The 56636-nt window shown below is 65.9% G+C and carries 52 protein-coding genes (1 of these 52 running past the window's edge); 31 read left to right on the top strand and 21 right to left on the bottom strand.

The window, feature by feature from the left end:
• Positions 1 to 853, top strand: partial view of a bifunctional lysylphosphatidylglycerol flippase/synthetase MprF gene (mprF, locus tag V8683_RS21790; RefSeq protein WP_411192064.1) — the 3' portion only. It extends 1757 nt beyond the left edge of the window; 853 of the gene's 2610 nt are visible here — the last part of the coding sequence; the start codon falls outside the window, past its left edge; it ends in the stop codon at positions 851 to 853.
• On the top strand, positions 850 to 2229 hold the full coding sequence (locus V8683_RS21785) for a virulence factor family protein (protein ID WP_411192063.1): 1380 nt from the start codon (positions 850 to 852) through the stop codon (positions 2227 to 2229). The genes mprF and V8683_RS21785 overlap by 4 nt, the downstream gene beginning before the upstream one ends.
• Positions 2230 to 2340: 111 nt before the next feature.
• Here V8683_RS21785 and ahpF read toward each other — a convergent pair whose 3' ends face one another.
• The 3 genes from ahpF to V8683_RS21770 all read right to left on the bottom strand — a co-directional run bounded on the left by ahpF (position 2341) and on the right by V8683_RS21770 (position 5850).
• Positions 2341 to 3942, bottom strand: a complete 1602-nt coding sequence (gene ahpF / locus V8683_RS21780) for an alkyl hydroperoxide reductase subunit F (protein ID WP_411192062.1) — start codon at positions 3940 to 3942, stop codon at positions 2341 to 2343.
• A gap of 130 nt (positions 3943 to 4072) precedes the next feature.
• Positions 4073 to 4636, bottom strand: coding sequence for an alkyl hydroperoxide reductase subunit C (gene ahpC / locus V8683_RS21775; protein WP_027795001.1), 564 nt, complete (start codon positions 4634 to 4636; stop codon positions 4073 to 4075).
• A gap of 305 nt (positions 4637 to 4941) precedes the next feature.
• The gene (locus V8683_RS21770) at positions 4942 to 5850 is read right to left on the bottom strand and encodes a LysR family transcriptional regulator (protein ID WP_411192061.1); all 909 of its coding nucleotides are present in this window, start codon (positions 5848 to 5850) and stop codon (positions 4942 to 4944) included.
• Positions 5851 to 5961: 111 nt separating this feature from the next.
• Here V8683_RS21770 and V8683_RS21765 point away from each other — a divergent pair, with 111 nt between their 5' ends.
• The 5 genes from V8683_RS21765 to V8683_RS21745 all read left to right on the top strand — a co-directional run bounded on the left by V8683_RS21765 (position 5962) and on the right by V8683_RS21745 (position 11311).
• Complete coding sequence (locus tag V8683_RS21765; RefSeq protein ID WP_411192060.1) at positions 5962 to 6687, top strand: pirin family protein; 726 nt, start codon at positions 5962 to 5964, stop codon at positions 6685 to 6687.
• Positions 6688 to 6805: 118 nt separating this feature from the next.
• On the top strand, positions 6806 to 7219 hold the full coding sequence (locus tag V8683_RS21760) for a DoxX family protein (protein ID WP_411192059.1): 414 nt from the start codon (positions 6806 to 6808) through the stop codon (positions 7217 to 7219).
• A 208-nt stretch (positions 7220 to 7427) separates the two neighbouring features.
• Entirely contained in the window at positions 7428 to 9089 is a 1662-nt protein-coding gene (locus V8683_RS21755) for a SulP family inorganic anion transporter (RefSeq protein WP_411192058.1), read from the top strand.
• Positions 9090 to 9225: 136 nt separating this feature from the next.
• Complete coding sequence (locus V8683_RS21750; protein ID WP_411192057.1) at positions 9226 to 10584, top strand: aspartate aminotransferase family protein; 1359 nt, start codon at positions 9226 to 9228, stop codon at positions 10582 to 10584.
• 13 nt (positions 10585 to 10597) lie between these two features.
• Positions 10598 to 11311: a GntR family transcriptional regulator gene (locus V8683_RS21745; RefSeq protein WP_411192056.1), complete on the top strand. Its 714-nt coding sequence runs from the start codon at positions 10598 to 10600 to the stop codon at positions 11309 to 11311.
• Positions 11312 to 11327: 16 nt separating this feature from the next.
• Here V8683_RS21745 and V8683_RS21740 read toward each other — a convergent pair whose 3' ends face one another.
• The gene (locus V8683_RS21740; protein ID WP_411192055.1) at positions 11328 to 12281 is read right to left on the bottom strand and encodes a hypothetical protein; all 954 of its coding nucleotides are present in this window, start codon (positions 12279 to 12281) and stop codon (positions 11328 to 11330) included.
• A gap of 62 nt (positions 12282 to 12343) precedes the next feature.
• Here V8683_RS21740 and V8683_RS21735 point away from each other — a divergent pair, with 62 nt between their 5' ends.
• From V8683_RS21735 to V8683_RS21725, 3 genes are all read left to right on the top strand, one after another.
• Complete coding sequence (locus V8683_RS21735) at positions 12344 to 12901, top strand: FUSC family protein (protein WP_411192054.1); 558 nt, start codon at positions 12344 to 12346, stop codon at positions 12899 to 12901.
• A 266-nt stretch (positions 12902 to 13167) separates the two neighbouring features.
• On the top strand, positions 13168 to 13305 hold the full coding sequence (locus V8683_RS21730; protein ID WP_411192053.1) for a hypothetical protein: 138 nt from the start codon (positions 13168 to 13170) through the stop codon (positions 13303 to 13305).
• A 50-nt stretch (positions 13306 to 13355) separates the two neighbouring features.
• Positions 13356 to 13781, top strand: a complete 426-nt coding sequence (locus tag V8683_RS21725) for a rubredoxin (RefSeq protein ID WP_411192052.1) — start codon at positions 13356 to 13358, stop codon at positions 13779 to 13781.
• A 45-nt stretch (positions 13782 to 13826) separates the two neighbouring features.
• Here the strand turns inward: V8683_RS21725 and V8683_RS21720 are convergent, their stop codons facing one another.
• The gene (locus V8683_RS21720; RefSeq protein WP_411192051.1) at positions 13827 to 14666 is read right to left on the bottom strand and encodes a helix-turn-helix transcriptional regulator; all 840 of its coding nucleotides are present in this window, start codon (positions 14664 to 14666) and stop codon (positions 13827 to 13829) included.
• Between the two features lie 156 nt (positions 14667 to 14822).
• Here V8683_RS21720 and V8683_RS21715 point away from each other — a divergent pair, with 156 nt between their 5' ends.
• The 3 genes from V8683_RS21715 (at position 14823) to V8683_RS21705 (ending at position 18435) form a co-directional block, all read left to right on the top strand.
• The gene (locus V8683_RS21715) at positions 14823 to 15647 is read left to right on the top strand and encodes a carbon-nitrogen hydrolase family protein (protein WP_411192050.1); all 825 of its coding nucleotides are present in this window, start codon (positions 14823 to 14825) and stop codon (positions 15645 to 15647) included.
• Between the two features lie 153 nt (positions 15648 to 15800).
• On the top strand, positions 15801 to 17156 hold the full coding sequence (locus V8683_RS21710) for an APC family permease (RefSeq protein WP_411192049.1): 1356 nt from the start codon (positions 15801 to 15803) through the stop codon (positions 17154 to 17156).
• A gap of 205 nt (positions 17157 to 17361) precedes the next feature.
• Complete coding sequence (locus V8683_RS21705) at positions 17362 to 18435, top strand: DUF2242 domain-containing protein (protein ID WP_411192048.1); 1074 nt, start codon at positions 17362 to 17364, stop codon at positions 18433 to 18435.
• A 73-nt stretch (positions 18436 to 18508) separates the two neighbouring features.
• Here the strand turns inward: V8683_RS21705 and V8683_RS21700 are convergent, their stop codons facing one another.
• The gene (locus V8683_RS21700; RefSeq protein ID WP_411192047.1) at positions 18509 to 19135 is read right to left on the bottom strand and encodes a LysE family translocator; all 627 of its coding nucleotides are present in this window, start codon (positions 19133 to 19135) and stop codon (positions 18509 to 18511) included.
• Between the two features lie 357 nt (positions 19136 to 19492).
• On the opposite strand from V8683_RS21700, the gene V8683_RS21695 reads away from it, so the two are divergent.
• Positions 19493 to 19975, top strand: a complete 483-nt coding sequence (locus tag V8683_RS21695; protein WP_411192046.1) for an Lrp/AsnC family transcriptional regulator — start codon at positions 19493 to 19495, stop codon at positions 19973 to 19975.
• 36 nt (positions 19976 to 20011) lie between these two features.
• Here V8683_RS21695 and V8683_RS21690 read toward each other — a convergent pair whose 3' ends face one another.
• Entirely contained in the window at positions 20012 to 20734 is a 723-nt protein-coding gene (locus tag V8683_RS21690; protein WP_411192045.1) for a TetR/AcrR family transcriptional regulator, read from the bottom strand.
• A gap of 421 nt (positions 20735 to 21155) precedes the next feature.
• Here V8683_RS21690 and V8683_RS21685 point away from each other — a divergent pair, with 421 nt between their 5' ends.
• From V8683_RS21685 to hydA, 5 genes are all read left to right on the top strand, one after another.
• Positions 21156 to 22421 carry a Zn-dependent hydrolase gene (locus V8683_RS21685; RefSeq protein WP_411192044.1) on the top strand — a complete coding sequence of 422 codons (1266 nt, stop codon included), beginning with the start codon at positions 21156 to 21158 and terminating at the stop codon, positions 22419 to 22421.
• Between the two features lie 113 nt (positions 22422 to 22534).
• Positions 22535 to 23920, top strand: coding sequence for an NAD(P)-dependent oxidoreductase (locus tag V8683_RS21680; RefSeq protein WP_411192043.1), 1386 nt, complete (start codon positions 22535 to 22537; stop codon positions 23918 to 23920).
• 58 nt (positions 23921 to 23978) lie between these two features.
• Positions 23979 to 25256: an NAD-dependent dihydropyrimidine dehydrogenase subunit PreA gene (preA, locus tag V8683_RS21675; RefSeq protein WP_411192042.1), complete on the top strand. Its 1278-nt coding sequence runs from the start codon at positions 23979 to 23981 to the stop codon at positions 25254 to 25256.
• Between the two features lie 37 nt (positions 25257 to 25293).
• On the top strand, positions 25294 to 26799 hold the full coding sequence (locus V8683_RS21670; protein ID WP_411192041.1) for an NCS1 family nucleobase:cation symporter-1: 1506 nt from the start codon (positions 25294 to 25296) through the stop codon (positions 26797 to 26799).
• A 40-nt stretch (positions 26800 to 26839) separates the two neighbouring features.
• Positions 26840 to 28294, top strand: coding sequence for a dihydropyrimidinase (gene hydA / locus V8683_RS21665; protein WP_411192040.1), 1455 nt, complete (start codon positions 26840 to 26842; stop codon positions 28292 to 28294).
• Positions 28295 to 28309: 15 nt separating this feature from the next.
• Here the strand turns inward: hydA and V8683_RS21660 are convergent, their stop codons facing one another.
• The 6 genes from V8683_RS21660 to V8683_RS21635 form a co-directional block, all read right to left on the bottom strand.
• Positions 28310 to 28969 (bottom strand): OmpA/MotB family protein, encoded by a 660-nt coding sequence (locus V8683_RS21660; RefSeq protein WP_411192039.1) that lies wholly within the window; start codon positions 28967 to 28969, stop codon positions 28310 to 28312.
• 15 nt (positions 28970 to 28984) lie between these two features.
• The gene (locus V8683_RS21655) at positions 28985 to 29758 is read right to left on the bottom strand and encodes a flagellar motor protein (protein ID WP_411192038.1); all 774 of its coding nucleotides are present in this window, start codon (positions 29756 to 29758) and stop codon (positions 28985 to 28987) included.
• Between the two features lie 25 nt (positions 29759 to 29783).
• Positions 29784 to 31001 (bottom strand): Crp/Fnr family transcriptional regulator, encoded by a 1218-nt coding sequence (locus V8683_RS21650; protein ID WP_411192037.1) that lies wholly within the window; start codon positions 30999 to 31001, stop codon positions 29784 to 29786.
• Between the two features lie 245 nt (positions 31002 to 31246).
• A complete protein-coding gene (locus tag V8683_RS21645) occupies positions 31247 to 31477 on the bottom strand; it encodes a DUF2783 domain-containing protein (RefSeq protein ID WP_411192036.1) in 231 nt (76 codons plus the stop codon).
• Between the two features lie 56 nt (positions 31478 to 31533).
• Positions 31534 to 33246, bottom strand: coding sequence for an FAD-dependent oxidoreductase (locus V8683_RS21640; protein WP_411192035.1), 1713 nt, complete (start codon positions 33244 to 33246; stop codon positions 31534 to 31536).
• Between the two features lie 77 nt (positions 33247 to 33323).
• Positions 33324 to 34283, bottom strand: a complete 960-nt coding sequence (locus V8683_RS21635; RefSeq protein WP_411192034.1) for an MBL fold metallo-hydrolase — start codon at positions 34281 to 34283, stop codon at positions 33324 to 33326.
• Positions 34284 to 34583: 300 nt separating this feature from the next.
• Between V8683_RS21635 and V8683_RS21630 the strand changes: the two genes are divergently transcribed.
• From V8683_RS21630 to V8683_RS21620, 3 genes are read left to right on the top strand one after another with little or no spacing between them, the layout of a single operon-like run.
• A complete protein-coding gene (locus V8683_RS21630; protein ID WP_411192033.1) occupies positions 34584 to 35474 on the top strand; it encodes an IclR family transcriptional regulator in 891 nt (296 codons plus the stop codon).
• Positions 35462 to 36292 (top strand): IclR family transcriptional regulator, encoded by an 831-nt coding sequence (locus V8683_RS21625; protein WP_411192032.1) that lies wholly within the window; start codon positions 35462 to 35464, stop codon positions 36290 to 36292. Before V8683_RS21630 ends, V8683_RS21625 begins: the two co-directional genes overlap by 13 nt.
• Positions 36293 to 36343: 51 nt before the next feature.
• Entirely contained in the window at positions 36344 to 37804 is a 1461-nt protein-coding gene (locus tag V8683_RS21620; protein WP_411192031.1) for a cytochrome P450, read from the top strand.
• An 18-nt stretch (positions 37805 to 37822) separates the two neighbouring features.
• Here the strand turns inward: V8683_RS21620 and V8683_RS21615 are convergent, their stop codons facing one another.
• From V8683_RS21615 to V8683_RS21605, 3 genes are all read right to left on the bottom strand, one after another.
• Positions 37823 to 38698 (bottom strand): MurR/RpiR family transcriptional regulator, encoded by an 876-nt coding sequence (locus tag V8683_RS21615; RefSeq protein ID WP_411192030.1) that lies wholly within the window; start codon positions 38696 to 38698, stop codon positions 37823 to 37825.
• 60 nt (positions 38699 to 38758) lie between these two features.
• Entirely contained in the window at positions 38759 to 39820 is a 1062-nt protein-coding gene (locus tag V8683_RS21610) for an ABC transporter ATP-binding protein (RefSeq protein ID WP_411192029.1), read from the bottom strand.
• Positions 39821 to 39898: 78 nt separating this feature from the next.
• Complete coding sequence (locus V8683_RS21605) at positions 39899 to 40672, bottom strand: SDR family oxidoreductase (protein WP_411192028.1); 774 nt, start codon at positions 40670 to 40672, stop codon at positions 39899 to 39901.
• Positions 40673 to 41011: 339 nt separating this feature from the next.
• On the opposite strand from V8683_RS21605, the gene V8683_RS21600 reads away from it, so the two are divergent.
• From V8683_RS21600 to V8683_RS21590, 3 genes are all read left to right on the top strand, one after another.
• The gene (locus tag V8683_RS21600) at positions 41012 to 42244 is read left to right on the top strand and encodes an ABC transporter substrate-binding protein (protein WP_411192027.1); all 1233 of its coding nucleotides are present in this window, start codon (positions 41012 to 41014) and stop codon (positions 42242 to 42244) included.
• A gap of 186 nt (positions 42245 to 42430) precedes the next feature.
• Complete coding sequence (locus V8683_RS21595; protein ID WP_411192026.1) at positions 42431 to 43339, top strand: carbohydrate ABC transporter permease; 909 nt, start codon at positions 42431 to 42433, stop codon at positions 43337 to 43339.
• A complete protein-coding gene (locus tag V8683_RS21590; protein ID WP_411192025.1) occupies positions 43336 to 44181 on the top strand; it encodes a carbohydrate ABC transporter permease in 846 nt (281 codons plus the stop codon). The genes V8683_RS21595 and V8683_RS21590 overlap by 4 nt, the downstream gene beginning before the upstream one ends.
• Positions 44182 to 44195: 14 nt before the next feature.
• Here V8683_RS21590 and V8683_RS21585 read toward each other — a convergent pair whose 3' ends face one another.
• On the bottom strand, positions 44196 to 45167 hold the full coding sequence (locus V8683_RS21585) for an AEC family transporter (RefSeq protein WP_411192024.1): 972 nt from the start codon (positions 45165 to 45167) through the stop codon (positions 44196 to 44198).
• A 72-nt stretch (positions 45168 to 45239) separates the two neighbouring features.
• On the bottom strand, positions 45240 to 46775 hold the full coding sequence (locus V8683_RS21580; protein ID WP_411192023.1) for a DHA2 family efflux MFS transporter permease subunit: 1536 nt from the start codon (positions 46773 to 46775) through the stop codon (positions 45240 to 45242).
• Between the two features lie 145 nt (positions 46776 to 46920).
• On the opposite strand from V8683_RS21580, the gene V8683_RS21575 reads away from it, so the two are divergent.
• On the top strand, positions 46921 to 47364 hold the full coding sequence (locus V8683_RS21575; RefSeq protein WP_411192022.1) for a MarR family winged helix-turn-helix transcriptional regulator: 444 nt from the start codon (positions 46921 to 46923) through the stop codon (positions 47362 to 47364).
• 9 nt (positions 47365 to 47373) lie between these two features.
• Here the strand turns inward: V8683_RS21575 and speB are convergent, their stop codons facing one another.
• The 3 genes from speB to V8683_RS21560 form a co-directional block, all read right to left on the bottom strand.
• Entirely contained in the window at positions 47374 to 48336 is a 963-nt protein-coding gene (gene speB / locus V8683_RS21570) for an agmatinase (RefSeq protein WP_411192021.1), read from the bottom strand.
• 2 nt (positions 48337 to 48338) lie between these two features.
• On the bottom strand, positions 48339 to 49829 hold the full coding sequence (locus V8683_RS21565; RefSeq protein ID WP_411192020.1) for an aldehyde dehydrogenase: 1491 nt from the start codon (positions 49827 to 49829) through the stop codon (positions 48339 to 48341).
• A 101-nt stretch (positions 49830 to 49930) separates the two neighbouring features.
• On the bottom strand, positions 49931 to 50482 hold the full coding sequence (locus tag V8683_RS21560) for a cupin domain-containing protein (RefSeq protein ID WP_411192019.1): 552 nt from the start codon (positions 50480 to 50482) through the stop codon (positions 49931 to 49933).
• A gap of 433 nt (positions 50483 to 50915) precedes the next feature.
• Between V8683_RS21560 and V8683_RS21555 the strand changes: the two genes are divergently transcribed.
• From V8683_RS21555 to V8683_RS21535, 5 genes are all read left to right on the top strand, one after another.
• Positions 50916 to 51140 (top strand): hypothetical protein, encoded by a 225-nt coding sequence (locus V8683_RS21555; protein ID WP_084168570.1) that lies wholly within the window; start codon positions 50916 to 50918, stop codon positions 51138 to 51140.
• Positions 51141 to 51451: 311 nt separating this feature from the next.
• Positions 51452 to 52261 (top strand): gamma-glutamyl-gamma-aminobutyrate hydrolase family protein, encoded by an 810-nt coding sequence (locus tag V8683_RS21550; RefSeq protein ID WP_411192018.1) that lies wholly within the window; start codon positions 51452 to 51454, stop codon positions 52259 to 52261.
• 30 nt (positions 52262 to 52291) lie between these two features.
• Complete coding sequence (locus tag V8683_RS21545; protein WP_411192017.1) at positions 52292 to 53626, top strand: glutamine synthetase family protein; 1335 nt, start codon at positions 52292 to 52294, stop codon at positions 53624 to 53626.
• A gap of 19 nt (positions 53627 to 53645) precedes the next feature.
• Positions 53646 to 55079, top strand: coding sequence for an aspartate aminotransferase family protein (locus V8683_RS21540; protein WP_411192016.1), 1434 nt, complete (start codon positions 53646 to 53648; stop codon positions 55077 to 55079).
• A 77-nt stretch (positions 55080 to 55156) separates the two neighbouring features.
• Positions 55157 to 56278 carry a polyamine ABC transporter substrate-binding protein gene (locus V8683_RS21535; protein ID WP_411192015.1) on the top strand — a complete coding sequence of 374 codons (1122 nt, stop codon included), beginning with the start codon at positions 55157 to 55159 and terminating at the stop codon, positions 56276 to 56278.
• Positions 56279 to 56636 lie beyond the last annotated feature (358 nt).

The following is a 56636-nucleotide window of genomic DNA, read 5'->3' as shown; positions in this document are numbered from 1 at the left end:
GTACGCGAAACACGGCCGCACGTGGGCCGCGCTGCACGACCCGGTCGGCCCGCGCGAGGAATGGCCCGCGCTGATCCGCACGTTCGTTTCGCTCGCGCACGCTCACGGCGGACGCGCCGCGTTCTACCAGGTGCGCGCCGACGCGCTGCCGCTCTATCTCGACGCGGGCCTCACCTTGATGAAGCTCGGCGAGGAAGCGCGCGTGATGTTGCAGGAGTTCGACCTCAAGGGCCCGCAGCGCGCGCATCTGCGCTATGCGCTCAAGCGCGGCGAGCGTGACGGCTTCTCGGTCGAGCCGATTGGCCGGGCACGGATGGCGGAGCACCTGCCGGCGCTGCGCGCCATCTCCGACGCCTGGCTCGACAGCCGCGACGCGCGCGAGAAGAGCTTCTCGGTAGCCGCGTTCGACGACGACTACCTGGCCGCGCAATCGGTGCTGCTCGTGCGCCAGCATGGCGAGCCCGTGGCGTTCGTCACGTTCATGACGACCGACCTCGCCACCGAAGCGACGGTCGGCGTGATGCGCCACCTGCCGGGCGCGTCGCCGTACGCGATGGAGTATCTGTTCACACAGCTCGCGCTTCAGCTCAAGGCCGCCGGCTATCACGCCCTGTCGCTCGGCATGGCGCCGCTTGCAGGCATGGGCCCGACACCGCTCGCTTCGCCATGGCACCGCCTCGCCGGACTGATCTGGCGTTTCGGCGGCAAGTTCTACAACTTCCGGGGGCTGCGCGGCTTCAAGAACAAATTCGCGCCGCACTGGGAACCGCGCTATCTGGCCGCTTCGGGCTCGATCAGCGTGTTCATCACCCTCGCCGATCTTTCCCTGCTGGCTGGAGGCTGGCGCTCATGACGAAACGCTTTTTCGAACGGCCGCGCCTTGCCGCGGCGGCCACGGCTTTGTTCGCGACGCTCGCGTGCGGCGCGGCGCATGCCACGCTCAATCCGGCTCCCGCGGCCGTGACCCACGTGCAGGGCGGCCGCTATGGCGAAGTCGCGGTGACGAGGCCTGCCGGTCCGATGCTCGGCTTCGCCGTGCTGTTCTCGGCGGGCGATCACTGGACCTCGGGCGACCAGACGCGCGCCGACGCGCTCGCCCAGCACGGCGCGATGGTGGTAGGCGTGGACACGGCGGACTATGCGCAGAATCTCGCGGCCCTCAAGACGGAGACCTGCCACAAGCTGTACAGCGACGCCGAAGCGCTGAGCCACCAGCTCGAACGCCGGCAGGCATCGACCCAGTATTTCGCGCCCATCGCGATCGGCAGCGGCGAAGGCGCGCTGATTGCGCAACACATGCTCTCGCAGGCGCCGGCCAACACGATGGCGGGCGCGGTATCGCTCGATCCCGCCGCGCGGCTCGACGCGCGCTTCGTCCCCTGCCCGGCCGATCCGACGCTTTCGCGCGGCAAGGGCTTGCCCGGCTTCTTCGAACAGGGCGTGACGTCAGCGGCAACGCGCACGACTCAGGTTGCGCATGCAACGAACGACGCAACAGCACCGCGCACGTTCGCCGCGAACGTCCCCGACGCGGACAAGCTCGTTGCGCTCGCCGCGCCGCATCTGCACGTGCAGGCCGAAAGCGAGGAGGATGTCTCCGACCTGCCGCTCGTGGAACTGCCTGCCGCGCATCCCACCGACATGCTCGCCATCGTGATCTCCGGCGACGGCGGCTGGCGCGATCTCGACAAGACGATCGCCGAAACACTGCAGAAAGACGGCATCGACGTGGTCGGCTGGGACGCGCTGCGCTACTTCTGGAGCGAGAAGTCGCCCGAGGAAACGAGCCGCGACCTGGCGCGCGTGATCCGGACGTACGAAGCGCGCTGGCATGCGAAGCACGTAGCGCTCGTGGGCTACTCGTTCGGCGCCGACGTCATGCCGTTCGCGTACAACCGGTTGCCGGACGCACTGCGTGCGAAGGTCTCGTACATGTCGCTGCTCGGCTTCGCGCCGGACGCCGATTTTCAGGTCCGCGTGACGGGCTGGCTCGGCATGCCCGCCAGCGACAAGGCGCTCGCCGTGCGGCCGGAACTCGCGAAGGTGCCGCCGGCCATCGTGCAGTGCGTCTACGGCGCCGACGAGAAGGACACGCTGTGCCCGGCGCTCGCGAATACCGGCATGGACATCGTGAAGACGAACGGCAGCCACCACTTCGACGGCAATTACGGCGCGCTCGCGGCAAAGATTATTGAGGGGTGGGAGAAGGAGATTGCGGTGCGGGGGTGAGGGGATGGCCAGATACCGCACGCCCCGCGATCCATCCACGAAGTCCAGACCCCCCAAAAAAGACGCCGGCAAAGCCGGCGCGTCAAAGAGAGACTATTTTCCCGCCAAGGCTCAAGCCTCCACGGCGGCAACCTTCGCATCCTCTTCCTGGTCCGCCGACGAGCGGATCAGGTATTCGAACGCACCGAGCGAAGCCTTCGCACCTTCGCCCACGGCGATCACGATCTGCTTGAACGGTACTGTGGTCACGTCGCCGGCGGCAAACACACCCGGCACCGACGTTTGTCCCTTCGCGTCCACTTCGATCTCGCCGTGCTTCGAGAGCGCCACCGTCCCCTTGAGGAATTCGGTGTTCGGCACGAGGCCAATCTGCACGAACACGCCTTCGAGTTCGAGATGACGCTTCTCGCCGCTCGTGCGTTCGAGATACGCGAGGCCCGTAACCTTCTGGCCGTCGCCCGAAATTTCCGTGGTCTGCGCGTTCACGTGCACCGCGACATTCGGCAGGCTGCGCAGCTTGCGCTGCAGGACTTCGTCCGCACGCAGTTGCGTGCCGAACTCGAGCAGCGTCACATGGCTCACGATGCCCGCGAGGTCGATGGCCGCTTCCACACCCGAATTGCCGCCGCCAATCACGGCCACGCGCTTGCCCTTGAAGAGCGGACCGTCGCAGTGCGGGCAGTACGCCACGCCCTTGTTGCGGTATTCCTGCTCGCCCGGCACGTCCACGTTGCGCCAGCGCGCACCCGTGGCGAGCACCACGCTCTTCGCGCGCAGCGTCGCGCCGCTCGCGGTGCGGATCTCGATCGACTTGTCGCCCGGCACGAGCGCCTCGGCGCGCTGCAGGTTCATGATGTCGACGTCGTAGGCACGCACGTGCTGCTCCAGCGCCGCCGCGAACTTCGGCCCTTCCGTTTCCTTCACCGAGACGAAGTTCTCGATCGCCATCGTGTCGAGCACCTGGCCACCGAAGCGTTCGGCGAGCACGCCGGTGCGAATGCCCTTGCGCGCCGCGTAGATCGCGGCCGCCGCGCCGGCGGGGCCGCCGCCGACGATGAGCATGTCGAACATATCCTTCTGGCTCAGCTTTTCGGCAGCACGCGCCGAGGCGCCGGTATCGAGCTTCGCGAGAATTTCCTCGACGCCCATGCGACCCTGGCCGAACACTTCGCCGTTCAGGTAAATGGTCGGCACGGCCATGATCTGGCGCTTCTCGACCTCGTCCTGGAACAGCGCGCCGTCGATCGTGACGATCTTCACGTTCGGGTTCAGCGCGGCCATCGCATTGATCGACTGCACGACTTCCGGGCAGTTCTGGCACGTGAGCGACATATAGACTTCGAACGAGAACGCGCCGTCGAGCGCCTTCACCTGTTCGATCGTTTCGTTTTCGAGCTTGACCGGATGGCCGCCCACCTGCAGCAGCGCGAGAACGAGCGACGTGAATTCATGGCCCATCGGAATGCCCGCGAACGTGACCGACACGTCCGAGTTCGCGCGCTTCAGTTCGAACGAAGGGGTACGCGCGTCGCCGGCTGCGGCGCCACGGCGTTCTTCGTAGCGGATGCGATCCGAGAGCGAGGCGATATCCTGCAGGAGCCCCTGCAGTTCCTGCGACTTCTCGCCGTCGTCCAGGTACGCAACGATCTCGATCGACTGCGTGATCTTTTCCAGGTAGCTTTTCAGTTGAGTCTTGAGATTGGCGTCGAGCATGGCTTTTCTTTCCGGCTAGAAGTGAAGCAGAGGGGAATGCCGTTCAGGCGTCCGGGCCGCAGCCGCAAGGGCGCGGCCCGGATTACAGCAGCGTCATGCGATCAAGGCGATCGCATTGCGAATGCGACGCTTAGATCTTGCCGACGAGGTCGAGCGACGGCTTCAGCGTTTCAGCGCCCGGCGTCCACTTGGCGGGGCACACTTCGCCCGGGTGAGCGGCGACGTACTGGGCGGCTTGCACCTTGCGCAGCAGTTCCTTGGCGTCGCGGCCAATGCCGTTGTCGTGGATTTCGCACAGCTTGATCTCGCCTTGCGGGTTGATCACGAACGTGCCGCGCAGCGCGAGGCCTTCTTCTTCGATCATCACGTCGAAGTTGCGCGTGATCGCGCCGGTCGGGTCGCCGACGAGCGGGTACTGGATCTTGGCGATCGTTTCCGACGTGTCGTGCCAGGCCTTGTGCGTGAAGTGCGTGTCGGTCGAGACGCCGTAGACTTCGACGCCGAGCTTCTGGAATTCTGCGTACTGGTCAGCCAGGTCGCCCAGCTCCGTCGGGCACACGAACGTGAAGTCAGCCGGGTAGAACACGACAACCGACCACTTGCCGAGGAAGTTCTCTTCCGAAACCGGAACGAACTTGCCGTTGTGATAAGCGGTGGCCTTGAACGGCTTGACTTGCGTGTTGATGAGAGACATGCGTTGTTTCCTCGCTGGGTTGGAAAAGGTATGGACGAAATTTACGGGAATCGCGTCCGTTTGAAAAATTGGTTGCTTTGATCGCGGGTATTGTCTGTTCCTATCGGCCTCCATAGAGACCGCCGAAAGCCCCGCCCGCGCCCGCTCTCACCCGTTCGAGCCGACCCGGCGCAACCACCGGGGGCGTCGAGCATACAACGAAACTGCGACATTGCGCCTCAGTCGCCGCGCCCCCTTGCCGTCGTCAATCGAACAGATGCGGACGCAACGGCCATTTGGCAAGAGCGGGCGCACCTCGGCTCGCATCAAAGCGCCCCGCCGCGCGCGGTTGCCGCACGGGCCGCCAGACGCGTTCGCAGAAATTGCGTAAACGCCCGGATCGTCACAGAACCTTCGCGATGCTGGGGATAAACCGCATGCAGCGCGCCCGGCGGCGGCATGAACGGCGCGAGCACTTCGACCAGAAGCCCCGCATCCACCGATCCCGCTACGATGAAATCGGGCAAATAAGCGATGCCGAGCCCCGCGATAGCCGCATCGCGGATCACCTCGCCGTTGTTCGCGCGCAGCGGGCCCTGCACTTCGAACGGTGTGCGCGCACCGTCCACGACGAAGCTCCACGCCGCCCGGCCTTCCTGTCCATAGGGCAAGCAGGCGTGGTGCGCGAGATCGGCCGGCGTGGCCGGTTCGCGGCGGCGGCGCCGGTAGCCGGGGCTGCAGCACGCGATCATGCGCACGTCGATAAGCTTTTGCGCAACGAGCGTCGAATCCTGCAACTGCCCGATGCGCAAAGCCATGTCGAAGCCCTCGCCGACCACGTCGACGGTGCGGTCGCTCAGGTCCATGTCGAAGCGCACGTCCGGATGCTCGCGCAGAAACTCGGCAACGAGCGGCGAGAGGTGCGCCATGCCGAACGACATCGGCGCGCTCACCCGCAAGAGGCCGCGCGGCTCGGTGCGGCGCGCGGACATGGCTGTTTCCGCTTCGCCGACCTCCGCGAGAATGCGCTTCGCCCGCTCGTAGAAATCCTGCCCGAGATCCGTGACAGCCAGATTGCGCGTGTTGCGCACGAGGAGCCGCACGGAAAGACTCGCCTCCAGCGCGGCCACGCGGCGGCTCACGAACTGCTTCGAAAGCCGCAGGCGGTTGGCCGCCGCCGTGAAATTGCCCGCCTCCACGGTCGCCACGAAGATCCGCATGTCGTCGAGTTGCATTGCCATTGTCCACTTAAACGTGACAGTCATTCCAATTTTCAGTCAATTATAATCAACTGGATTGACCTAAACTGACGTTCATCCCATCGGACAACATCAATGGAGGTCGAAATGATTGAACTGCGCAATGCCGACCAACGCGGCCGCGGCGAGCATGGCTGGCTTAGCTCACGCCATACGTTCTCGTTTGCGAATTACTACGATCCGCAGCAGATCGGCTTCTCCGACCTGCTCGTGATCAACGACGACCGCGTTGCGCCGGCGCGCGGCTTCGGCAAGCATCCGCACCGCGATATGGAAATTTTCTCGTACGTGCTGGAAGGCGCACTGGAGCATAAGGACTCGATGGGCACGGGCTCGGTGATCGTCCCCGGCGACGTGCAGTTGATGAGCGCCGGCACGGGCGTCGCGCACAGCGAGTTCAACCACTCGGCCAGCGACCCGGTGCATTTCCTGCAGATCTGGATCGCGCCGAACGTGAAGGGCGCACAGCCGCGCTATCAGCAGAAGAACATCGCCGATACGGAAAAGCGCGGCAAGCTGCGCCTCATCCTCTCGCCGGACGGCGCCGACGATTCGCTGCTGCTGCGCCAGGACGCGCGCGTCTACGCCGGCCGCTTCGACGGCGCGGAAACGGCGAAGCTCGAACTCGACGCCGACCGCTACGCTTATGTGCACGTGGCCCGCGGTAGCGTAAGCGTGAACGGCGTAGCGCTGGGCGAAGGTGACGGCGCGCGCATCCGCAACGAACGCGAGCTGACGTTCAGCGACGGCCAGGACACCGAAGTGCTGGTCTTCGACCTGCGCAACAACGAAGTCTCCGAACTCTGGTCCTGATGTTGATCGTCGCGCACCAGATCGCGTAGGCTTGGAGGGGGCCCGGCGGGCCCCTCTCCCGGCAGACGCTGCAACCCACAGAAACAATTCGAACTGCAACCTCCTTCGGAGATTCAACATGCGATACAACCTGTTCGGCCAGAGCAACGACCTCGTCCTGCTCGTCTCGCGCCTCTTCCTCGCCACGCTGTTCGTGCTGTTCGGCTGGGCCAAGATCACGGGCTTTTCGGGCACCGTCGGCTATATGGAGCACGTGGGCGCGCCCGCGCCGATGCTCTCGGCGATCATCGCCGTTGTCATGGAGCTGGTGGTAGGTGTCCTGATCTTTGTCGGCTTCTATACGCGTCCCCTCGCGGTGCTGCTCGCGATCTACACCATTGCCACCGGGTTCGTCGGCCATCACTTCTGGACCGAGACCGGCATGGAGCAGATGGAAAACATGATCAACTTCTACAAGAACGTCAGCATCGCGGGCGGCCTGCTGGCGCTCGCCGTGACCGGCCCGGGACGGTTCTCGATCGACAGGAAGTAAGCAGCGCGCGAGCCTCACGGCTCGCCGTGCGGGAAGGCGCGAGGCCGTTCGTCCGGCGTCGCGCCTTTTTTTTCGTTGCACCGCATCATGCGGCCGGCCGCTGTTGCATCCCACGCTCCGGCGTCTGCGCTACCATCCTCGACACCCTCGTCGACACCCTCGTCGGCACCCGCGGGCACACGACCAACAACAAGGATGAGAGGCAGACATGTCCACGACCCCACAGGGCGCCACGCCCTTCCTGCAGCGCCATCTCAAGGATCTTCTCGCCGGCTGCGCCATCGCCGGGCTGCTGCTGCCCGAGGCCGTCGCCTACGCGAACATCGGCAACGTGCCGGCGCAGGCGGGGATCGTCGCGCTGCTCGCGGGGCTCGTCATCTATGGCCTGATCGGCAAGAGCCGCTTTGCGGTCGTTTCGTCCACGTCTTCATCGGCCGCCGTGCTTGCCGCCGTCACGCTCGCCGAGTCCGGCGGCGACGCCGCCTCGCGGCTCCTGATCGGGGCAGGCATCGTCATCCTGACCGGCGCGTTCTTTCTCGCCGCCAGCCTCGCACGGCTCGGCAACATGTCCGACTTCATCGCGAAGTCGGTCCTGCGCGGCTTTACGTTCGGCCTCGCCATCACCATCGTCCTCAAGCAGGTCGGCCTCGCGCTGCATGTGAGCCCCGCGCACTCCGACGCGCCGCGCTATTTCCTGGGTCTCCTGAAAGCGTCGCATCAATGGAATCTCTACGGCGGCGCGCTCGCCCTCGTGGCGCTCGCCCTCCTCTATGCGCTGCGCCGCTGGCCTCGCGTGCCCGCCACGCTCGTCGTCATCGTGCTCGCCGTCGCGCTGGGCTACGCCGTCGATCTGCCGCACTACGGCGTCGCCCAGGTGGGCCGCATCGACTTCGACCGCGTCGGCTTCCGCCTGCCCGATCTCGTACGCAACCAATGGCTGCGCTCCGGCGAACTGGCCGTCGCCATGATGCTGATCGTCTACGCCGAATCGTATGGCTCGATTCGCGGCTTCGCGCTCAAGCACGGCGACCCGTTCGTGCCCAACCGCGACCTCGCCGCGCTCGGCGCGAGCAATCTCGTCTCCGGACTGTTCGGCGGCATGCCGGTGGGAGCGGGCTATTCGGCCACTTCGGCCAACGAGGCAGCCGGCGCGCAAACACGCGTGGCCGCGTGGTGCGCCGCCGCCGTCATCGCGCTGATGGTCGCCCTGCTGCTGCCGCAGATCGCGCTCATTCCCGAGCCCGTGCTCGCGGCCATCGTGATCCACGCGGTAAGCCACACCATCGATCCGCGCGTGTTCGCCCCGTACGTCAAATGGCGCCGCGACATCTATCTCGCGTTCGGCGCGTGCCTCGCGGTGCTCATTCTCGGCGTGCTGGACGGGCTGTTGCTTTCCATCGTCGTGAGCCTGCTCTGGACCCTGCGCAATTTCTCGGAGCCCAAGGTCAGCGTGCTTGGCCGTCTTGGCGACACGCACGACTTCGTCGACACGAGCATCCACCACGACGCCCAGCCGGTGCCGGGCATCCTGATCGTGCGTCCCGAAGCGCCGCTCTTCTTCGCCAACGTCGAACGCGTGCTGACCAGTCTGCGCATGCTGGGCGCGGTGGGAGGCGGGGAACTGCACACCACGATCATGAGCCTCGAGGAATCCGCCGATATCGACGGCTCGACGATCGAAGGCCTGCATACCTACGCCGCCGAACTCGCGCGCGACGGCCGCCGGCTGGTGCTCGCGCGCCTCAAGCCGAAGGTGTTGCGCGTGCTGACGCGCGCGGCGGACGAAACGTTGCCGCTCGAAGCCCTGAACGAACTGAGCGTGGACGTTTGCGTGCGCTCTCTGCTGGAAACAAGAGAGACGGGAGGCTAATCCCCGGTCCCGCTCTCCCGCTTTCCTGAAATTTGATCAAATTTACATCGCGGCCCCTCCCATGCGATGATTTGATCAAATCTTGCGGTGCCCATCCTCTTCGAGGAGGCAAACCGCTACACACAGGAGACACTCCATGCCCGACCGTCAAGGCGTGAACTGGGACCGCGTGCAGCGCGTCCTCGCACGCGAACGCGAAGCGTTCATCGCCGCCCGCCCGAAGTCGCAAGCGCTTTCCGCACGCGCCGCGCAACATCTGCTGTTCGGCGTGCCGCTGCACTGGATGAACGACTGGTCCACGCCCTTCTCGCTCTACGTCGAAGCCGCGCGCGGCGCCACCTTCACCGACGCGGACGGCCACCATTACGCCGACTTCTGCCTCGGCGACACGGGCGCGATGTTCGGCCACGCGCCCGAAGCCGTCTCCCGCGCGCTCGCCGCGCAGGCGCAGCGCGGCTTCACGACCATGCTGCCGGGCGAGGACGCCGTCGTGGTGGCCGAGGCGCTCGCCGAGCGTTTCGGCCTACCGTACTGGCAGTTCGCGATGACCGCCAGCGACGCGAACCGCTTCGCGCTGCGCTGGGCGCGCGCCGCCACGGGCCGCAAGCAGATCGTGGTGTTCAACGGCTGCTATCACGGCACGGTGGACGACGTGTTCGTCGATCTCGTCGACGGCGTGCCGACGCAGCGCGCGAGCCTGCTCGGCCAGGTGCACGACCTGCTGCCTTATACGCGCGTGGTGGAGTTCAACGACCTCGTTGCGTTAGCGCATGCGCTGGCCGACGGCGAGGTCGCCTGCGTGCTGGCCGAGCCCGCGATGACGAACGTCGGCATGGTGCTGCCCGAGCCCGGCTTCTGGCGCGAAGCCCAGGCGCTGATGCGCCGCCACGGCACGCTGCTCGCCATCGACGAGACGCATACGATCTCCAGCGGCCCGCGCGGCTACGCGCGCGAGCACGGCATCGAGCCCGATCTCTTCGTGCTCGGCAAGCCCGTGGGCGGCGGCGTGCCGTGCGCCGTATACGGCTTTTCCGCAGCATTCGCGGCGCGCGCGCAGCAGGCGAAGTTCGATGCCCCGCCGGGCCATTCCGGCATCGGCACGACGCTCACGGCGAACATGCTTTCGATGAGCGCCATGCGCGCAACCCTCACCGAAGTGATGACCGATGCCGCCTACGAACACATGTTCGCACTCGCGCAGCGGCTTGCGGACGGCCTGAGCGATACGATCGCGCGCCACGGGCTGCCGTGGTGCGTGACGCGCGTGGGCGCGCGCACCGAGTTCCAGTTCTGCAAGACACCACCGCGCAACGGCACCGAGGCGCGCGCCGCGATGGACGACGAACTCGAACACATCGTGCATCTGTACCTGCTGAACCGCGGCGTGCTGATCACGCCGTTCCACAACATGATGCTCGTGTGCTCCGACACGACGGCGGCCGACGTCGACCGGCTGCTCGAAGCGTTCGATGCGTGTTTAGCAGAGCTGAAGTAGGCGGAACCCGGCGATGAAAACCCGCGCGCATCAGTCGTTGCAGGACGAAACCTACGCCACGCTGCGCCGCTGGCTCAGCCTTGGCCGCTTCGTGCCTGGCGAGCGCCTGCGCATTCACGCGCTTGCGGAGCAGCTAGGCGTGGGCGTGATGCCGGTGCGCGCGGCGCTCGTGCGGCTCGCCGCCGAATCGGCGCTCGTGAATCTGCCCAACCGCGGCGTGCTTGTGCCGCAACTCACGCGCGCCCAGTTCGACGACGTGCTGAACGTGCGCGTGATGCTGGAGGGCGAGGCGGCGCGCCTCGCCACGCCGCGCCTTACGTCCGAAGAGATCGGGCAACTGGACGCGCTTTGCTCGCAGATGGCCGAGGTGCTCGCGCGGGGCGTGCCGACACGCTATCTGGACGCCAACGAAGCGTTCCATCTCGTGCTGTACCGTGCGAGCGGATCGCCGCTGCTGGTCGAACTGATCGAGACCGTGTGGCTGCAGGTGGGGCCGATCTCGAACCTGCTGTTCGACGACGCGGCATTTTCAGCAACGCTCAACGACGCTCACGACGGTTTGATGCGGCGGTTGAAGCGCCGCGACGCCGAAGGCGTGCGGCGCGCGATCGAGCGCGATTTGCGGCATGCGGCACGGAAGCTGCGAGGGCACTGTCTGCCCGATGTTGCTCAGGAAACCTCTGGCGAGGCGCAACCAGCCGGCACCGTTAGCGCAACTCCACGCTGAACCGGATGCTTCTCTATCAAATCGGCTTTTCGACGGGGGGCTGGCCGCCAGGCAGATTTGCCGCCTGACCATCCTTGTCGAATGCGCTGTAAGTCCATTCCAGTTTGAGCACCGAGGTCGCGGTCGAGCGAGGCAGACCAACTCCGTATTCGGTCAAATAGGTTCGACGCAGCCTGCTCTGGACGATGCCATCTTTTGTTGACTCGCAGTCCAGATCAATGGCTTTACCGGTCAACGCAGAGTTGAATTGCGAGGCCGGATAGTAGTGGCTCGCATGACAAGTCCACACGAGAGTCTGGAAGTTGACGATCTGAACCGTCGTGCCGAGCTTGAACGCCGTCGTGTAGGTCTCGTTCTCTTGCGGCGCTTTGAAAGCAAACTGATTGTTGTCGACGTCGTGCGTCACAAACGGGATGAACGCGACCTGCTGCGAGTACATCGCCGTTTCTTCTTTCAGGCTGTAAATATTGAGGTAGGAGAGGCTAAACGTTACGCCGGCGGGCACACCGTTCGCCGACGTTTCGTATACCTGTTGAACCATGCCGGTATTTTGAGCGTTGATCAGCACGCTCTTGAAGTCGTTCTGAATCGCCGCATTGCCGACATGACCTGACACCGTACCCAACACCGTCAAAATCTTGAACGGTAGTTCGTGCTTGCCTGCCGCAGGCAGTCTGTCTCGAACGCTCGTGGGCAAGGAGTCGATGCCAAAATGTGCCGCGAGATATCCGGGCTGGTCATTCGCAATGTCTTTGACCGACACGAACTGGGCGCATCCGGACAATAGCGCAACCGATATGAGCGAAGCGCCGATAAGCAGACGGTTATTTTTGTATCTCATTTTTCTTGGATTCTCTGTCAACATTCGAGGCACAGCCGGCCTCTCATCTACGGGGAGCAGCTTGACTCGCTTATCGGCACGGGCAATGGATTCTTTAGTCAGAAGCCTGCGCGCAAGGCCGTCCACCAAGTCTTGCTATCCTTCCCTCACCCCAAGCCGCCCCGCGGCCCTACTTCCACCCGCCAAGCTAGATGCCCGATTCGCAAGACAACCTTTTCGCCTACCTGACATCGCTGCAGCAATCCGCGCTGGGCGCGCTCAAGAGCCTGCCGCTCAAGAGCCGCGCCGCGCAGGGCTTGCTGATGGCGCTACGCGCCGTGTGCGGCGCGGGCCTTGCCTACAGCATCGGCCGCGCCCTGCACACCGAGCAGGCCTTCTGGGCCGCCATCACCGCCATCGCCGTCACGCAGCACGACTACGCGGACACGCTCAGCCAGTCGCGCGACCAGTTCATCGGCGCGCTGGCCGGCGGAGTCTGCGGTTTCGCGGCGGCCACGCTCGGCACGGAGAACATCGCGGTCTATCTCGCGGCGGTGGCCGTGGTGATCGTCGTGTGCTGGTGCCTGAAAGTCAGCACGGCCGCGCGGCTCGCCGGGATCACGACCACCGTCGTGCTGCTCGTGCCCACGCACGGCCCGGTCTGGACCGTCGCGCTGTTCCGCTGCGCCGAGGTCACCCTCGGCATGCTGTGCGCGCTGCCGGTGTGCTGGCTGTTCTCCTACGTCGAACGCAAATGGCTGCACGCCTAGGCGGCCGCCGATACTCGCGATACTCACCATCGGGAAATAATTCATCTCCCCCCGCGCACGAATCGGCCCCCGTTTAGCGGCGATAATCGGGGGGCGCCGTGCAACGGCTCGCCAACCGCTACGCAGGGGCCACCCCATGCGACCGCGCGGCGCAGCCCGCGCCAAAGCGCCCCCGCAGATGCGATTTCGTGCGACACTCTCGCGCCGCGCGTCGCTCCGGGCGCGCCGAAACGCCAACACACGCTCACTGCACGGCCACACGCACCATGAACACGACTTCCCGTAATCCTGCCCCCGCCAACCTGCCCGCCTCGTCGAACAAGTCGATCACGCTGCTCCAGATGCTCGCGCTGATCGCCGCGAGCGGGCTCGCGGTGTCGCTCGCGGCCCGGTACTTCCTCTGAAGCCGGCCGGGGCGCGGGCAGTCCGCTCTCCCGCTCTCGGTTAGATACGCATGTACAAGAAAGGCGTCGCCCTCGAAATCCAGTTCTCCCCCGAACGCCTGAATGACGGCGCAGGCGATCCCTACTGGATCGACCTTACCGCCGACGAAGCCGCGAAGCTCCTCGAAACGTTGCAAACGCAACTAGCCGCGCGCGAAGGCGGCACCTCGGCGCCGCTCGTCGTGGCGCTCGATACGCCGCCGCGTGCCGAAGCCCCCATCGCCGCGCAAGCGCCAGCGAGCGCCGCGACGGCAGCTGCTTCGGATAACGGTTTCAAGCAATGGGTCTGCGTGATCTGCGGCTGGGTATACGACGAAGCGGCAGGCGCCCCCGACGACGGCCTCGCGCCCGGCACGCGCTGGGCCGACGTACCCGACGGGTGGCGCTGCCCGCTCTGCGACGTGGGCAAGGAAGATTTCGCGCTCGTCGAATTCTGAGCGCCAGATGAGCATCCAGCGCCGTCGCGCCGGGTGCGCCGGCGCTCAACCGCCCTCGCTCACCCCCGTCTCGTAGAACAGCGCGAACAGCTCCGACTGCGAACTCACGCCGAGCTTCGCGTAGATGTGTTTCTTGTGCGCACGCACGGTTTCGAACGAGATCTCCAGACGCTCGGCAATCGCGCGCGTGGAGAAGCCGCTGAGGCTCAGGCGCACCACTTCGATTTCACGCGCCGTGAGCGGCACGCGGCCGCTTTGCTGGGCTACGGCCTCGAAGCGGCGCGCGTCGTCGCGTTCGCGGCCCGGCGCCACGAGTGCGGCCGCCTCGTCCGGCACGGCCTCGGAACCGCCCTGCCCAAAATGCTCGTACGGCGCGCGCTGGCGCATGAGCGCCACGATCCACGGCGCGAACAACGCGAACTGCGCAATCTCGCGCTCGGCGTAATGGTGCTTCGCCCCGATTGAGAAGATCAGCGTGCGCTGCGCGTCGAGCGGCAGGTTGAACTGCACTTCGTCGCCGATGATGTTGCTCTTGAAGTAGCGCTGATAGTAGTCCGTCATGCGGAAGTTGTCGGGCGCGACTTCGGCAAGCGTGACGAGGCCCGTGCGCGCCCTTTCGCACGCCGCGATCCAGAACGGGTCGAGCTGGTACATCCCCTCCAGGTAGGCGCGAAACAGCAGATCCACGGTGCCGTCCGGCATCGGCGACTCGGCGCAGACGAAGGGCGCGCGGTCCCGCATGAAGACGAGCGAGACCCAGTTGTCGAAGGCCACGTAGCGCTCGATCACGCGCGTCATGCGCGTCCAGAAATCGGGGCTGTCGAGGGCGTCGATCAGGGTCGCGATGTGATGATGGAACGCGCGGTCCTGCCAGTCGTGTTCCATGAGTCCTCCGATCAGGGTACCCCGGTTGGGGAATTTCTGGACAAAAATAACGTGGTGATAATAGCCGCTCAGACGCCCAGGCGCCCGGGTTATCGGACCGTTACCGGTCACGGTCGCTCGCAGGCCCGCAGAAACAGGCATTACCGGAGACAGCCGATGCAACTCGAACTCGCCCAGATTCCGCTCCAGGATGGCGTGGTCGCACCCAACCTCGCCCGCGTCATCGAGACCATCGGCAAGCGCCGCGAAGGCACCGACCTCATCGTCTTTCCCGAAGCCACGCTCACGGGCTTTCCCACGCGCGACACCGTGCGCGATGTGGCCGAGGCCATCGGAGGCCCGTCGCTCACCGCCGTGCGCGATGCCGCGCGCGCCGCGAAGGTGGCGGTGGCAGTGGGCCTTGCCGAGCGCGAAGGCGACCGCTTCTACAACACGACAGTCCTGATCGACGAGCGCGGCGAACTCGCGCTGCGCTACCGCAAGACCCATCTGTGGGCCACCGACGTCGGCGTATTCACGCCGGGCGACCGCTTCGAGGTCTGCGAATTCAAGGGCATAACCGTCGGCCTGCTGATCTGCTACGACATCGAGTTTCCCGAAGGCGCGCGCGCGCTCGGCCATCTCGGCGCCGAGATGCTGATCGTCACCAACGGCAACATGGATCCGTACGGTCCCGTGCATCGCCGCGCGATCGTCACGCGCGCGATGGAGAACCAGGTATTCGCGGCACTCGTGAACCGCATCGGCGACGGCGACGACAACCTCACGTTCCCCGGCGAATCGGCGCTCGTGAGCCCGTTCGGCGACGTGCTCGCGGAACTGAAGAACGAAGACGCCGTGCTCGCCGTGACGGCGGACCGCGCGCTGCTCACGCAAAGCCGCGAACACTACAGCTATCTGCACGATGCGCGCATCGCGCTGAATCTCGCGGATGAGAACGACGCGCAAGGACGTCGCTCGCTGAAGATCCGCGCACGCTGACCCGAATCGACCGGCGGCGTGCGACGCGCGCCGACCGGTCCCCCCGCACGGCTTACCGTGGCCCGCTCCGCCCTCGCGCGGGCGGCCGTGGCGTGCCGCGCCCGCATGCAGGACCGCAGTACCTCAGCGCAGTCCATCAGGAGACAAAGCATCATGAAGCCCTCAGCCCCGCCGACCGCCCCAGGCGCCCACGAACCTCATCTCAAGCGCGCGCTCGGCCTGCCCTCCGTGCTGCTGTTCGGCCTCGCCTACATGGCGCCGCTGATCGTCTACGGCACCTACGGCGTGCTCGCCGGCGCAGCCCAGGACACGGCCGCGCTCGCCTACCTGATCGCGCTCGTCGCGATCGTGTTCACGGCGCTCAGCTACGGCAAGCTCGCCCGCCTCTTCCCGGTGGCCGGCTCCGCCTACACGTACACGCGCAAGACGTTCAGCGCGCATCTGGGCTTCCTGATCGGCTGGGCCACGCTGCTCGACTACTTCTTCCTGCCGATGGTGATCTGGCTGATCGGCGCGGCCTATCTCGGCGCGGCGTTTCCGAGCATTCCCACCTGGATCTGGATCGTCGCGTTCATCGTGCTGACGAGCGGGCTCAACATCCTCGGCATCGAACTCGCGAACCGCTTCAACATCGTGCTGATGATCGTGCAGCTCGTCATCGTCGCGATGTTCGTCGTGCTGTGCTGCCACTACGTCGCGGCGGCGGCCGGCCCCGGCGGCCTCGTCTCCGCGCAGCCGTTCTTCCAGGCGCACGTGCCGCTCTCGGCCACGATGGCGGGCGCCGCGATCGCCGCTTATTCGTACCTCGGCTTCGACGCGGTTTCTACGCTCACCGAAGAAACCATCGAACCCGAGAAGACCATTCCGCGTGCGATCGTGCTGATCGCGCTGGTGGGCGGCGCGATCTTCGTGATTGCCGCCTATACGCTGCAACTCGCGCATCCGGGTGCCGTTTTCAAGGACCCGGACTCGGCCGCGTTCGAAATCGCGCGCAAGGTCGGCGGTGACATCTTCGTCTCGATCTTCCTCGCCGGCCTGATCCTCGCGCAGTTCGCCTCGGGCATCTCGGCACAGGCCAGCGTGGGCCGTCTGCTCTACGCCATGGGCCGCGACGAAGTGCTGCCGAAGTCGATCTTCGGCTTCATCCACCCGCGCTTTCGCACCCCCGCCATCAACATCGCGATTGCGGGCGTGGTTGGCCTGATCGCGCTGAAGCTCGACGTCGCCACGTCCACCTCGTTCATCAACTTCGGCGCATTCCTCGCGTTCACGGCGGTGAATCTCTGCGTGATCCGCCAGTACTTCGCGGGCGGCGAGAAAACGCGCGCCTTTGGCCTGCTCGGCGGCCTCGTGTTCCCGCTCATCGGCGCCATTACCGACATCTGGCTGCTCGTCAGCCTCGAAAAGACCGCGCTGGTCCTCGGCGCCATCTGGTTCGTGGTCGGCCTTGCCTACCTTGGCTGGATTACGCGGGGCTTCCGCCGCGCGCCGCCGGAAATGGCGGTCTGAGCGGTCACGCCCGACCGAAACGCCGGACTCTGATCGGACTGCAAGCGGGTTGCGCCTTCGGGCACAGCCCGCTTTTGCTTTATGGCCGCGTGCGTGGACCACGCGCGCCCTTCACCGAGCTTTCGGGGTACGAACGGATAAATAACACTTCGGTCACGCCACCCTGAACCGAACTACAATGCATGCCGTCCGATGCATTGCCGCAATGTCCGCTCCGAATATGTCCCGTTTTCCGACCGTCGCCCCGTCCCTGTTCAGTCCGCTGGTTGCCGCCTGTGCGGCCGCCGTCCTCACGCTCGGCGCGTGCTCGTCGTCGCAGCCGAAGTTCCAGGAGGATCAACTGCTGAGCACGGCGCCCAATCAGTTCTCGCGCAGCTTCGGCTACCCGAGCACCGATGCCTGCGAAAGCGCGCGCCGCGCCCTGCTGAGCCAGGGCTACATGACGACGATGCCGCACAGCGACACCGTCGACGCCAGCAAGGATTTCCAGCCCGCCGCCGACTCCCACATCGTCGTGGAGGTGCACGTGGTCTGCACGCCCGGCGATTCGACGAACGCGAGCATGGTCTATGTGAACGCGGTGCAAAGCGGCTATGCGTTGAAGAAGAGCGATACCTCGGCGAGCGTGGGCCTCTCGATCCTGGGGTCGGTCTCGCTGCCGATCCGCTCGAACAGCGACTCGATGGTCAAAATTTCGAGCGAGACGATCCAGTCCGGCGCGTTCTACGACCGTTTCTTCGATCTGGTCGGGCACTATCTGTCCACCGCGGTGCGCAGCGAGCCGGTGCCGGGCGACGACGGCATCAAGATCACGCCGCTCGCCCCCGTCACGACACCGGCAACGGCCACGGCTCCCGCGCCTGCTGACGTCATGCCCGCGCATCCCGCCGCATCGCCGGCGACGATGCCCACGCCGCCTGCCGCACAGGCGGCGCAGACCGGCGTCGTGCACAGCGGTGCGGCGACTGGCGTGGCGCTCCCGGTGCCGGTCGCGCCGGCGCCGGCCTCGGGTGCCGCGGCAGTCCCGGCCGCCGCTCCCGCTGCCCCCGCTGCAGCGGCAAGCTCGGCCGCGATGACGGGAGACGCCGCCCCGGCCCAGGCGGATGCCGAACCGCCCCTGTTCGCCAGCGGCACCACCACGCTCGCTTCGGCAGCCGCTCCGGCCGCAGCCAACGCCGCGCAAGCGGCCCCGGCCAACACTACGCCGGCGGCAATGGCGATGCCCGCGAGCGCCGCCAACGCGGCAGAATCGGCCGCCACGGCGCCCGCGGCACCTTGAACGTACGAAGGCATCCTCAGGAAGCGAGCGCCCACTAACGGCCGCTCCTTGCCTCGTACGGGCCATTCTCGCGTCAGCGCAATCCGGCCATCATCGCCCCCATCCCGACGAGCAGGCTGCCCATCAGGCGGTTCACGGCGCGCATGCGCTTTGGCCGCTGCAGGACGTGGCGCAGCCGGTGCGAAAACAGCGCCATCGACGCCACCCCGCCCGCAAACAGGACCGCGAAAGTCGTCGCCAGCAGCAGGTACTGGCGATCGGCGCTCCAGCCAGCGTCCGCGCTCATGAATTGCGGGAAGAACGAGGGAAAGAACAGCAGGGTTTTCGGATTTAGACCCGAAGTCGCGAAACCGCGCCAGAACAGCGCGCTGCGGCCCGCGCCGGTGGTCCCGGCGAGGGTGCCGGAGCCGGCCGGATCGCGGCTGCGCCATTGCTTGCACCCCAACCAAACGAGATAGGCCGCGCCGAGCCAGCGCAGCACGGTGAGCGAATGCTCACTGACGAGCAACAGCGAGTTGAGGCATAGCGCGGTGAAGACGAGCTGCAGCAGCACGGCGAGCGTTCCGCCCCAGACGCAGGGCAAGGCCTCGCGCCAGCCGGCATGCAGGGCCTGGCTCATCGTGAGCACATTGACGGGACCGGGGGTATAGACGAGGACGAGCGCGGCGGCGAAAAAAGACAGGTACAACTGGATCGACATCGTTGGTTCTTCTACGGGAAGTGCAGGGGTGCGATTGAAGCGGCGTGTGTGTGCATGCCTTCAGGCCCGTCGGGCGCGCCTCCTGACGCAGGGTTCGCGCGAAACGCCCGGTGGCCGGCGGTTGGACGGCGGGCTGAACCGCTCTGTCGGCCTGACGGTCCGCCTTGGCTCGTGGCTGCGGCGGCGCACCCCGCACCGGCGAGGTGACTGGGCGGGTCGTGCCGGGCATGAAGGCACGTTGGAAAATATACCGGCCGAGGCGCTGGAAAGGCTTCCTGTTTTAGGGTTGATTGCGCAAATTGACGGAACGTTCTTCCGCTAGAATCGCATTTTCCTGAACACGATTCTTTTCCGACGATGACCGCACGCGAACGCCCCGCCCGCACGCTCGACAGCCAGGACCGTAAGATCCTGCGCGCACTGCAGAAGAACGCGCGTCTTTCCAACGCCGAACTGGCCGAGCAGGCCGGCATGTCGACCACGGCATGCTGGAACCGCACGCGGCAACTCGAAGCCGACGGCTATATCGACGGTTATGTCGCGCTCGTGAACCAGAAGAAGCTGGGCTACGCGGACATCGTGATCCTCGAAGTGACGCTGGACCGCCATGAGGACGACGCGCTCGCCCGCTTCGGCGAGGCGCTCGCGGCGCTGCCCGAGGTGCTGGAGGCTTATCTGGTCTCCGGCGAGTACGACTACTGGATCAAGGTCGCCGTGGACGGCACGGCCGGCTACGAGCGCTTCCTGCGCGAGAAGCTCTATCGCATTGCGGGCATCCGGCATAGCCGGTCGATGTTCGCGCTGCGCTGCATGAAGGACGTGCCGTCGATGCAGGTTTGAGCCGCGGCGCGGGCAGTCCTTACCCCTCTTGCCCCTTTACGCCTGCGGCGAGCGCGCCCCACTCGCGCGCAGGATCATGCGCACCACTTCCTCGGTGCTCGACTCGAATCCCGCCGCCGAGAGCGCGCGCTTGCCCGCGAGCGCCCGTATCTGCGCTTCGAAGTCGGCGTAATGCTGGGTCGTGGCCCAGATCATGAAGAGCAGCGCCTTCGGGTCCACGGGGGCAAGCAAGCCTTCCTCCACCCACCGCTCGATGAGCTTCACGCGCGTCTCCATCCACGGCTTCACGCGTTCGAGCAGAATGTCCTGCATGTGCGCCGCGCCGCTGATGATCTCGTTCGCCCAGACCTTCGAGCCTAGCGGCCTGCGCCGCGAGAGCGCCATCTTCGCGCGCACGTAGCCGCCTATTGCCTCGACCGGGTCGTCGCTCGCGTCGAAGGTGTCGGCGGCCGCGTTCCATTCCTCGAACACGTCGTCGAGCACACGCCAGTAGAGCGCGAGCTTGGTCGGGAAGTAGTAGTGCAGATTCGCCTTCGGCAGGCCCGCGCGTTCGGCGATCAGCGCCGTGCTCGCGCCTTCGAAGCCGCGTTCGGCGAACACGGCTTCCGCGCACGCCAGCAGATGCGATTCGTTCGAAGCCCGTATCGCCGCCTTGCGCCGGGGCGCCGGCTTGTGCGCCGCGTCAGCGGTTTCGCGACCCGCTCGCGGAGGGCGCGTCGCGAGGTTCGCGGCTGGCGTGGTCGTGTCGTCGTCGCGCATGGCATTCGTTCCGGTCAAGGAAAACAAGGCATCGCGGCCTATCGGCCGCAGCGTGCCGGTTTCATTGTAGTCACAGTGCCCGCTTCGCCGTGCGCAATCGCATCGCGCACCGCTTGCTCGCCGCGGGCTCATCGTGGGCTTGCTGCGAGCTTGCTTATCACGCAGTGCAGCATCGATGGCACGCTTTTCGCTGGCAATACCGTATTGAAATCGCGTGGTTTATCGCCTACAACCTGTCCAATCGGACAGGATTCGCGAGTGCGGGATGCGCGGGTTCGAAGGACGCTTGCGCGCATGCACCGCCGCTGCGCAACTTGCCCCAGATGATGACAGAGATGCACGCTTTCTGAACACGACCGCGTCTTGCGAACGGAAGTCCGCAAGACCTCGACCACCCGATCTGCTCGAAAGGAGGACCGGCATGAACGCAGTAAGCGAAGCCGCGCTGACCACCGCGATCCACGTGAATGGCCAGCGTCTGTGGAACAGCCTGATGGAAATGGCGAAGATCGGCGCGACGGCCAAAGGCGGCGTGTGCCGCCTCGCGCTCACGGATCTCGACAAAGCGGGCCGCGACCTCATCGTGCAGTGGGCCAAAGAGGCGGGCTGCACAATCAGCGTGGACCAGATGGGCAACGTCTTCATGCGGCGCGCGGGCCGCAACAACGACTTGCCGCCCGTGATGACGGGCTCGCACGCCGACTCGCAGCCCACGGGCGGCCGCTTCGACGGCATCTACGGCGTGCTGGGCGGGCTGGAGGTGATCCGCTCGCTGAACGATCACGGCATCGAAACCGAGCATCCGGTCGAAACCGTGATCTGGACCAACGAGGAAGGCTCGCGCTTCGCGCCCGCGATGGTGGCCTCGGGCGTGTTCGCGGGCGTGTTCACGCTCGACTACGGGCTCTCGCGCAAGGACGTGGACGGCAAGACCATTGGCGAAGAGCTGAAGCGCATTGGCTACGCGGGCGATCTGCCGTGCGGCGGGCGCAAGATTCACGCGGCGTTCGAACTGCATATCGAGCAGGGACCGATCCTCGAGGCGGAGAAGAAGACCATCGGCGTGGTCACCGACGCGCAGGGCCAGCGCTGGTATGAAGTTGTCCTGACGGGTCAGGAGGCGCATGCCGGCCCCACGCCGATGCCGCGCCGGCGCGACGCGCTGCTGGGTGCCTCGCGCGTCGTGCAGCTCGTCAACGAGATCGGCTTGCGCCATGCCCCGCTCGCCTGCGCGACGGTCGGCATGATGCAGGTGCACCCGAACTCGCGCAACGTGATTCCCGGGCGCGTGTTCTTCACCGTCGATTTTCGCCATCCGCTGGACGAGGTACTCGCACAGATGGACGCCGAACTGCGCGATGGGATTGCGAAGATCGCGGAGCAAGGCAAGCTGGAAGCGCAGGTCGAGCAGATCTTCTATTACGCGCCGGTGCCGTTCGACGAGGCTTGCGTGAAGTCCGTGCGCGCCGCCGCCGACCGCTTCGGCTATTCGAACCGCGACATCGTTTCGGGCGCGGGCCACGATGCCTGCTATCTGGCCACCGTGGCGCCCACGTCGATGGTGTTCGTGCCGTGCGTCGACGGCATCAGCCATAACGAGATCGAAGACGCGACGCTCGAATGGATCGAGGCCGGCGCGAACGTGCTGCTGCACGCGATGCTCGAACGCGCGAGCGAGCCCGGCTAAACGCGAAAGAAAAGCGGCCGTAGCGCCGCGCTGCACTCCCCGTTTCCCCACGTACCGGCTCGCGCCTTGCGCGAGCCGGTGGACCCGTGTTTTGCCTCGAAAGGAGCACCCGGATGTCCCAGCCCACCAAAAACGCCGCGGCCGATGTCGCCGCAGGCCGTCTCAGTGCCGAACAACTCGGCTGCAATTTCGCCGACGTCGCACCGCCGCTTTCGGTCGATGCGGCCATCGTCGCCGCCGATCGCTGCCATTACTGCTACGACGCGCCCTGCGTCGCCGCCTGCCCCACCGGCATCGACATTCCCGGCTTCATCCGCAAGATCGGCAACGGCAATCTCAAGGGCGCTGCGCGCGACATACTCAGCGCGAATCCGCTGGGCGGCATGTGCGCGCGCGTGTGCCCCACGGAAATTCTCTGCGAAGGCGCCTGCGTGAGAAATCATCAGGATGGCGAACCGGTCAGCATCGGCGCGCTGCAGCGTCACGCCACCGACTTCCAGATGGCGCGGGAAGCCGCAGGCGCGCCGCCGCTCTTCAAGCGCACGAGCGAGACGGGGCGGCGCATCGCCGTGGTCGGCGCGGGTCCGGCCGGGCTCGCCTGCGCGCATACGCTCGCGCTCGCCGGCCATGACGTGACCGTGTTCGACGCCCGGGAAAAACCGGGCGGCCTCAACGAATACGGCATTGCCGCGTACAAGACGGTGGACGACTACGCGCAGCGTGAAATGAAATGGCTGCTCTCTATCGGCGGCATCTCGTTGCGGCAAGGGCAACAGCTCGGCCGCGACTTCGCCTTTGCGCAACTGCGCGAGCACTACGATGCCGTGTTCCTCGGCATCGGGCTTGGCGGCACGCAAGCGCTCGGGATCGAAGGCGAAACGTTGCCGGGCGTGCGCGATGCCGTCGATTTCATCGCGCGCCTGCGCGCCACGCGCGATCTCTCCTGGCTGCCGGTCGGGCGCCGGGTGGTCGTGATCGGCGGCGGCAACACGGCGATCGATGCCGCCGTGCAGAGCCGCAAGCTCGGCGCGGAGCAGGTGACGCTGGCCTACCGGCGCGGCACCGCGCAGATGAGCGCAACGTGGGCCGAGCAGGAATTCGCGCGCTCGCAAGGCGTGATGTTGATGGAGTGGGCCAGGCCCGTGCGGATACTGGGCAGCACGCATGTGGAGGCCGTGGAGTTCGAACGCAGCGCGCTTGCGGCGGACGGCATAGTGAAGGGCACGGGCGAGACCGTGCGCGTGGAAGCCGACATGGTGCTGAAGGCCATCGGCCAGAAGCTGTCGCCCGAAGGGCTCGACGCACTGCAACTGACGGCGAACGGAACGCGCATTGCCGTCGACGCGGACGGCGCCGCGTCGCTCCCCGGTGTCTGGGCCGGCGGCGACTGCGCGGGTCACGGCGCCACCGACCTCACGGTGCAGGCCGTGCAGGACGGCAAGCTCGCCGCCCGCGCGATCGACCGCTATCTCGCGGAACAGGCCGGGAAGGCCGCCTGAAACCAACCGCCGCACCTGGCGAACGACCAACACGAACGATCAGGAAAGGAGTCCCAACATGGCCGATCTGCGCTGCACGATAGCCGGCATCCATTCGCCGAACCCGTTCTGGCTTGCCTCCGCGCCGCCCACCGACAAGGCTTACAACGTCAACCGCGCCTTCGAGGCCGGCTGGGGCGGCGTGGTCTGGAAGACGCTCGGGCTCGACCCGCACGTCGTCAACGTGAGCTCGCGCTACGGCGCCACCACCTGGCGCGGCCAGCGCATGGCGGGCCTGAACAACATCGAACTGATCACCGACCGCCCGCTCGACGTGAACCTGCGCGAAATCCACGAGGTGAAACGCGCCTGGCCCGACCGCGCGCTGATCGTCTCGCTGATGGTGCCGTGCAACGAGCAAGACTGGAAATGGATCCTGCCGCAGGTGGAAGACACGGGCGCCGACGCAGTCGAGCTCAACTTCGGCTGCCCGCACGGCATGAGCGAGCGCGGCATGGGCGCGGCCGTGGGTCAGGTGCCCGAATACATCGAAATGGTCACGCGCTGGGTGAAGGAAGGCACGCGCCTGCCCTGCCTCGTGAAGCTCACGCCGAACGTCACCGACATTCGCCACGGCGCCCGCGCGGCGCTCAAGGGCGGCGCGGACGGCGTCTCGCTCATCAACACGATCAACTCGATCGTGGGCGTGGATCTGGACGCGATGGCGCCGCTGCCCACCGTGGACGGCAAGGGCACGCACGGCGGCTACTGCGGCCCGGCCGCGAAGCCCATCGCGCTGCACATGGTCGCCGATATCGCGCGCGACCCGCAAACGCAGGGGCTGCCCATCTCGGGCATTGGCGGCATTTCCGACTGGCGAGACGCCGCCGAATTCATCGTGCTGGGCGCGGGCAGCGTGCAGGTCTGCACCGCGGCGATGCATTACGGATTCCGTATCGTCGAGGACATGGTCGACGGCCTCTCGAACTGGATGGACGACAAGGGCTACGCGAACCTCGACGCGATTCGCGGGCGCGCCGTGCCCAACGTCACCGACTGGCAATACCTGAACCTCGAATACGACATCAAGGCGCGCATCGACCAGGACCGCTGCATCCAGTGCGGCCTGTGCCACATCGCCTGCGAAGACACCTCGCACCAGGCCATCAGCGCCACGCGCGACGGCAAGCGCCATTTCGAGGTGATCGATGCGAACTGCGTCGGGTGCAATTTATGCATGCATGTGTGCCCGGTCGACCAGTGCATCACGATGGAGCGCGTCGACGCGGGCCGCTATTCGAACTGGACCACGCATCCGAACAACCCGGGGCGCGTGGCCGATCCCAAGGCGGCCTGATTCCCCACTACACGACAAGCCACGGAGAACCCGCACCATGAGCCAGCCAGCCGTACCCGGCGACGCGAGCGCGCGCCGCAGCGAAAGCGAGCTATACAACGACGACCTCGCGCCCACCGGCGCCGCGCAGCGAACGTGGCGCTGGTACCACTTCGCGGCGCTGTGGGTGGGCATGGTGATGAACATCGCCTCGTACATGCTCGCGGCAGGCCTCACGGAGCAGGGCATGTCGCCGTGGCAGGCCGTGCTCACGGTGCTGCTGGGCAACACCATCGTGCTCGTGCCGATGCTGCTGATCGGCCACGCGGGCGCGAAGTACGGCATTCCGTATGCCGTGCTCGTGCGCTCGTCGTTCGGCACCCAGGGCGCGAAGCTGCCCGCCATGCTGCGCGCGATCGTGGCCTGCGGCTGGTACGGCATCCAGACCTGGCTGGGCGGCAGCGCGATCTATACGCTCGCCAACATCCTCACGCACAACGCGCTCGTGGGCGACGCGCTGCCGTTCCTCGGCATCTCGATTGGCCAGGCCTCATGCTTCCTGCTGTTCTGGGCGCTGCAGATCTACTTCATCGTGCACGGCACCGACTCGATCCGCTGGCTCGAAAGCTGGTCGGCGCCGATCAAGGTCGTGATGTGCGTCGCGCTGGTCTGGTGGGCCTGCTCGAAGGCGGGCGGCGTGGGCTCGATGCTCTCGCAACCTTCGCAGTTCGCGCCCGGCGGCAAGAAAGCGGGGCTCTTCTGGGTCACGTTCTGGCCGAGCCTCACGGCAATGGTGGGCTTCTGGGCCACGCTCGCGCTCAACATTCCCGACTTCACGCGCTTCGCGAAAACCCAGAAGGACCAGTTCGTGGGCCAGGCAATCGGCCTGCCCGTGCCGATGGCCCTGCTTTCGGTGGTCTCGGTGGTGGTGACCTCGGCCACCGTGGTCATCTACAACAAGGCCATCTGGGACCCTATCGATCTCACGAGCCGCATGGAAGGCATCGGCGTGGGCATCGCGCTCGTGATCCTCACGCTCGACACGATGTGCTGCAATCTCGCGGCCAACCTCGTCGGCCCGGCCTACGATTTTTCGAGCCTTTGGCCCAAGGGCATCTCGTACAAGGCGGGTGGCCTGATCACGGCGACCATCGCCATCGTGATGATGCCGTGGAAGATTCTCGCCACCACGCAAGGCTATATCTTCACCTGGCTCGTGGGCTATTCCGCGCTGCTCGGCCCTGTGGCCGGCATCCTCATGGTCGACTACTTCCTGATTCGCGGCACGCGGCTCGATACCGAACAGCTCTTCGAGGAGAGCGGCGAATACGCCTATTCGAACGGCTGGAATCCGGCCGCCGTCATCGCGCTCCTCGCGGGCGTGCTGCCGAACCTGCCGGGCTTTCTGAACGTGGCGTTTCCGGCCGCGTTTCCGGCCGTACCCGACGCGTTCAAGGGGCTCTACACCTATGCGTGGTTCGTCGGCCTCGCTATCGCGGCGCTCGTCTATGGCGTGCTGATGAAGCTCGGCAAGAGCCGCCGCCCGAGCATCGCGAGCGCGTGAGCGAATCCGTCACGGCATCAACCGAAGGAGACATTGCATCATGGCGATCCTGATTCGAGGCGGCACCGTCGTCAACGCCGACAAATCCTGGCGCGCGGACGTCCTGTGCGAGGGCGGCACCATCCAGGCCGTCGGCACCGCGCTGGAAGCGCCCGCGGGCGCAACCGTGGTCGACGCGGGCGGCCAGTACGTGATGCCGGGCGGCATCGACCCGCACACGCACATGGAACTGCCGTTCATGGGCACGACCGCGAGCGACGACTTCTTCACGGGCACGGCAGCGGGCCTCGCGGGCGGCACGACGTCGATCATCGACTTCGTGATTCCGAATCCGAAGCAGCCGCTCATGGAAGCATTTCGCGAGTGGCGCGGCTGGGCGGAGAAGGCCGCGGCCGACTACGGCTTTCATGTGGCCGTGACGTGGTGGGACGAGAGCGTGCATCGCGACATGGGCCTGCTCGTGCACGATCATGGCGTGTCGAGCTTCAAGCACTTCATGGCGTACAAGAACGCCATCATGGCCGACGACGAAATCCTCGTGAACAGCTTCGCGCGTTCGCTCGAACTGGGCGCGCTGCCCACCGTCCATGCCGAGAACGGCGAGCTCGTCTTCCAGTTGCAACGGCAACTGCTCGCGCGCGGCTTCACCGGGCCGGAAGCCCATCCGCTTTCGCGCCCGCCCGAGGTGGAAGGCGAAGCGGCCAATCGCGCGATCCGCATCGCGCAGGTGCTGGGCGTGCCCGTGTATATCGTGCACGTTTCGGCAAAAGATGCGCTCGAAGCCATCGCCCGCGCGCGCGGCGAAGGCCAGCGCGTATTCGGCGAAGTGCTGGCCGGGCATCTCGTGATCGACGAATCCGTCTACCGCGATCCCGACTGGACGCGCGCCGCCGCGCACGTCATGAGCCCGCCGTTCCGCACGAAGGAGCATCGCGACGCCCTCTGGCGCGGTCTGCAAGGCGGCCTGCTGCATACCACGGCCACCGACCATTGCGTGTTCTGCGCCTCGCAGAAGGCCATGGGCCGCGACGACTTCACGAGGATTCCGAACGGTTGCGGCGGCGTGGAGGATCGCATGGCCGTGCTCTGGGATCAGGGCGTCAACACGGGGCGCCTCACGCCCAACGAGTTCGTGCGCGTCACCTCCACGAACGCGGCGCAGATCTTCAATCTGTACCCGCGCAAGGGCGTGATCGATGCCGGCGCCGATGCCGATGTCGTCGTCTGGGACCCGCAGGCCACGCGTACGATCTCAGTGAAGACTCACCACCAGAACGTCGACTTCAACGTGTTCGAAGGCATGACCGTGCGCGGCGTGCCCACGCATACGATCGCGCAGGGCGAACTGGTGTGGGCCAACGGCGATCTGCGCGCGCGGCGCGGCGCGGGCCGCTATCTCAAGCGGCCCGCGAATCCGGGCTATGTGGAGGCCTCGCGGCTCGCGAAGAGCCTGAAGGAGACGCAGCCCGTGCATCGCGAGGGGGACAAGAACTAGAGACCAGCCAGCTCGTCAGTACTCCACGAAGATCGTCACGCGGCGATTCTGCGCCCGGCTCGCGGGATCGTCGGCGGCGACGAGCGGAAAGTTGTCGGCGCGGCCGATGGCGGTGAGCCGCCGGGGCGCGACGCCGCGCTCGACAAGGTAGCGCACCACCGCGCCGGCCCGCGCCGACGAAAGTTCCCAGTTCGACGCGTATTTCGCATTCGCGATCGGCGTGCTGTCCGTATGGCCTTCGACCAGGACATTGCCCGAAGGCACTTCGCGCAGCACGTCCGCCACATTGTCCAGCATGCCGAACGCGTCCGGCAGGAGGCGCGCGTCGCCCGCGTCGAACAGGATCTTCGCGTTGATGCCGATCTCCACGCCGTGCGCGGCGCGCACGATCGTGATCTCGCCGCGCTCGCGCAGCGGCTCGAGCGACGCAAGCAGCGTCTGCCCGGCTGCCGGCGGCGCGGCGGCCACCGGTTGCGACGTCGCCGCCAACGACTGGTAGCGGATCTCCATTTCCTTGTTCTTCGCGAGCTCCATGGCGTAGAGCGCGAGAAACAGGACCATCATCGTCGTGATGAGGTCGGCGTAAGAGATGAGCCAGCGCGACGACTGCGCGTCGTGGCTCTCTTCTTCCTGAGCGTCCTGCGCCATGAACGGAAGATGGCTTTCGGTCGGCATCGGCATGCGTCCAGATCAGTGCGCGAGTTCGAGCGAGCGCGAGGCGTGGTCGCGCACGTCGCCCGCGAGACGCGTCGCGATCGTGGCGGGCGTTTCCTTGCGCGAGATGGCAAGCAACCCATCCAGGTAGAGCTTGCGCAGGCGCAGCTCGCTTTCGATATGCGCGCGCAGTTTGCCGAACACCGGCAGGAACACGAGGTTCGCGAAGGCGAGCCCGTAAAGCGTCGCCACGAAAGCAACGGCAATGCCCTGCCCGAGCTTCGAAGGGTCGATGAGGTGGCCCGTCACCTGGATGAGGCCGAGCACCGAGCCGAGAATGCCGAAGGTGGGCGCATAGCCGCCCGCCTGCTGCCACAGCCGCGCCGCCGCCATGCGGGTGCGCCCGTAGGCCTCCAGTTCGCGATTGAGCGCGTCTTCGAGCACGGCCGTCGTCACGCCGTTCGCCAGCAATTCCAGCCCACGCCGCGCGAACGGATGCACAGGGTCGAGGTTCATCGATTCGAAGGCCAGCATGCCGTTGAGCTTGGCTTCGTCGCCCCATTCGAGCACGGCGGCAAGACTCGCCTGATCGACCTGCGGCGCCTTGACGAACGCCATGCGCAGATGCCTTAGCGCGTCGACGAATTTCGCCCACGTGTTCTGGATCATCACCGCGCCCAGCGTGCCGCCCAGCACGATGACGAGCGCTTCGGGCTGAACGAGGGCCACCACGTGCCCGCCTTCCAGCGCATAGCCCACGACCACGGCCGCCCCGCCCAGCAGGACTCCGAACAAGGTCAGAAAATCCATGTTTTCTCCGCTGTCGTTACCGGTCTCAGATGGCGGGCACCTGCTTGAGGGCGCGTACCGACTCGATCAGGCGTTGCTCGATTTCCGCCACTTCCGCCGGATCGATCTTGATCTCGCGCCGCATGAGCCACGACACCTCGTTCTTGCGCACCTCGCCCATCACGGAGATGAGACGCGACGAGAGCGACGCGTCGTTCACGCAGGCCAGCAGCTTCGCGAGGTCGTAGGTGTCCATGCCGCTTACGGCCTCGAACAGCGTGCGCTCGTCCACGAACACGAGGTCGTCGAGCGAGTTGAGCGCCCCGGCGCCGCGAACCGTGCGCTTCGTGAAGTACGCCACGCCCTTCTCTTCGACGTAGTTGAGTACCTTCGACTTGCGGAACGCGAACACTTCGTCGGCGATCTCGCCGTGCGAGAGTTTGTTGAGGATGATCTTGCGCTCCACGCCGATCAGCGCCTCGAGGTCGGCCAGCTCGATCAGTTCGAGCTCGCTGTTGATGGAAACGTCCAGATCGCGGTCGGCCACCTGCGCCGCGCGATCGACGATCCGCGCCGGATCGAAGCTGACGACCTGGCGGCCGAGCGGGCCCTCGGCGACGGCAGACTCCGCCAGGCCCGAGCCGGTATAGCCGGCGGTCTGCGCCGCCTCGATCGCGATGAGGTTGAGCTTCTCCATGCGCTTGAGCATGGCCATCACGTGCGGGCGCGAATGCCCCGCCACGGCGCGGCACTTCTGAACCACGTCGGCAAGCGAGACGGAGACTTCGCCCGCGGCGCCCTGCCGGCCCCAGGCGCCGCGCTCCTCGCGCGTTTCGGCGCCGGCCATCAGCGCGAGCACATGGGCATACGACAGTACACCGGGGAGAAAGTCGGCGTGCGTGTATGTTGCTAGCAGATCGTCCTTGGCCTTCACGCGCCGGATCAGGGTGCGCGAAATATGCCGCAGGAGCGGCGAGACGCGCTCCAGTTCTTCTTCCACGATGCTGACCGGTACGACCGTCAACTGGCAGAACGTCAACGCTTTCGCCGTGTTGCTTCTCGGCTCCGCGCCGAGCAAGGCGGTCTCGCCGAAGAATTCGCCCCGCCCGAGTGTCGCCACCACGACCTTCTTTTCGTCACAGCGTGTCGAGATTTCTATTTTTCCGTCGGCGATCACATAGATGACGCGTTCCCCCGAATAGCCTTCGGAGTAGATGATCTCGCCCGGCGACGCCGTGCGCGACCATGTCTGATTGCGATTCAAAGCCTTTCCCCCGGTGTGGCATATGGGCAGCACGCTGCCGACCCGTTGCGGTGCGGCTGTTCGTGGCTGCTTCGTGGCTGCTATATGGCGCGTTAACGGCTTTGACCCCCACGCTCTTTAATCATTACGCATGGGTGGCGATACGGTAAGCGCGGCGAAAGTTGCGCGAAAGCGCGAGGGGGAAAGGTAGTACGAAAAGGACGTTGCATGGCCAGCCCTCGCTGGCCATGCGGATCATGTGCTAATCAAGCGGCCAGCTTGCCGTCCGCGCCGTTCGACGAAGGCGCGACCACGCCGCCGCGCGCGTAGCGGATCGCCTCCATGAGCGCTTCGTGCTCGCCCACGTGGTTGGCCAGCAAAAGAATCAGTTGGGCGTTGGCGGACTGGCTCTGTGCTTCGTCCAGATCGCGATGCATGTCGATCAGCGCTTCGTAGAAGTCGTCGGGACGCGTGAGGTTCGGTTGGGTGTTGAGCATGGTTGTCTCCTGCCTGTTTTCATTGCGCTGGCCGCTGCTCGCGCGGCAGCCAGCCGTCATGCCGTGCCTTGCACGCACAGTGCCCGCTTGAGGGCATGCGCAAGGCGATCCGTGTCGACACGCCGCCAGCGCGCGCAGACGTGCTGGTCCGGACGAATCAGATAGAACGCCCCCGCCTCGGCATCGTAACGCTGCGCCGCGAGCCCCTCGCTGTCGCGCAGGATCGTCGCAGAACCTGGCAGTCCCGACGGCACCGCACCTTCGCCTTGCACCACCGCCACGATTTTTGCCGGAACGGGCCCATTCGCGAGCGAATCGAGCGACGCAATCGTTTGCGTATCCAGAGCCGCGCCCGCCGCGCAAAAGACGAGCTCCGTGAAGCAGTCGCCGAGCTGCGCGAGCAGCCAGGCTTCGCGACCCTGCGCGTCCGTCACCGGCGCATCGGCGCAGGAGGCGCCCGGCACCATGCGTCCGGCGAATGCGTCTTCGTCGGCCGTGTTGAGCGACGACTCGCTCAGCACCGCGGGCACCGAAAGCCGCCCGCTGTTCACGAGCTGGCGTGCGAACGCATGGTCGCGCGCGAGCGTCAGCACGGCGTCGCGGAACACGCGGCTCACCGCGCTCTTCGGCGTGATGAAGTCGGTCGAGCGCGTGGAGTTGCGGATGTTCTCGTCGGCCGCGTACTCGCGTTCGCTCGCATAGGTGTCGAGCAGCGCATCGGGCGCGCGGGCTTCGAGCACGGCGGCGAGCTTCCATGCCAGATTTTCGGCATCCTGAAAGCCGCTGTTCGCGCCACGCGCGCCGAACGGCGACACGAGGTGGGCCGAGTCGCCCGCGAACAGCACGTTGCCGTGCCGGAAGCGGTCCATGCGCAGACACGAGAACGTGTAGATGCTGACCCACTCCAGCTCGAACTTCACGTCCGGGCCGAGCAGCGCGCGCACGCGCGGAATCACGCGCTCGGGCGTTTTCTCCAGCACGGGATCGGCATCCCAGCCAAGCTGGAAGTCGATGCGCCAGACGTTGTCGGGCTGGCGATGCAGCAGCACCGACTGGTTAGGATGGAACGGCGGATCGAACCAGAACCAGCGTTCGGTCGGGAAGTCGGCTTCCATCTTCACGTCGGCGATCAGGAAGCGGTCCTTGAACGTGCGGCCGTGGCTATCGAGGCCCATCGCCTTGCGCAGCGGACTGCGCGAGCCGTCCGACGCCACCACGTAGCGCGCCAGCAATTCATAGGGACCATCGGGCGTCTCGACGGTCAGCGCGACGTGCGCGCCCTCCGTGCCCCGCGTGCCGCGCTGCGCGAGCCCCGTCACCTTGCTCTTCCAGCGGATTTCGAGGTTCGGCAGCTCGCGGGCGCGCTCCAGCAGGAAGCCTTCCACGTAGTACTGCTGAAGATTGACGAAAGCCGGACGATGGTGCCCGCTCTCGGGCAGCAGGTTGAAGGTGTAGACCAGTTCGTCCTTGCGGTACACCTTGCCCACATTCCAGCTCACGCCCTTTTCGACCATGCGCTCGCCGCAGCCGAGGCGGTCGAAGATGTCGAGCGAGCGCTTCGAGAAGCAGATGGCGCGCGAGCCGGTGGAGAGCGTGCAATCGTCGTCGACGAGCACGACGGACACGCCCTGTTGCGCGAGGTCGATGGCGGTCGCGAGCCCCACGGGCCCGGCGCCCACCACCGCTACCGGGTGCAGGCGCGTATCCCCGGCCGCACCCTGTTCATGGCAGCGCGCGTATTCGAACGTCAGCGCCTGATAATCGATCATCTTTGTGTCTCCTGTCGACCAGAGTTAGTGCTTCAGCACTTACTCTGGTCCCATGCAAAGCGCCATTTCACCGTGCCTCAATCCTGCAGCGCGTCCCACATCTCCTTGTCGCGCTGCGCGGTCCAGATGCGCGGATGCGTGATGCCGCTCGCCTCGTCATAGGCGCGCGAAACGTCGAACGGCAGGCAGTGCTCGTAGATGAAGACCTGGCCGAACTTCGGGTCCATCGCTTCGCGCGTGAGCGCCATGGACTGCTTGAGGTCGAGCTTGCGCTCCACGGCCTTGCGGCCCTGGGCGAGCAGCGTCGTCACGAAGTCCTTCGTATAGTCGAGGCCCTTGTCCACTTCCGCGGGCGTGAGAAGCGCGGGGCCGCGGCCCGGCACGAGCTTTTCGGGCTTGAGCGCGCGCAGCGCTTCGAGCGTGGCGGGCCAGTCGGCCAGTTGCGCGTCGCCGCAATAGCACGCCGCGTCGTATTCCACGAGGTCGCCCGAGAACAGCACTTTCTGCGAGGGCAGCCACACCACCGTATCGCCCTTCGTGTGGCCCGAGCCCAGATGCGCGATCTTCACTTCGAGCTTGCCGAGGAACAGCGTGATTTCCTTCTCGAACACGAGCGTGGGCCACGTGAGGCCCGGCACGGTTTCCACGCCCGCGAAGAGGCGCGGGAAGCGCTCGATCTCCGACTTCATGTCGGCCTCGCCGCGCTCGACGATCATCTCGTACGTGCCGCGGCTCGCGATGATCTGCTGCGCGCCTTCCTTGAAGTACGCCGAAGCGCCCAGCACGCGCACCGCATGGTAGTGCGAGAGCACGACGTATTTGATGGGCTTGTCCGTGACGCTGCGGATCTTCGCGATGAGATCCTGCGCCATGGCCGGCGTCGCGGTGGTGTCGACGATCAGCACGCCGTCGTCACCGATGATGACGCCCGAATTCGGATCGCCTTCCGTGGTGTACGCGTACGCGTTTTCGGAAAGCTGCGTGAACGTGACCTTTTTCTCTTCGAGGTCGGCCTGGGATGCGAACGCCTTTGCCATCGTGAGTCTCCGTATCGTGGGACGTGAGGGACGCGGGGCGAGGGCTCAGGGCCGACCGTGCCGGGACGCGGAAGTGACAAATGCCACTGGCAGCGCGCCGGCCGGTGTATGTCTCGCCCCGTGTTGGATTTTGAATGAACGGCTGTTCTGCCGGGGTGAGGCCATATTAGGCTCTCCCGTTTTTGTTTGTCAATAGCGAATATACTCGCTATTGTTTAATAAGACAGCGAGACCACCGCAGTGGGCCGTTCGCGCAGGTTGTTCAGTTACCATGTGCCCTTTTTGAACCCGAGAATCGCTGTGAACCGACGTCGCAACGAGCGCGCGAGCCTGACCGAGCCCCCCGGCGACACCGGGACGGAGGCCCTCGCGCGCACCCAGCGCGGCATCCAGAGCGTGGAGGTGGCCGGCCGCCTGCTGCGCGCCCTCGCCGACGCGCGCGCGCCGCTCGCGCCCGGCGACCTCGCGGCCAGCGGCGATCTGCCGTCGAGCCAGGCGCACGCGTATCTCGTGAGCCTTACGCGCCTTGGGCTCATCAAGCGCGACTCCCTCTCGGGCCGCTACGAGCCGGGGCCGCTCGCGCTGCGCCTCGGCCTGCTGCATCTCGGTCAGCAGCGCGCGCTGCGCGAGGCGGTGCCGCAGGCCTCGGCGCTGGCGCAAACGCTCGGCTGCAGCGTGGCGCTGTGCATCGCCGGGCCGCAGGGGCCGACGATCGTGCGCTACGAGCATGCCAGCCTGCCGCTGCACGTGAACCTGCACGTGGGCACCGTGATGTCGTTGCCGGCCACGTCCACGGGCCGCGTGTTCTGCGCGTTCCTCGCGCCCGATGCGCTGCGCGCGATGTGGGCCGGCCAGAGCGCGCAGCCGGTATGGCGCGGCACGGCCAACGCCGCCGCCGCCGTGCCGGCCACGGCCCACCCGGACGCGCCGGACGCCGCCCTCGCCGCCACGTTCGAGGCCATCCGCGCGCGCGGCTTCGACTACGGCGTCGACGCGCCCAGCCCCGGTGTGAGCAGCGTCTGCGTGCCCGTGCGCGGCCGCAATGGGGAACTGGCGCTCACGCTCACGGCCATCGGCGCCACCGGCGCGCTCGACGTACGCGAGAACGGCGCGGTCGTACGCGCGCTGCGCGATGCCGCCGGCAGGATCGGCGCGGCCGCTTTTCCATCGACACAACCATGCCCCGAGTAAGCCAGCAAACCGCGCAGGAAGCGCCCGCGGACAAGCCGCAACGCGGCATCCAGTCGCTCGACGTGACGGGCGAGCTGCTCGCGGCGCTCGTCGCGGCGGGCACCCCGCTCGCGCTGCGCGACCTTGCGGCGTTGGCGGGCATGGTCCCCGCCAAGGCATTCCCGCATCTCGTGAGCCTGCAAAAGATCGGCCTCGTCGCGCGCGACGCGGCGGGCCGTTACGAAGCGGGCCCGCTTGGCCTCGAACTCGGGCTCATCGGCCTCGCGCGCCTCTCGCCCGTGCGCGAGGCCGACGCCGAGCTCGTGGGCCTCGCCGCCGCCACCGGCATGAGCGTCGCGCTGGCCGTGCCGGGACCGCTCGGCCCGACGGTCGTGCGGCTCGAAGAATCGGCGTGGCCGCTGCACGTGAGCCTGCGGCCCGGTACGGTCATGTCGATCGTGCACACGGCGATCGGCCGAGTCCTGGCTGCCTGGCTCGACGACGAAGTGCGCGCCGAACTGCTCGCGCAGGACGCGCTGCGGCTTGCCGGCGCGCCCGCGCGCGAGGGCGAAACACCCGCGTACCGCGAGCGGCTCGCGGCGATCCGCGCAACGGGCATCGACACGGCGCTCGACAAGCCCGTGCCCGGCATCAGCACCGTGGCCGCACCGGTCTTCGATCACACGGGCAACGTGTGCCTCGTGCTCGCGCTGATGGGCCCCTCGGGCATCATGGAAACGGCCAGCGAATGCCCGCCCGCGCAGGAGCTGCTGGCCGCCGCGCAACGGCTCTCGCGGCGCTTCGGGTATATGGAGGGCGCAGCGGCCGCGCCGCTATAATCGCCCTCGATTCGCGTGACCAAACACGGCCCAGGCCCGAGGACCCCATCCATGAGCACGGCATCCGCCGGACCCCGCACGACGCCGCGGACCATCGCCGACCTGCCCTGTCCGCGCGGCCTGCCGCTCATCGGCAACCTGCTGCAGCTCGCGCCGCCGCGGCTGCACCGAATCCTCGAAGACTGGGCCGCCCAACTGGGGGCGCCGTATCGCTTCGAAGTCGCGGGCGTGCCCATCACGATCTGGACCGATACCGAACTGATCCAGGGCATCATGCGCGAGCGGCCGCACCGCTATCGCCGCTATCAGCCCATCGAAGCCGTGTTCAGCGAAATGGGCTTCAACGGCCTCTTCTCCGCCGAAGGCGCCGCCTGGGAACCGCAGCGGCGCCTCGTGATGCAGGCGCTTTCGATCCCGAACGTCAAGGCCTTCTACCCCACGCTCGCCGACATCACCGCCCGCCTGCGCGCACGCTGGCTGCGCGCGTCGCAACGCGGCGAGACCGTGGAAATGGTGGAGGACCTGAAGCGCTATACCGTCGACGTCACGAGCGCGCTCGCCTTTGGCGACGACCCGCGCACGCTCGAACGCGACCAGGGCGTGATCCAGGAGCATCTGGCGCAAATCCTGCCGGGCGTGATGTCGCGCACCAACGCGCTGTTCCCCTGGTGGCGCTATGTGAAGCTGCCGCGCGACCGCAAGCTCGAGGCGTCGCTGGCCGAGGTGCACCGCTACGTGCGCGCCACGATGGAACGCGCGCGCGAACGCATACGCGACGATCCCCCAGAAACGCCGCGCAACCTGCTCGAAGCGATGCTCGTGCAGCAGCAGGAGCCGGGCTCGACGATCACCGACGCGCACATCGCCGCAAACGTGATCACGCTGCTGCTGGCCGGCGAAGACACCACGGCGCACTCGATCGCATGGACCGTGCCTTATCTCGCCGCCGATCCGGCGTTACAGGCAACGCTTGGCGACGAAGCCCGCCGCGTGCTGGGCAACGCCCCCGTGTGCCCCGATTACGCGACGCTGAAAGACCTCGACCTCTTCGAGGCCATCTGCATCGAAGCGACGCGCCTGCGCCCCGTGGCCTCGATCCATTCGTTCGAGCCGCTGGAGGATGTGGTGGTGGGCGACGTGGCGCTACCGAAGGGCACACGCATGTTCTTCCTCTCACGCCCCGCGATGCTGGACGAGAAAAATTTCGCCGACCCGCAGCGCTACGATCCCTATCGCTGGCTGCGCCGCCAGGAGCGTCAGGAGCAAGAGGGGCAAGAAGGCGAGCCGCGCGGCGCGCACGACGTGCGCGCCTACCTGCAGTTCGGCGCGGGACCGCGCGTATGCCCCGGTCGGCATCTCGCGACCGTGGAGATGCGCCTCGCGCTTTCGATGCTGATGAAGGAATTCCAGGTAGAACTGATGATCGACCCCGGGAAAATCACCGAGGTCCAGCAGTTCACGATGGTGCCGGACACCATGCCAGTGAGACTCGTACCGCGCCCGGCGGCCTGAGCCGCTTCAAGCACCGCCTCAGGTATCGTCGCTGGCCACTTCGGGCGTTTCGCCGTCGCTGCGCGCCTGCGCGTCGCGCATCTTCTCGAGCGTCTTCGGCTTGAGTCCGAGCGCCACGCCTATCGCGAGCGCGTCGATCACCGCCAGATGCGCGAGGCGCGCCACGCCCGGCGCCTGCGGCTCGGTCGTCGTGGGCACGCGCAGCAGCAGCGGAATGTCCACGATCCAGGCCAGCCGCGAGCCTGCATTCGTCAGCGCGATGGTGGTCGCGCCGCGCTCCTTCGCGATCTGGATACTTTCGTTCACCTCCACGCTGCGGCCCGACTGCGAGATCGCGAACGCCACGTCGCCGGGTTCGAGCAGGCCCGCGTAGAGCCGTTGCAAATGCGCGTCCGTGAACGCGCTCGCGGCGACGTCGAGCTGCAGCATGCGCAGCGCCGCATCCTGCGCCACGAGCCCCGAACCCGCCCCCACGCCGAAGAAATAGACGCGCCGCGCGCTGCCCAACGCGGCCATCGCAGCCTCGAACACGGCAGGATCGAGCGACGCGCGAGCGAGCGTCATGCCTTGGACGACCGATTCGGTCACCTTGTCGAGCAGCGTGCCGACGGCGTCGCCGCTAGCCACCTCGGCCGACGCCGCCGCATACGGCAACCCGCCCGCCGCGCTCTGCGCGAGCCGCATCTTGAAGTCGCGCAGGCCGTGCGCGCCCACCGCGCGGCAAAAACGCGTAACCGAGGGCTCCGAAACCTCGGCGCGCTGCGCGAGTTCGGTGATGCTCGCGCGCATGGCGAAGTCGATGTCGGCGAGCACCATCTCGGCGACCTTGCGCTCCGCGGGCCGCAGCGACTCGGCCACATTGCGGATGTGATGGATCAGGTTGGAGACCGGCAAGCTCAATATCCCATGGATTGACCGATGCGCCCGACGCTCAGTGTCGTATTCCGTTCAGTCTCAATCGAGCCGCTTGCCGCTTTCGGTGTCGAACAGATGCAGGTGCGCGAGAGGCAGACCGAGCGTCATGCGCTGCCCCGGCCCGACCTGCGGCCGGGCGCGCGTGGTGACGCACCAGGTGGAACCGCCTATTTTCCCGTACAGATGGGTCTCGGCGCCAGTCGGTTCGATCACCTCGACGTTGAACGGCACGTCGCCGCCCGCCTCGATATGCTCGGGGCGGATGCCGAGCGTCGCGTACGCGCCCGCTTCCGCCTTGCCTTCGGGTATCGCAATGCGCACGCCGTCGTCCAGCACGAGCGCCGTGCCGCGCGCGTCGCTCATCACCTTGCCCGCCACGAAGTTCATCGAGGGCGAGCCGAGGAAGCCCGCGACGAACAGGTTCGCGGGCTTGTCGTAAAGATCGAGCGGCCGGCCGATCTGCTCGATGCGCCCCGAGTTCATCACGACGATCCGGTCGGCCATCGTCATCGCCTCGATCTGGTCGTGCGTCACGTAGACCACCGTGTTGCGCAGCCGCTGGTGCAGCGCCTTGATTTCGGTGCGCATCTGCACGCGCAGCTTGGCGTCGAGATTCGAAAGCGGTTCGTCGAAGAGGAAGAGCGAGGGCTCGCGCACCACCGCGCGTCCCATCGCCACGCGCTGGCGCTGGCCTCCCGAGAGGGCGCGCGGCAGGCGCTCCAGATAGTTCGAGAGATTGAGCATCTTCGCCGCCGCCTCGATGCGCGGCTTGAAGCCCTCCTCGCGTTCCTTGCGAATACGCGGGCCGAACGCGATATTGTCGTACACCGAAAGATGCGGATAGAGCGCGTAGCTCTGGAACACCATCGACACGTTGCGTTGCTGCGGCGGCAGATGGTTCGCGCGCGCGCCGCCGATGGTGAGCTCGCCCCCGCTGATATCTTCGAGCCCGGCGATCATGCGCATGAGCGTGGTCTTGCCGCAGCCCGACGGGCCGACCAGCACGACGAATTCGCCGTCCTCGATGTCGAGGTCGACGCCGTGCACGACCTGGGTCTCGCCGTAGCGCTTGTAGATGCCGTTCAGTTGTACCGCTGCCATGCTGTCCTCGTTCGCTGGTTGCGCTCTCGTGCGCGTATTGGCGTTATTCGTGCGTGTGTGCCGGTTCGGAATCCGGCTTCAGAGCGGATCGAGCGTCAGCTCGTTGGCCATCATCCGGTTGCCGGCCATGAGGCCCGCGTCCACGGGCAGCGCGACACCCGTGATCACGCGCGCCTGCGGCGAAGCGAGAAACTGCACGGCATCGGCAATATCCTCCGGCTCGGCCACGTCGCCTAGCGGATACCATTTCTTCAGTTCTTCGAAGATCTGCGGATGCTGGTCGACGCGCTTTTGCCACGCGGGCGTCTTCACCGTACCCGGGCAAACCAGGTTCGCGCGAATCCCGTACTGGCCCAGCTCGATCGCGAGCGCCTTCGTGTAGCTCACGAGCCCGGCCTTCGCCGCGCTGTAGGCCGGATGCCCGAGCGCGCTGAGCCCGTTCACCGAGCCGATCATCACGATCGCCCCGCGCCGCCGCTCGATCATCGACCGGCGCACCGCCTCGATCGTGTAGTACGTGCCGTTCAGGTTCAGGTCGACGTCGCGCCGCCACTTCGCGGCGTCGGTGTGCGCGAGCGTCGTGCCGGCCGCGCCGCCCGCGTTCGCCACCGCCACGTCCACGGGACCGCGCGCGGCCACGCCCGCCGCAATGGCACTTGTCACGAAACCGTCATCGCTCACGTCGGCGACGAGCGGCTCCAGCCGGCTCGTGCCGAATTCGGCGGCGAGCGCCGCGACGCCCGCCTCGTTGCGGTCGAGCGCGAGCACCGTATCGCCCGCGTCGAGAAAGCGTTTGCACAGCGCGCGGCCTATGCCGCCGCTCGCGCCCGTCACCAGCACCACCCGGCTCATCGTCGGCTCTCCGAAAGAATTCACCCACCAGGTCCGCCAGCCGTGCCGCCGGGCCTGTAAATTTCCAACAGACTCGCTACGTGAAACGCAGCGACATTCGGGTTAACGCGCACTGCCCAATCTGCTGCAACGCAGGAATTTCCCCAGTTTTACAGCATGTTAGGCAAGCTACGAAGGAAAAAACAATATCGCGTTTCCCAGGTGACAATGTTTTTTTCATCCTGTAGGATTTTTTCAAACAACGCAACCCGGCAGCCGGGCAGCGAGAACCGTGACAACCGCGGCGACGGCGGCGGCAAGAACCTGAACCAGCCAGGAACAACCACAAGGAGAGACAGCATGTCGTTTCAGCAACGTGCAACCACCACGCTCGGCAAGCTCGCCGCCGCGCTCGCATTCGCGGGCCTCGCGGTCGCGGCGCACGCCGATACGGTCCGCGTGACCGTCGCGCACTACAGCGACTCCACCGCTCCGTACTTCGAGAAAATGGCCAAGGAGTTCGAGGCCGCCAACCCCGGCACCACGATCAAGATCGAAGACGTGAACTGGGACTCGCTGCAACAGAAGCTGCAAACGGACATCTCCGGCGGCGCCAACGCCGACCTCGCGATCATCGGCACGCGCTGGCTGCTCGACTTCGTGAAGGACGACATTGCCGAACCGCTCGACGGCTACATGGACCCGAGCTTCAAGGCGCGCTTCATCGGCCCGTTCCTCGCTCCAGGCGAAATCAACGGCAAGATCTACGGCCTGCCGATCGCTGCCTCGGCGCGCGCGCTGTACTACAACAAGGACATGCTCGCATCGGTCGGTTATCCGAACGGTCCGAAGACCTGGGCTGACGTGATCGACGCCTCGAAGAAGCTGAAGGCCAAGGGCATTGCCGGCTTCGGCCTGCAGGGCAAGGAAATCGAAACCGACGTGTACTTCTACTACGCGCTGTGGACCAACGGCGGCGAAGTGGTGGGCAAAGACGGCAAGGCGGCGTTCAACTCGCCGGCCGGCATCAAGGCCGCGACGCTCTACAAGACGATGATCGACGAGGGCCTCACGGAGCCGGGCGTGACGGGCTACAGCCGCGAAGACGTGCAGAACCTCTTCAAGCAGGGCCGCGTGGCGATGATGATCTCGGCGCCGTTCCTCGCGAAGCAGTTGAAGAAGGAAGCCCCGAACATCAAGTACGGCATCGACCCGATCCCGGTGGGCACGACGCCGGCCACCTACGCGGTGACCGACTCGATCATGATGTTCAAGAACTCGAAGGTGAAGAAGGAAGCCTGGAAGTTCCTCGACTTCCTGTTCACGAAAGAGCCGCGCGTGGAGTTCACGAGCACGGAAGGCTTCCTGCCGACCACGAAGGCTGAAGCGACCGACCCGGCGTTCCAGGATCCGGACACGAAGGCTTTCGTCGCGCTGCTGCCGCACGCGAAGTTCGCGCCGACCGTGACGGGCTGGGAAGACACCGCGAAGGCCGTGACGAACGGGATGCAGTCGATCTACCTCGGCAAGGCCAAGCCCGCCGACGCGCTGAACCAGGCTGCCGACGAAGCGAACAAGTCGCTCGGCAAGTAAGCCGTGCCTGAAAGCGGCCCGGGGCGTGTCGCACGACATGCCCCGAGCCGCCGGAGCCTCGCCGTAATGACGGGGCAACGACGCTTTGACGATATGACTTCCGGTCCCCAGAAACACCCGGGCCAAGCGCAGCCCGCCAGTCAGGCGGCCGGCGGCGCTCCCGGCCGAACCCGCGAACCCAACCGCATGAGCCGCTCCAACCGTGCCGTCGTCGCGCCCCGCGCGCCCTGGCTTCTGATCGTGCCGAGTCTGGTGCTCGCGCTCTTCATCATCAGCTATCCGATCTTCAACATCGTGTTCTACTCGCTGCACGATGTTTCGCGCTTCGGGCAGATCCGCGACTTCAGCGGCCTGCAGAACTTCTATAACGTCCTGAGCGACCCGGTGTTTCTCTCCGCGCTGAAGAACACCATCGTCTGGACCTTCTTCGTGGTGGCCGGCACGGTGCTGATCTCGGTGCCGGTTGCGCTCGTGCTCAATCAGGACTTCTACGGGCGCGGCGTCGCGCGCACGATCATCATGCTGCCGTGGTCCGTCTCGCTCACGATGACGGCCGTGGTATGGCGCTGGGCATTCAACGACGACTACGGCATGGTCAACGTGACGCTGCAACGCCTCGGCCTCACCTCGGGGCCGATCCACTGGCTGGCGACGCCCGAATATGCCTTCCCCGTGGAAATCGCGGTGGGCATCCTCGTGTCGATTCCGTTCACCACCACGATCCTGCTGGGCGGGCTCTCTTCGGTGCCGGGCGACATCTACGAGGCGGCGCGCATCGACGGCGCCAGTGCCTGGCAGCAGTTCCGCCAGCTCACGCTGCCGCTCCTCAAGCCGTTCATCAACATGACGATCCTGCTGAACGTGATCTACGTGTTCAACTCGTTTCCGATCATCTGGGTCATGACGCAAGGCGGCCCCGACGACAGCACCCACATTCTCGTTACCTACCTCTACGAACTGGGCTTCAGGCTGGGACGCCCCGGCGAAGCGGCGGCGGTTTCGCTCGTCATGCTCGTGATCCTGTTCGCGTTCTCCGTGGCCTATCTGCGGCTGCAGGCAAAGCGTGGAGGCAGCGCGGAAGGAGACCTCGCATGAACAGCAAACTCAAACGCTCGCTCCTCTGCTGGCTCGCGCTCTCGCCGCTCGTGATCGTCGTGCTGTTTCCGTTCGCCGTGATGTTCTTCACGTCGGTCAAGCCCGCCTCCGAGGTGTTCGTCTATCCGGCGCGCTGGCTGCCCATGCACTGGCGCTGGCAGAACTACGTCGACATGTGGGAGGCCGCCAACTTCGGGGTCGCGCTGCGCAACAGCATCGAGGTGAGCGTGTGCTCGACCGCGCTCGCGCTCGCCGTGAGCCTGCCGGCCGCCTACGCGCTCGCGCGCTTTCCGTTTCGCGGCCGCGGCCTCTATCGCCAGTTCCTGCTCGTCACGCAGATGCTCTCGCCCATTCTGCTCGTCGTCGGTCTGTTCCGGCTCGCCGCGATGATTCCCTGGGGCGACGGCAATCTCGTCGACTCGAAGATCGGCGTGATCGTCTCGTATGCGGCGTTCAATATCGCCTTTGCGGTGTGGATGCTCTCGTCGTACTTCCAGACGGTGCCGCGCGATCTCGAAGAGTCGGCATGGCTCGAAGGCTGCAGCCGCACGGGCGCCGTGTTCCGCGTGTTCCTGCCGCTCGCGGTGCCCGCCGTGGTGGTGACGGCAATCTTCACGTTCATCAGCGCGTGGAACGAGTTCGCAGTGGTCTATACGCTGATCCGCTCGCCCGAGAACAAGACGCTCACGGTGCAGGTCACCGACATGGTGGCCGGCAAGTACACCGTCGAATGGGAGCTCGTGATGGCCGCCACGCTTGCCGCCACGCTACCAGTTTCGGTGGTGTTCGCGTGGCTGCAGCGGTATATGGTGAAGGGGCTCGCGCTGGGTGCCGTCAAGTAAGGCGGATTACGCCCTCAGCCTCCGTGCCGCAGATGCAGCAACAGCAGCGTGAGCGTCACGAGCGAGCCCACCGTGGAATGCAGAATGGTGCGCGACGTGACATGCGCCTCGCGGCGATAATACTCGGCCAGCATGAAGGGGCCTGTGCCCGTTGGCAGCGCCGCGAGCAGCACGGCCATCTGGACGAGCGGCGCCGGCAGCGCGAACACGCGCTCGGCAAGCCACCAGGTCAGCGCCGGCTGAGCCACGAGTTTCGAAAGCGTGAGCCACCATGAGGATTCGCGTTTCTCCGTCGTTTTATCCGCGGTTGCTTTTGCGGCTGCCTCATTACCCCGCTCCGCCAGGAAGAGCCCCAGGCTCACCAGCGCGCACGGGCTCGCCGCGCCGCCCAGCAGCTTGAGAAACGTCTCCGCGCTCTCGGGCAGCGTGACGTGTGTGCCCGCAACGATCGCGCCCAGCGCGGGCGCCACCAGCAGCGGATTGCGCAGCAGCGAGCGCACGACCTTGATCGCGAGGTGATGCGGACGCCGCTCGCTTTGCAGGCCCGTTTCGATCAGCACGATCGCAATCGCAAACAGCACGCAGACGACGAGGATCGTCGCGATGGTGGTAGGCGTGAGACTCGACGGGCCGAACGCGATCATGCACAGCGGAAAACCCACGTAGCCCGTGTTCGGATAGGCGGCGGCAAGGCCGTCGATGCTCGCATCGGCAAGCGGGCGGCGCAGGAAGAGCCGCACGCCCACCACGGCCGCGAATACGATGAGCGCCGCGCCGCCGAACGCGGCAACGAAGGCCGGCTGGAAGAGTTCGCGCCAGCTTGCGTGCGCGAGGATATGAAAGAGCAGCGCCGGCAGCGCGAGCCACACGACGAAGCGGTTCAGTTCGGACGCGGCAGCAGGCCCGAGCACGCCGAAGCGGCGGCACGCGAAGCCTGCGAAGATCAGCCCGAATACGGGCAACAGAATGGATACGGCGGAAAGCATGAGATCCGGTGTGGCAGGCGCGCATGAGCGGCGCGCGTTGAGAGACGAAGATGGATACGTGGCGGCGGACAGCTAATCCATCGCGGCATGGCCCGCGTCGGCACCCGCGCTGCCGCCCGAAGGCCGGATCAGCACGAGCAGCGGAATCACCAGCAGCGTCGCGACGAACATCATCTTGAAGTCGTTCAGATAGGCGATCATCTGCGCCTGCTGCGTGATCGACTGGTTGAGCACGGCGAGATCGTAACGCGAACCGGACGAAAGCATCGTCTGGAAGGCAGGATTGAACGGCGTGACGTTCGCGGCGAGATCCGAGTGCGCGACCTGGGTGCCGCGCGTGACGAAGGTTTGTACGATCGAAATGCCGATACTGCTGCCGATGTTGCGCATCAGGCTGTAGGTGGCCGTGCCGTCCGCGCGCAGTTGCGGCGTGAGCGTGGAGAACGTGAGCGCCGAAAGCGGCACGAACACGAAGCCGAGTCCGAAGCCCTGAACCACGCCCGGCCACACGATGTCCGAGGCCGAGAGCACGATCGTGTACTGCATCATCTGCCAGAGCGCGTACGCCGACACCACGAAGCCGAACAGCAGCAGCGCGCGCGCATCCACGTGTTTCAGCATGCGCCCGGCGATCAGCATGGCGACCATGGTACCCGCACCGCTGGGCGCGGTAACGAGGCCCGTGGTGGCTACCGGATAACCCATCAAGCCCTGCAGCATGGGCGGCAGCAGCGCACGCGTGGCATACAGCACCGCGCCGATCACGAAGATGAAGAACGTGCCCGTTGCGAAGTTGCGGTCCTTGAGCAACTGGTAGCGAAAGAACGTGCCCGGCCCGGAACTGGCCGTGTGCACGACGAAGAATGCGAAGCTGAGCACCGAGACGAGCGTCTCGATGCGGATCTCCATCGAGCCGAACCAGTCGAGCTGCTCGCCGCGGTCGAGCAGCGCCTGCAACGCGCCGATCGCCAGCGCGAGGGTGGCGAAGCCGAACATATCGAAGCGCGCCTCGCGCGCCGGCTCGCGCGTGGGCATGAAGGTCGAAACGCCGAAGAACGCGAACGCGCCAATCGGCACGTTGATGAAGAACACCCAGCGCCAGTTGTAGCTATCCGTAAGCCAGCCGCCGAGCGTGGGACCCAGCACCGGGCCCACCATCACGCCCATGCCCCACACGGCCATGGCCTGGCCCTGGCGGTCGCGCGGGTTGATGTCGAGAAGAATCGACTGCGAGAGCGGCACGAGCGAAGCGCCGAACACGCCCTGCAGGAGCCGCGAGGCAACGATCTCGCTGAGCGTCTCCGAAAGCCCGCAGAGCGCGGACGCCAGAGTGAAGCCGGCGATCGCCACGCCCAGCAGTTTTTTCACGCCCATCCGGTCGGCCAGCCAGCCTGTGAGCGGCGTGGCGATGGCCGCGGCGACGATATACGAAGTGAGCACCCACGTGATCTCGTCCTGCGAAGCGGCCATCGAGCCCTGCATGTGCGGCAGCGCGACGTTGGCGATCGTGCTGTCGAGCGTCTGCATCAGCGTGGCGAGCATGATCGAGAGCGTGATCATGCCCCGGTTGAGCGGCGCGGCCTGGCCGCCCGGCGCGACTGCGGTCATCGTGTGAAGAGCGGAGCGTGAGGGAGATAATAAGCATGCTTATTATACGGATCGAGCCCCCTGACGCAATCGGGGAATGGCCCCACCGCCCCCCCGACCTGCTCCAGCGCGACCTGTCCGCGCCGCGCCTCCGTATAATCCCGCCATGGCTACCGACCTCGAACAACGCTTCGGCTTCTTGATCGCCGAAGTGGGCCGGCTCTACGGCAAACGCTACGACGACCTTGCGAAGTCGTCGCTCGACCTCACGCGCGCGCAGTGCCGGATCATCGCGTACCTCGCGCATTACGGGGACATGAACCAGGTGAGTCTCGCCCAGCGCCTGGAGGTGGCGCCGATCTCGGCGGGGCGGATGCTGGAAAGACTGGAGGAAAACGGCTGGGTGGTGCGCGCGGCGAATCCGAACGACCGTCGCGAACTACAGGTGAGCCTCACGCCGAAGGCCGAAAGCGTGCTCGCGGCCGCGCGCCGCGTGGGTGACGAGGTGCAGGCGGAAGCCCTTGCGGGCTTCACGCCTGAAGAAGCCGGGCAGTTCAGCCAGATGCTGCAACGCGTGCGCGCCAATCTGGGACCGCTCGTGGAGCGCTAACGCGCCGCGTTATTTGCCCGCCACCTTGCGCTGGCGCCACAGGCATAGCAGATCGCACGCAACGTGCGCCGCCGCAATGGCGGTGATCTCGCTCTGGTCGTAGGCCGGCGCCACTTCCACCACGTCCGCGCCGATCAGGTTCACGGCTTCGAGCCCGCGCACGATCGCGAGCGCCTGCGCCGACGAAAGCCCACCCGGCACCGGCGTGCCGGTTCCCGGCGCGAAGGCCGGATCGAGGCAGTCGATATCGAAGGTCAGATAGGTCGGGCGGTCGCCCACGATGTCGAGAATGCGCCGGCGCGCGGCCGCCGGGCCGTGCTCGTGCACCCACGCCGCGTCGAGGATGTTGATGCCGAGGAAGTCCTCGTTCCAGGTGCGGATGCCCACCTGCACCGAGGTCTTCGGATCGATCAGGCCTTCCTTCACGGCCTTGTAGAACATCGTGCCGTGGTTGAGACTGTCGGGCGAGTCGTCGGCCCAGGTATCGCAGTGCGCATCGAAATGGATCAGCGAAAGCGGCTTGCCGTATTTCTCCGCGTGCGCGACCAGCAGCGGATACGTGATGAAGTGATCGCCGCCGAACGTGAGCATCTTCGCGTTCGAACGCAGGATCGTGCGCGCGTGCTCGATGATGGCGGGCTTGATCGAGAGCGGATTGTGCGCGTCGAACCAGCAGTCGCCGTAGTCGGTCACGGCAAGCGTGTCGAACGGATTGAAGCCCCACGGATACGGATACAGCTCGGCGAGCTGCACGCTGGCCGCGCGCACGGCGCCGGGCCCAAGGCGCGCGCCGGAGCGGAACGTGGTGGCGAGATCGAGCGGCACGCCCGAAACGACGACATCGACGCCGTCGAGTTCGCGCGTGTAGTTGCGCCGCATGAACGACAGCACGCCGCCGTAGGTATTTTCGACCGAGGAGCCGTAAAGCGACCGGCGACGGATCGCGCCGTCGCCATGGATAATGTCGGTCATGGTTAGCGCAGCCGCACGAGCGTGGATTTCAGTTCGGTGTACTTCTCGAGGGCGTGCAGCGACTTGTCGCGGCCGTTGCCCGACTCCTTGAAGCCGCCGAACGGGAAGTTCATGTCGCCCCCTTCGTCGTAGCAGTTGACCCACACGGTGCCCGCGCGCAGGCGGCGCGAGATTTCATGCGCGTTCGTGAGGTTTGCCGTCCAGACGGCGGCCGCGAGGCCGTAGTCGCTATCGTTGGCAATGCGAACCGCTTCGTCGATGGTGCTGAACGTGATGACCGAGAGCACCGGCCCGAAGATCTCTTCGCGCGCGATCTTCGCATCGTGATGGGTGTCGAACACGGTCGGCTCGATATAGTAGCCGCCGCTCGCCTCGTTCACGCGCTCGCCGCCCAGCAGCAGCTTTGCCTCCTTGCGGCCCGCCTCGATATAGGAGAGCACGCGCTCGAGCTGGATCTTGTCGACGATCGCGCCCATCGAAACCTTCGGGTCGAGCGGATTGCCCGGCACATAGTTGCGCGCGGCCTCCACGAGCTTCGCGAGGAACGCGTCCTTGATGTCGCGATGCACGAGCAGGCGCGAACCGGCCGTGCACATCTCGCCCATGTTGTAGAAGATCGCGCCGGCCGCCGCGTTGGCGGCGCGGTCGAGGTCCGGGCAGTCCGCCAGCACGATGTTCGGCGACTTGCCGCCCAGTTCGAGCCACGTGCGCTTAAGGTTCGACTGGCCCGCGTACTGCATGATCTGCTTGCCGACGCCCGTCGAGCCCGTGAACGCAATGCAGTCCACGTCGCGATGCAGCGCGAGCAGCTTGCCGGGTTCGCCGCCGCCCGGCAGCACGTTGAACACACCGGCCGGAATGCCCGCTTCGTGAGCCAACTGTGCGACGCGAATGGCCGTAAGCGGCGACTTTTCCGAAGGCTTGAGCACGACGCTATTGCCAGCCGCGAGCGCCGGGCCGAATTTCCACGAAGCCATCAGGATCGGGAAGTTCCAGGGCACCACAGCCGCTACCACGCCGATCGGCTCGCGCGTGACGAGGCCCACGAGATGATGATCGGCCGGCACCACTTCGCCACCCACCTTGTCGATCGCTTCGGCAAACCATTCGACGCAGTACGCCGCGCCCGGCACGTCCACCGTGGTCGTGTCGCCGATGGGCTTGCCCGCGTCGAGCGTCTCCAGCAGCGAGAGTTCGTCCAGGTGCTCGCGCATCAGCGCGGCCCAGCGCAGCAGGATCGCCTTGCGCGCGCGCGGATTCAGGCCCGCCCACACCTGCGCGTCGAACGCGCGGCGCGCGGCGGCCACGGCCGCGTCCACATCGGCGGCGCCGCAGTCGGCGACGCTCGCAAGCACGCGGCCGTCAATCGGGCTCACGCAGTCGAACGTGCGTCCCGAGTAGGCATCGCGATACGCGCCGTCGATGAATGCGCGGCCTTCGATCGAGAGCGTCGCAGCCTTGTCCTGCCAGTAAGCGAGAGTTTTCTTTTCCATCAGGATGCCTCAGTGTTGTTTGTGCGCAGTGTTGTGCGGTTGGGTACGACGGGCCGGGCACGCCACGCTTGCGCGGCGGCTCGCGGCCGGGGTGGGCGCGATCAAAAAGTGGGCGGCGAATTCGCCGACACCACTTCGCAAACCTGATCCGCGCTCGGATTGCGGAAACGGTGCGGAAGACGGCTTTCGAAGTAATAGCTGTCGCCGGGGTCGAGCAGCCACGTCGTGCCGTCCACGGTCAGCTCGATCTGTCCGGACACCACGATGCCGCCTTCGTGACCCGCATGCGTGAGCATTTCGGGGCCCGTATCGGCGAGCGGCTGGTACACCTCGCGCAAGATACCCATGTTGCGGTCTTTCACGTTCGCGCCCACGAGATAGAACTCGATGGACGCGTTGCCGAGATTCGGCATCTCGCCGCGCCGCGACACCACGCTGCCGCCTTCGCTCAGGTCGAACGTGAAGAACTCCGCAAGACTCATCGGTATGCATTCGAGCAGCTTCTTCAGCGACCCCACCGAGGGGCTGACCCGACTTTGCTCGATCAGCGAGATCGCGCCGTTGGTGACGCCCGCGCGCTTGGCAAGCTCGCGCTGGGACAGACCATACCGCTTGCGGACGTAGCGTAGCCGCGTAGCGACTTCGGTGGACATCGAGGCAGACTCGGACACGTTTTCAGGAACCGTAGACGAAAGAGCGCGCACGCAGACCCGGCGCGGACGTGTTGAATATTCTAATCACTTGGCTTTTTTTTCTGTCGGTACAAACCCCTGTAAGGCATTCGAAATATTCAGAATGGTGCGCACAGGTTCCGTGCATCAGCGTATTTGCAGGGGAACTCGGGAAAGTGCTGACATAAAAAGCGTAAAAAATAATTGACGCCCATTTTGGCTCGTATATGCTGGACCACAGGTTGGAAGTCATGAAGTTCTTGTAGCGGCACATCTTGCAGCACCCGGTGCAGCAAGACGTTTAGCGATGCAAAGGGCATCTGGCACCAGCCGCGTTCCGGTCGAATCAGGATTTACCGTTTACGCTTTTTTGACCGGAATGCCCCTGTTCAACGTCACCCAGTCGAGTGCAATTGTGAGAGTCCGTGGCCCTCTGGTCAGATGGGATCGAAGTCATGCGAGGTGTCTTCGCAGTGACTCGGCCGCCATCGCCGATGGCAGTAGCGGCAGGCTTGCTTCTCGCCTGCTTCTGTCCATCTTCACGATACTGTCCCGCCGGTCGGTTCGGCGTCATAACGCCGTCTCCGCACGCGCCTTCATCGCCGTCCACACGGACGAAGTCGCGTCGCTGCTGCCCTAGCGCCTCTCCTTCCTGCGCCGTTCGTTATCGTCGATCGCCTGCGTGGCCGCGTGCCGCCGCTCGCGAGCGAGGTGGCCGTGCGCGCCCGAACAGGGCTGCGTCTCCGGTCTGGCCACATCGCAGTACGAAACGAACCGCCTACATGATCTCCACGCGCAGCGCGATGCGTTAGCTACGCTCTCGCTGCAAACCAGGTTGCGGCCTTGCCTCGTGCAGGGTTGCAAGGTCATGTCACGCCCGCGGCATCCCTGCAATACACGTTATATCCGTGAATAGAGCATTGCCCGGGTCAAGGAAGTCGAACTTTAGCCATGCGAATGAAACCCCTGATCGGCGTTACCGCCGACCGAACCATGGTGGGATCCCACGCGTCGCACACGACGGGCGAGAAGTACATCGCCGCAGCCGTGGACGGCGCCGGCGCACTCGCGCTGGTGCTGCCCGCGCTCGGCGAGCGCCAGGCCACGGCCGACGTGCTCGACGCCGTCGACGGGCTGCTCTTCACGGGCAGCTACTCGAACGTCGAGCCGTATCGCTACGGCGGCGTGGCGAGCGAGCCGGGCACGCTGCACGATCCGCACCGCGACGCAACCACGCTGCCGCTCATGCGCGCCGCAATCGAGGCGGGCGTGCCCGTGCTCGCGATCTGCCGCGGCTTCCAGGAAATGAATGTGGTGTACGGCGGCACGCTGCACCAGCAGGTGCATAACGTGGAAGGGCTCAACGATCACCGCGAGAACAAGGCCGATCCGCTCGACCAGCAATATGGTCCGGCACATGCGGTCACGCTCGCTGCCGGCGGCATGCTGCAGCGCTTCCTGCAGGGCGCCCGCGAGGCTCGCGTCAACTCGTTGCACGGGCAAGGAATCGATACGCTCGGCGCGGGACTCGTTGCCGAAGCGGTTGCGCCCGATGGCCTGATCGAAGCCGTGAGCGTGGCGAACGCCCCCGCCTTCGCATTGGGCGTGCAGTGGCATCCCGAGTGGAAGCACGCTGAAGACGCCCTTTCCACCGCTATTTTCCGTGCCTTCGGCGCAGCCTGCCGCGCACGCATGCTGGCCCGAATACCGGGCGGGGCCGACCGGCAGAACGCCGCGGCGCCTCGCGCCGCCCACGCCTGAGCCGACCCGTACCAGACAGAGAGAACCAACATGCATGAAATCGAAGAATTCCTGAAGAAGCACCACATCACCGAAATCGAAGCGATCATCCCCGACATGGCGGGCATCGCACGCGGCAAGATCATTCCGCGCAGCCGGTTCGAATCGGGCGAATCCATGCGGCTGCCGCAGGCCGTGATGATCCAGACCGTGACCGGCGACTATCCGGAAGACGGCAGCCTCACGGGCGTCACCGACCCCGACATGGTCTGCGTGCCCGACCCCTCCACCATCCGCATCATTCCGTGGGCCGTCGATCCCACGGCCCAGGTGATTCACGACTGCGTGCACTTCGACGGCACGCCTGTCGAAATCTCGCCGCGCCGCGTGCTGCGCCGCGTGCTGGAACTCTACGAAGCGAAGGGCTGGAAGCCCATCATCGCGCCGGAACTGGAGTTCTACCTCGTCGACATGAACAAGGATCCGGACATTCCCCTCGCGCCGCCCATCGGCCGCACGGGTCGTCCGGAAACGGGCCGCCAGGCGTACTCGATCGAAGCCGTCAACGAATTCGACCCGCTCTTCGAAGACATCTACGAGTACTGCGATATTCAGGACCTCGAAGTCGATACGCTGATTCACGAGGTTGGTGCCGCGCAGATGGAAATCAACTTCATGCACGGCGAACCGCTGGGCCTCGCCGACCGCGTGTTCCTGTTCAAGCGCACGGTGCGCGAAGCCGCGCTGCGCCACCACATGTACGCCACGTTCATGTCGAAGCCGATGGAGAATGAACCCGGCTCGGCCATGCACATACATCAGAGCCTCGTCTCCGCCGAAAGCGGCCAGAATCTCTTCACGGGCGCGGACGGCAAGGCCACCGACATGTTCTACGCGTACATCGCCGGCCTGCAGAAGTACACGCCGGCGCTGATGCCGATCTTCGCGCCGTACATCAATTCGTACCGCCGCCTGTCGCGCTTCATGGCTGCGCCGATCAACGTTGCATGGGGCTATGACAACCGTACCGTGGGCTTCCGCGTGCCGTACTCGTCGCCGGCCGCGCGCCGCGTCGAAAACCGCATTCCGGGCGTGGACACGAATCCGTACCTCGCGATCGCCGCAACGCTCGCCGCGGGCTACCTCGGTATGACGCAGCACCTCAAGCCCACCGAGCCGCTGCTCAGCGACGGTTACGAACTACCGTACCAGTTGCCGCGCAACCTCGAAGAAGGCCTCTCGCTGATGGGCGCGTGCGAGCCGCTGAAGGACATCCTCGGCGAGAAGTTCGTGCGCGCGTATCTGGCGCTGAAGGAAACCGAATACGAAGCGTATTTCCGCGTGATCAGCTCGTGGGAACGCAAGCATCTGCTGCTGCACGTGTAACGAAGCAAGGAGACAAGCAATGAGCTACCGAATCGACGCCCCCGCCGGCCTGGTGCAACCCGCGCCGACGACGCTGCGCGCTCAGGCCCAACGCTCGACGGCCGAATATCGTGCGCTGGACGCGGCGCACCACATCCATCCGTTCTCGGACATGGGCTCGCTCAACCAGGCGGGCAGCCGCGTGATCGTGAAGGCCAAGGGCGTGTATCTGTGGGACTCCGAAGGTAACCAGATCATCGACGGCATGGCTGGCCTCTGGTGCGTAAACGTGGGCTATGCCCGCAAGGAACTCGCGGATGCGGCCTACAAGCAACTGCAGGAGCTGCCGTACTACAACACGTTCTTCAAGACCACGCATCCGCCCGTCATCGAACTTTCGGCGATGCTCGCCGAAGTCGCGCCGGGCCCGTTCAACCACTTCTTCTACTGCAACAGCGGCTCCGAGGGCAACGACACGGTGCTGCGCATCGTGCACCAGTACTGGCTCGCGCAGGGCAAAGCTTCGAAGAAGGTCGTCATCTCGCGCAAGAACGGCTATCACGGTTCGACCATCGCGGGCGGCACGCTGGGCGGCATGGGCTACATGCACGAGCAGATGCCCTCGAAGGTGGAGAATATCGTCCACATCGACCAGCCGTATTTCTTCGGCGAAGCCGAAAGCAACATGACGCCCGAGGAGTTCGGCCTCGCGCGTGCGCAGCAGCTCGAAGCGAAGATTCTCGAAGTGGGCGCGGAAAACGTGGCGGCCTTCATTGGCGAGCCGTTCCAGGGCGCGGGCGGCGTGATCTTCCCGCCCTCGACCTACTGGCCGGAAATCCAGCGCATCTGCCGCAAGTACGACATCCTGCTGTGCGCCGACGAAGTGATCGGCGGCTTCGGGCGCACGGGCGAATGGTTTGCGCATCAGCACTTCGGCTTCGAGCCCGATCTCATCACGCTGGCCAAGGGCCTCACGAGCGGCTACGTGCCGATGGGCGCGGTGGGTCTGCACGACCGCGTGGCGCAGGTGATCATCGAGAACGGCGACTTCAACCACGGTCTCACGTACTCGGGCCATCCGGTGGCGGCTGCCGTCGCCGTCGCGAACCTCAAGATCCTGCGCGACGAACAGATCATCGAGCGCGTGAAGACGGACACCGGCCCGTACTTCCAGCAGCGCCTGCGCGAAACCTTCGGCAACCATCCGATCGTCGGCGACATTTCGGGCGTCGGCCTCGTGGCCGGCCTCCAGCTCGCCGAAGATCCGAAGGCGCGCAAGCGTTTCGCGAACGGCGGCGACGTGGGCACGATCTGCCGCGACTTCTGCTTCAACGGCAATCTCATCATGCGTGCGACGGGTGACCGGATGCTGCTTTCGCCGCCGCTCGTGATCACGCGTGCCGAGATTGACGAAATCGTGTCGAAGGCGAAGAAGGCCATCGACGCAACCGCGCAACAACTGGGTTTCTTGTAACACCACTTGTCCGGACCGGCGGCGCGTTACGGGGTAAAGACGCCGCCGGTCCACCTTCACCTTCAGGGGAAAACAACATGAGTGTTTGTCATCTTCGTCATGCGGTCGCGGCAGCTGCCCTGGCCCTGTGCGCAGGTCTTACTGCCACTTCGAGCCAGCAGGCCCAGGCGGCGGACGACGTTCTGAACGTCTATAACTGGTCCGACTACATTGCGAAGGACACGATCCCCGACTTCGAAAAGCAAACGGGTATCAAGGTCAAGTACGACAACTACGACAGCGACGACACGCTGCAGGCCAAGCTGCTCGCAGGCAGCTCGGGCTACGACATCGTCGTGCCGACGTCGAACTACATGGCCAAGCAGATCCAGGCCGGCGTGTACCAGAAGCTCGACAAGTCGAAGCTGCCGAATCTCTCGAACCTCGATCCCGTCCTCATGCACATGATCGCGGACGCCGACCCGGGCAACCAGTACGGCGTGCCCTGGGCATTCGGTACCGACGGCATCGGCTACAACGAGGAAGCGATCAAGAAGGCGCTGGGCGACAACGCGCCGGTGGATAGCTGGGCGCTCGTGTTCGATCCGCAATATCTCTCGAAGCTGAAGGGCTGCGGCGTGTCGTTCCTCGACCAGGCCGTGGACGTATTCGCCGCCGTGCTGCAGTACATGCACAAGGACCCGAACAGCACGAACCCGGCCGACTACCAGGCTGCCTTCGAAGTCCTGAAGAAAGTTCGCCCGTACATCACCCAGTTCAATTCGTCGGGCTACATCAACGACCTCGTGAACAACGACATCTGCGTTGCTGTGGCCTGGTCGGGCGACGTCGGCATCGCACACCGCCGCGCCGAAGAAGCTCATCGCGCGTACACCCTCAAGTTCACCAACCCGAAGGAAGGCGGTCTGCTGTGGTTCGACGTGATGGTCGTCCCGAAGGATGCTCCGCACCCCGAAGCCGCGATGAAGTGGATCAACTACATCGAAGATCCGAAGGTCAACGCACAGATCACGAACGAAGTGTTCTACCCGACCGCCAACAAGGCTGCTCACCAGTTCGTGACGCCGGCCGTGGTTCAGGATCCGACCGTGTACCCGCCGGAAGACGTTCTGAAGAAGATGACGCTGATGAAGCCGATGCCGGCCGACATCCTGCGTCTGGAAAACCGTCTGTGGGCGCAGCTCAAGACGGGTCACTGATTGCGCAAAACCCCTGAAGGAGAGTGAAGGAGACAGTGCGCCGGAGGGATCGCTCGACCTCTCCGCGCCATCAGTCGTAGTCCGAAGTCCGGTTGCGCGCGCCGCGCCCTTTTCCCCTGACGACGCGCGCAACCCCCAACGAGCTCCGTTCGCAGTACTTATTTCGCGAGTCGCGTCATGCGCCCCGTGCGGGACCGTTCGCGCCTGCGATCAGACAGGAACCAAGGTTACATCATGAAATCGACGCCACAAGTCAACGCCAATCCGGCCGCGGGTGCATCGGGCACCAAGGCCACCACCAACGACGCGTTCGTCCGCATCGAAAACGTCGTCAAGAAGTTCGGCGAGAGCACCGCGG

This window comes from Paraburkholderia sp. AV2, from assembly GCF_054968425.1.
This window is presented reverse-complemented; position numbering and strand designations above follow the sequence as displayed.

What these genes read in the sequence shown, in the direction of transcription:
- V8683_RS21535 (WP_411192015.1), top strand. Translation starts at nt 55,157, where the DNA reads ATGAGTGTTTGTCATCTTCGTCATGCGGTCGCGGCAGCTGCCCTGGCC.
- V8683_RS21565 (WP_411192020.1), bottom strand. Translation starts at nt 49,829, where the DNA reads ATGGAAAAGAAAACTCTCGCTTACTGGCAGGACAAGGCTGCGACGCTC.
- V8683_RS21710 (WP_411192049.1), top strand. Translation starts at nt 15,801, where the DNA reads ATGAAGCCCTCAGCCCCGCCGACCGCCCCAGGCGCCCACGAACCTCAT.
- hydA (WP_411192040.1), top strand. Translation starts at nt 26,840, where the DNA reads ATGGCGATCCTGATTCGAGGCGGCACCGTCGTCAACGCCGACAAATCC.
- V8683_RS21720 (WP_411192051.1), bottom strand. Translation starts at nt 14,666, where the DNA reads ATGGAACACGACTGGCAGGACCGCGCGTTCCATCATCACATCGCGACC.
- V8683_RS21600 (WP_411192027.1), top strand. Translation starts at nt 41,012, where the DNA reads ATGTCGTTTCAGCAACGTGCAACCACCACGCTCGGCAAGCTCGCCGCC.
- V8683_RS21575 (WP_411192022.1), top strand. Translation starts at nt 46,921, where the DNA reads ATGGCTACCGACCTCGAACAACGCTTCGGCTTCTTGATCGCCGAAGTG.
- V8683_RS21760 (WP_411192059.1), top strand. Translation starts at nt 6,806, where the DNA reads ATGCGATACAACCTGTTCGGCCAGAGCAACGACCTCGTCCTGCTCGTC.
- V8683_RS21670 (WP_411192041.1), top strand. Translation starts at nt 25,294, where the DNA reads ATGAGCCAGCCAGCCGTACCCGGCGACGCGAGCGCGCGCCGCAGCGAA.
- V8683_RS21745 (WP_411192056.1), top strand. Translation starts at nt 10,598, where the DNA reads ATGAAAACCCGCGCGCATCAGTCGTTGCAGGACGAAACCTACGCCACG.
- V8683_RS21545 (WP_411192017.1), top strand. Translation starts at nt 52,292, where the DNA reads ATGCATGAAATCGAAGAATTCCTGAAGAAGCACCACATCACCGAAATC.
- V8683_RS21785 (WP_411192063.1), top strand. Translation starts at nt 850, where the DNA reads ATGACGAAACGCTTTTTCGAACGGCCGCGCCTTGCCGCGGCGGCCACG.
- ahpF (WP_411192062.1), bottom strand. Translation starts at nt 3,942, where the DNA reads ATGCTCGACGCCAATCTCAAGACTCAACTGAAAAGCTACCTGGAAAAG.
- V8683_RS21715 (WP_411192050.1), top strand. Translation starts at nt 14,823, where the DNA reads ATGCAACTCGAACTCGCCCAGATTCCGCTCCAGGATGGCGTGGTCGCA.
- V8683_RS21635 (WP_411192034.1), bottom strand. Translation starts at nt 34,283, where the DNA reads ATGGCAAAGGCGTTCGCATCCCAGGCCGACCTCGAAGAGAAAAAGGTC.
- V8683_RS21655 (WP_411192038.1), bottom strand. Translation starts at nt 29,758, where the DNA reads ATGGATTTTCTGACCTTGTTCGGAGTCCTGCTGGGCGGGGCGGCCGTG.
- V8683_RS21540 (WP_411192016.1), top strand. Translation starts at nt 53,646, where the DNA reads ATGAGCTACCGAATCGACGCCCCCGCCGGCCTGGTGCAACCCGCGCCG.
- V8683_RS21640 (WP_411192035.1), bottom strand. Translation starts at nt 33,246, where the DNA reads ATGATCGATTATCAGGCGCTGACGTTCGAATACGCGCGCTGCCATGAA.
- V8683_RS21755 (WP_411192058.1), top strand. Translation starts at nt 7,428, where the DNA reads ATGTCCACGACCCCACAGGGCGCCACGCCCTTCCTGCAGCGCCATCTC.
- ahpC (WP_027795001.1), bottom strand. Translation starts at nt 4,636, where the DNA reads ATGTCTCTCATCAACACGCAAGTCAAGCCGTTCAAGGCCACCGCTTAT.
- V8683_RS21725 (WP_411192052.1), top strand. Translation starts at nt 13,356, where the DNA reads ATGTACAAGAAAGGCGTCGCCCTCGAAATCCAGTTCTCCCCCGAACGC.
- V8683_RS21580 (WP_411192023.1), bottom strand. Translation starts at nt 46,775, where the DNA reads ATGACCGCAGTCGCGCCGGGCGGCCAGGCCGCGCCGCTCAACCGGGGC.
- V8683_RS21560 (WP_411192019.1), bottom strand. Translation starts at nt 50,482, where the DNA reads ATGTCCACCGAAGTCGCTACGCGGCTACGCTACGTCCGCAAGCGGTAT.
- V8683_RS21605 (WP_411192028.1), bottom strand. Translation starts at nt 40,672, where the DNA reads ATGAGCCGGGTGGTGCTGGTGACGGGCGCGAGCGGCGGCATAGGCCGC.
- V8683_RS21770 (WP_411192061.1), bottom strand. Translation starts at nt 5,850, where the DNA reads ATGCAACTCGACGACATGCGGATCTTCGTGGCGACCGTGGAGGCGGGC.
- V8683_RS21660 (WP_411192039.1), bottom strand. Translation starts at nt 28,969, where the DNA reads ATGCCGACCGAAAGCCATCTTCCGTTCATGGCGCAGGACGCTCAGGAA.
- V8683_RS21705 (WP_411192048.1), top strand. Translation starts at nt 17,362, where the DNA reads ATGTCCGCTCCGAATATGTCCCGTTTTCCGACCGTCGCCCCGTCCCTG.
- speB (WP_411192021.1), bottom strand. Translation starts at nt 48,336, where the DNA reads ATGACCGACATTATCCATGGCGACGGCGCGATCCGTCGCCGGTCGCTT.
- V8683_RS21680 (WP_411192043.1), top strand. Translation starts at nt 22,535, where the DNA reads ATGTCCCAGCCCACCAAAAACGCCGCGGCCGATGTCGCCGCAGGCCGT.
- V8683_RS21585 (WP_411192024.1), bottom strand. Translation starts at nt 45,167, where the DNA reads ATGCTTTCCGCCGTATCCATTCTGTTGCCCGTATTCGGGCTGATCTTC.
- V8683_RS21645 (WP_411192036.1), bottom strand. Translation starts at nt 31,477, where the DNA reads ATGCTCAACACCCAACCGAACCTCACGCGTCCCGACGACTTCTACGAA.
- V8683_RS21735 (WP_411192054.1), top strand. Translation starts at nt 12,344, where the DNA reads ATGCCCGATTCGCAAGACAACCTTTTCGCCTACCTGACATCGCTGCAG.
- V8683_RS21595 (WP_411192026.1), top strand. Translation starts at nt 42,431, where the DNA reads ATGAGCCGCTCCAACCGTGCCGTCGTCGCGCCCCGCGCGCCCTGGCTT.
- V8683_RS21750 (WP_411192057.1), top strand. Translation starts at nt 9,226, where the DNA reads ATGCCCGACCGTCAAGGCGTGAACTGGGACCGCGTGCAGCGCGTCCTC.
- preA (WP_411192042.1), top strand. Translation starts at nt 23,979, where the DNA reads ATGGCCGATCTGCGCTGCACGATAGCCGGCATCCATTCGCCGAACCCG.
- V8683_RS21730 (WP_411192053.1), top strand. Translation starts at nt 13,168, where the DNA reads ATGAACACGACTTCCCGTAATCCTGCCCCCGCCAACCTGCCCGCCTCG.
- V8683_RS21610 (WP_411192029.1), bottom strand. Translation starts at nt 39,820, where the DNA reads ATGGCAGCGGTACAACTGAACGGCATCTACAAGCGCTACGGCGAGACC.
- V8683_RS21765 (WP_411192060.1), top strand. Translation starts at nt 5,962, where the DNA reads ATGATTGAACTGCGCAATGCCGACCAACGCGGCCGCGGCGAGCATGGC.
- V8683_RS21690 (WP_411192045.1), bottom strand. Translation starts at nt 20,734, where the DNA reads ATGCGCGACGACGACACGACCACGCCAGCCGCGAACCTCGCGACGCGC.
- V8683_RS21685 (WP_411192044.1), top strand. Translation starts at nt 21,156, where the DNA reads ATGAACGCAGTAAGCGAAGCCGCGCTGACCACCGCGATCCACGTGAAT.
- V8683_RS21550 (WP_411192018.1), top strand. Translation starts at nt 51,452, where the DNA reads ATGCGAATGAAACCCCTGATCGGCGTTACCGCCGACCGAACCATGGTG.
- V8683_RS21695 (WP_411192046.1), top strand. Translation starts at nt 19,493, where the DNA reads ATGACCGCACGCGAACGCCCCGCCCGCACGCTCGACAGCCAGGACCGT.
- V8683_RS21625 (WP_411192032.1), top strand. Translation starts at nt 35,462, where the DNA reads ATGCCCCGAGTAAGCCAGCAAACCGCGCAGGAAGCGCCCGCGGACAAG.
- V8683_RS21700 (WP_411192047.1), bottom strand. Translation starts at nt 19,135, where the DNA reads ATGTCGATCCAGTTGTACCTGTCTTTTTTCGCCGCCGCGCTCGTCCTC.
- V8683_RS21620 (WP_411192031.1), top strand. Translation starts at nt 36,344, where the DNA reads ATGAGCACGGCATCCGCCGGACCCCGCACGACGCCGCGGACCATCGCC.
- V8683_RS21590 (WP_411192025.1), top strand. Translation starts at nt 43,336, where the DNA reads ATGAACAGCAAACTCAAACGCTCGCTCCTCTGCTGGCTCGCGCTCTCG.